Genomic DNA, 57,671 nt, shown 5'->3' with positions numbered 1-57,671 from the left:
GCATGAGCTGGCGGCCATACCCTTTGCCTTGTGACGAGGGATGGACGATTACCATACCGATGCTCGCAAGCTTGTCATCGTATGGGATGATAGCCGCACTTGAAAGTAGAGTGCCAGTCGCATCTTTGTGACCGAATACGGTGCCGATAGACAGAATTGTGCGAATTTCCGATTCGTCGTAATCCCAACCTACAGAATCAGATAAGGCAATGAGTCCGGGAGTATCCGATATCGTTAAGCAATGCAAGCAAGAGTCAACGCTGTTCACTTTGATCATTCTCCGTTTCTTTCTTTGTGTTCACGGCGGTAGAACCTAATAGATCAGTTAATGCTTTCGCCATTTTTATACGAGTAGCTGCAAGGCGCGTTTCAGCTCCATGCGCATACAAAGGATCACTCCACGCGAACCCGTCATGATGAAATCGTGGGATGACATGCATATGAAAATGAGTCAGCTCGTTGAAAGCACCGCCGTTTTGACAAATGGTAACACCAACTACCCCATACTATTTACCACTTTAGCACAGGAAAAGTTTGGATACGAGAAAAAGGAGGCAAATGCCCGATTCTCTTTGGTTGCTCTTTATATCATCGGTTTGTTATAATTACTGTTAGTGTATTTTTTGCGAGGCGCAATCTGAACGTTTGAACGGATTCGCGTGGGAGGGAACGAACAACACATGGATCGTCGTGAAAGACAAAAAAGGATACGAAATTTTTCCATCATCGCCCACATTGACCATGGAAAGTCAACGCTGGCAGACCGCATTTTGGAGCTGACCGGTGCTTTGACTGCACGTGAGATGGAAGCCCAGTTTCTTGACACGATGGAGCTGGAAAAAGAGCGCGGGATTACGATTAAGCTGAATGCCGTGCGTTTGAACTATAAAGCAGATGACGGTGAGGAATACATTCTCCACCTGATTGACACCCCTGGACACGTCGACTTTACGTATGAAGTATCCCGCAGTTTGGCTGCCTGTGAAGGAGCTATTCTCGTCGTGGATGCGGCACAAGGGATCGAGGCCCAGACTTTGGCTAACGTGTATTTAGCGTTGGACAGCAACCTGGAGATCATTCCAGTTGTGAACAAGATCGACCTGCCGAGTGCAGAGCCTGAGCGTGTGAAGCAAGAGGTTGAGGACGTGATCGGTCTGGATGCCAGCGATGCAGTTCTGACTTCTGCCAAAGCAGGTATCGGAATTAAAGAAGTACTGGAAGCCGTTGTACAAAAAGTACCTGCTCCAGAGGGAGACCCGGATGCACCTCTGCAAGCTTTGATTTTCGACTCCTATTTTGATGCGTATCGTGGCGTTATTGCCTCCATCCGTGTCATCAACGGAACCTTGAAAAAGGGTATGAAGATCAAGATGATGGCGACTGGCAAGTCGTTTGAGGTTACCGAAATTGGTACATCGACACCACGCCAAACGCAAGTAGAAGAATTGACGGTTGGAGATGTAGGCTACGTAGCTGCTTCCATTAAAACAGTGGGAGACACCAGTGTGGGGGATACCATTACAGATGCAAGTCGCCCTGCTTCTGAACCGCTACCTGGTTACCGGAAGATCAACCCGATGGTTTTCTGCGGTTTGTACCCAATCGAAACGAACGAGTACAACGATCTGCGCGATGCATTGGAAAAGCTCCAGCTAAACGATGCGTCCCTGCAGTTTGAACCGGAGACTTCCCAAGCACTTGGTTTTGGTTTCCGTTGCGGTTTCTTGGGACTTCTGCACATGGAGATCATCCAGGAGCGGATCGAACGGGAATTCAACATTAATTTGATTACCACCGCGCCGAGCGTTATTTACCGCATTACCAAAACGAACGGCGAAGTATTCGAAATCGACAACCCGTCCAAAATGCCGGAAGCGCAAAAGATCGAAATGGTCGAGGAGCCTTACGTTACGGCGACAGTCATGGTGCCGAAAGAATACGTCGGTGATGTTATGCAGTTGTGCCAAGGTAAACGCGGTGAGTTTCTTGACATGCAGTATATGGGTGAGACCCGTGTGCAGCTGAAGTACGACATGCCTTTGTCAGAGATCGTTTACGATTTCTTTGACATGCTGAAGTCGGGTACAAAAGGCTACGCATCCTTTGACTACGAGCTAGCTGGGTACAAAGCTTCCAAGCTGGTGAAAATGGATATTCTCCTCAACAGCGAAGTGGTGGATGCTCTGTCGTTTATCGTACACAAAGACACGGCTTATCCTCGTGGAAAAGTCATCTGCGAAAAACTGAAGGAACTGATTCCACGTCAGCAATTCGAGGTGCCGATTCAAGCGACCATCGGACAGAAGGTTGTCGCTCGTGAAACGATCAGTGCGTTGCGTAAAAACGTTCTTGCCAAATGTTACGGCGGGGACATCTCGCGTAAGCGCAAGTTGCTCGAAAAGCAAAAAGAAGGAAAGAAGCGCATGAAGTCTGTCGGTTCCGTAGAGGTTCCACAAGAGGCGTTTATGGCTGTATTGCGCATGGATGATAAGAAGTAGGCCTGACCTTGTGTCAGGTCTTTTCCATTAAAGAGGTTGTCAAAAAGTCGGCTTTTGATCACGAAGACATTTATGAAAGTTGATTTGGCATCGAAAATGGTGTTCACCTTTGAAGTCCGGTGCTCATGTAGGTCACCTACACTCCGCTCCTCCTTCTTCAGGTTCTCGTCACTTTCTCGGTGCTGAAAAGCCGACTTTTTGACTTTTCATTTTATTAATTTAGGAGGGAAAGGGACATGATGCCACAATCGGTTTACATTCACATTCCCTTTTGTACGAATAAATGTTACTACTGTGACTTCAACTCATTTGTGACGAACAATCCACAGCTCATTTGGGATTACTTAGACGCATTGAAAAGCGAAATGGAGATCACCTTCAGCCAACAGCCGATCGAGCAGGTAAAAACGATTTTTGTCGGCGGAGGGACGCCTACGTTTCTCGATCATGCCCAAATGCGCGCGTTTTTGGAAATCGTACAAAAGCAATTGGGCAGGTACTGGGCGGATGATATCGAGTTCTCGATGGAAGCCAATCCGGGAACGACAGACGTGGAAAAGCTGCGGATCATGCGTGAGCTGGGTGTCAATCGTCTGAGCTTTGGTGTACAGTCCTTTGACGACGCGCTCTTAAAACGACTAGGACGAATCCACGACCAGGAAGCTGTGTACCGCAGTATCGATAATGCGAAAAAAGTCGGCTTCGACAACTTCAGCATCGACCTGATGTTTGGATTGCCGGATCAGACACTGGACATTTTCCGCCAGACGTTGGACAAGGCGTTTGGGCTAGGTACCACCCATTTCTCCGCGTACAGTCTCAAGGTGGAGGAAAACACGTTGTTCCACACGCTCTACCAGAAGGATCAGCTACCACTGCCATCTGAAGAGACAGAGCTTGAGATGTACATGGTATTAATAGAAGAGATGGAGCGTCACGGGTACAAGCAGTATGAAATCAGCAATTTTGCAAAACCAGGCTTCGAGAGCAAACATAATAAAACCTATTGGCTCAATCGTGAATACTATGGGTTGGGTGCAGGTGCCCACGGCTATGTGTGTGGCCACCGACACGTAAATGCTGGCCCGCTAGCGATTTACATGCAGAAGTGCAAGGAAGGGTTGCCGCGTGTAGAACAATTCGAGGTACCGCGCGAGGATGCCATGGAGGAACAGATGATTTTGGGGCTGAGGTTGAGAGAAGGAGTTGACCTTTCGGCGTTTGCCTCCCGCTTTGGCGCAACGGTTCATGATGTTTTTGGGACAATAATAGAAGAAGAGGTAGCCAAAGGAATGCTGGAAGAAAAGGACGGGTTTTTGAAGCTGACGAAACAGGGGCTTCCGCTCGGAAATGAGGTATTTGCGCGCTTTCTCCGTTAAGTACAAAGCGAAACTCGCGAAAAATGAGATTTTTTGTCTCTGGAACTAGCTCAAGTTCGTTGACAAATCCTTCTACTATTGATACCTTAGTATATAGATTTAGCACTCGATAAGCATGAGTGCTAACAATCCAACAGGAGGCGAGCGACATCCATGTTATCAGACCGTCAACAAATGATTTTAAATGCGATTGTCGATAATTACATTCATTCTGCCGAACCTGTTGGCTCCCGAACCATTTCCAAACGGGAGGACATCGGATTCTCTTCAGCAACGATACGCAACGAGATGTCTGACTTGGAAGAGCTGGGGTACTTAGAACAGCCCCACACATCGGCGGGACGTGTTCCTTCTACAAAAGGATATCGCTTCTACGTTGATAACTTGATTCAGCCTCATCTTTTGGAGGATGCTGAGTTGGGTAAACTAAAACAGTTGTTTGCCGAACGTATTCTCCACGCAGAACAAGTGGTAGAGTACACTGCCCAAATTCTCTCTCAGCTGACAAACTACACGGCGATTGTCTTGGGTCCAGAGATTTTTGAGCATCGGTTAAAACATATTCAAATCGTTCCTCTCAATGCTGCACAGGCTGTCGCGATTGTGGTGACGCATACCGGACGAGTGGAGAACAAGCTGATCGATCTTCCAGAAGGGATTGGTGCTGGGGAAATCGAGAGACTCGTCAATCTGTTGAATGCAAAGCTGTCCGACGTGCCACTATGGCAACTTCGGCAACGTCTTTATCAAGAGATTTCCGGTGAAATGCAGCGTCATACGGAGCAGTATGAAGAGATTCTTCAGCTCCTCAACAACTCGCTGACACAAGAAGAAGAACGAGTATACTTACGCGGTGCGACCAAGATCATGAACCAGCCGGAATTCCGAGACGTAGATAAAGTCAAGGATATTCTCGAGCTATTAGAGCAGCACGATCAACTGATGAATGTGATCGGCATGCAGGGTGATGGTCTCACGGTACGCATCGGACAGGAAAACCAGCTAGACGCGATTAAGCAATGCAGTATTATTACCACTTCTTATTCGCTTGGAGGCAAGCCAGTAGGAATGGTGGGGATACTTGGGCCGACACGAATGGAATACGGCAAGGTCATTACTGTGCTCAACCATTTGGCGGAAGGCCTATCGCGCATGCTGACTTCGCAGTTTGAGAAATAAATGGAGTGAATGGCTAAACAGTCTTTTGACTGGGGAAAGCCGCCAGGAGGTAGTGACGTTGAGCGAGGAAAAAGTAACGCAAGACCCGACTCTCGAGGAAGAACAAGTAGCAAAGGATGCAGACCAAGCAGAAACATCCGAGATGAACTGGGAGCAAGAGGCTGCTCACTGGCAGGCTCAGGCTGAGGATCACCAAAACCGCATGCTGCGTGCTATGGCCGATATGGATAACCTCCGCCGCCGTGTTCGCAAAGAGCAGGAAGATCTGGCTAAATACGCTTCTCTTAAAATCGTGGAAGAGCTTCTGCCAGTTCTCGATAACTTCGAGCGAGCACTTGCCGCTGACAAGGAATCCATGACAGTAGACTCCCTCTTGGAGGGTGTAAGCATGGTATACCGTCAGATGGTCCAAGTTTTCGATAAAGAAGGCTTGGCTGCAATCGAGGCAAAAGGAAAAACATTTGACCCTCACATCCACCAGGCGGTTATGCAAACACAAGACCCTGAGTTTGACTCAGGCGTTGTGGTAGCCGAGCTGCAAAAAGGATATATGTTCAAAGACCGCGTCGTTCGTCCGGCGATGGTTCAAGTGAACGAGTAATCTCAAAAAAAGTAAATTCACTAGACGTATAGTGTTAGGAGGACATTTTGTATGAGTCGCGTAATCGGAATTGACTTGGGAACAACCAACTCTTGTGTAGCAGTAATGGAAGGCGGAGAGCCAGTCGTTATTGCCAATGCGGAAGGTAACCGCACTACACCATCTGTAGTAGCATTTAAAAACGGCGAGCGCATCGTTGGGGAAGCGGCAAAACGCCAAGCGATCACCAATCCAGACAATACCGTAATCTCCATCAAGCGCCACATGGGTACTGCTCATAAAGAAACGCTTGAAGGGAATGCATACTCGCCTGAGCAGATTTCTGCTATGATTCTGCAAAAGTTGAAAGCAGACGCGGAAAGCTACCTTGGTCAACCTGTGACGCAGGCAGTGATTACGGTTCCAGCATACTTCAATGACAGCCAACGCCAAGCGACAAAAGACGCTGGTAAAATCGCTGGTCTGGAAGTACTGCGTATCGTGAACGAACCAACGGCAGCTGCTCTTGCATACGGTATGGAGAAAACAGAAGATCAAACCGTTCTCGTATTCGACTTGGGCGGCGGTACCTTTGACGTATCTATTCTCGAATTGTCCGACGGCTTCTTCGAAGTAAAAGCGACTTCCGGTGATAACAAGCTGGGTGGAGACGACTTTGACGATGTTGTTATGAACTACCTGGTGAGTGAATTTAAAAAAGAACATGGCATCGATCTATCCAAGGATCGTATGGCACAACAACGTTTGAAAGACGCTGCGGAAAAAGCGAAGAAAGACCTGTCCGGTGTTCTGACTACGACCATTTCTCTGCCGTTCATTACAGCAGATGCAACAGGTCCAAAACACTTGGAGATGAACCTGACTCGCGCAAAATTCGAAGAGATCTCCGCTGATTTGGTTGAGCGTACGATGGGCCCAACTCGTCAAGCGCTGAAAGACGCTGGTCTGACTCCGAGCGAACTGGATCGCGTTATCCTGGTTGGTGGTTCTACTCGTATCCCAGCGGTACAAGAAGCAATCAAGAAGTTTACAGGGAAAGAACCACATAAAGGTGTAAACCCAGACGAAGTAGTAGCACTGGGAGCGGCTGTTCAAGCAGGCGTACTGACTGGTGACGTGAAAGACGTCGTTCTTCTCGACGTAACTCCACTGTCTCTCGGTATCGAAACATTGGGTGGCGTATTCACCAAGCTGATCGATCGTAACACGACGATCCCAACAAGCAAATCCCAAGTGTTCTCTACAGCTGCTGACAATCAAACATCTGTAGAAATCCACGTTCTCCAAGGTGAGCGTCAAATGGCGAACGACAATAAATCTCTCGGTCGCTTCAACCTGTCCGATATCCCGCCAGCGCCACGCGGCATCCCGCAAATCGAAGTTTCCTTCGATATTGACGCGAACGGTATCGTAAACGTACGTGCAAAAGATCTGGGTACAGGTAAAGAGCAACGTATCACGATCACTTCTAACTCGGGTCTGTCCGACGATGATATCGATCGCATGGTAAAAGATGCTGAGTTGAATGCAGAAGCGGACAAACAACGCAAAGAGCAAGTAGAAGTTCGCAACGAAGCTGACCAACTCGTATTCACGACTGAGAAAACACTGAAAGAAGTAGAAGGCAAGATCGACCAAGCTGAAATCGATCGCGCTAACACTGCGAAAGATAAAGTGAAAGCTGCTCTGGAAGGCGGCAACATCGAAGAGATCAAGACAGCGAAAGATGAACTGTCCGAGATCATCCAACAAATTTCGGTGAAGCTCTATGAGCAGGCTGCTCAAGCACAAGCAGCTCAAGGCGGCGCTGAAGGTCAAGAGCCGAAGAAAGACAATGTCGTTGATGCTGACTACGAAGTGGTAGACGATAAAAAGTAACACGCTGGAACTGTGAGGGGAGAGATTTCTTCCCTCACTTCCCACGATGTGACCCATGAAAGTCAAAGTCACGGAATGCTGACTTTGACTTTTTTTCAAGTCTGTCACATGCTATGATAACAGTTGACTGTCATGGGAGTGATGTAGGAGATGAAACGTGATTTATACGAGGTTCTTGGCGTAGCAAAGGAAGCGGACGCTGATGAAATCAAAAAAGCGTATCGCAAGCTGGCACGTCAGTACCATCCCGATGTAAATAAAGAGGCTGACGCGGAAGAAAAGTTCAAAGAAGTAAAGGATGCGTACGACATCCTGTCCGAGCCACAAAAGCGTGCGCAATATGACCGTTTCGGTCACCAAGACCCGAATCAGGGCTTCGGTGGCGGAGGTTTTGATGGGTCAGGCATGGGCGGCTTCGGAGATATTTTTGATATGTTCTTCGGTGGTGGCGGCAGACGTTCGAATCCAAATGCACCGCGCAAAGGATCTGACCTGCAATTTGGCCTCAGCATTGACTTTATCGACGCGATTTTTGGAAAAGAAACCGACGTGGAAATTCCAAAAGAAGCAGAATGCGATACATGCCTTGGTTCTGGCGCGAAGCCTGGTTCCGGTGTCGATACATGTAAGACTTGTAGTGGTACAGGACAACAAGAAGTGGTGGCGAACACACCATTCGGCCGAATCGTCAATCGCCGTGTTTGCTCGACTTGCGAAGGCAAAGGGAAAGTTGTCAAAGAAAAATGTTCAACTTGCCGAGGCAGTGGACGTGTCAAAATACGCCGCAAAATTCATCTCAACATCCCAGCGGGTGTGGACGATGGAGCACAATTGCGCGTAACAGGTGAGGGAGAACCGGGCGCAAACGGTGGACCTTCTGGAGATTTGTACGTCGTATTGCGTGTGAAGAGTCATGAGTTTTTTGAGCGTGAAGGAAATGATATTTACTGTGAGGTTCCGCTTACTTACGCACAGGCAGCACTTGGAGATGAGATCGAAGTGCCGACTGTCGATGGTCGCGTGAAGTTGAAGATCCCGGCGGGTACCCAAACAGAAACATTCTTCCGCTTGCGTGGAAAAGGTGTTCCGCATTTGCGTGGAAACGGCCGTGGTGATCAGCATGTGAAAGTGCGCGTCATTACGCCGACCAAGCTGAGCGATAAACAAAAGGAATTGTTGCGTGAGCTCGCCGAACTGTCTGGAGAAAAGCCAGGACAGCATGGGGGAGAAGACGAAAGCTTTTTCGAAAAAATGAAACGGGCATTCCGCGGCGAGTAATCCGTCGCGGTTTTTGTCCGCTTTTTGCCTAAAGTTTCATGTAGCGAAGTCGATTAAATGAAAAGCCCGATTGGGAGCTTATGTGGGGAGTGGTAGATTCGTGAAATGGTCAGAAATCAGTATCCATACTACAGCGGAGGCTACGGAGGCGGTGTCAAGCCTCTTGTATGAGTTGGGTGCCAATGGTGTCGTAATTGAAGACCCGGAGGTGCTTTATCGTGAGTGGGATACCCCCTTTGGCGAAATCTACCAGCTTTCTCCTGATGATTTTCCAGCCGAGGGCGTATTCGTTAAAGCATACCTGCCGGTTGACAGCAGCGAGTTGCTTGACGTTGTAGAAGAGCTGAAAGAGCAATTGGCGCAGTTGATCGAGTACGGTCTGGATATCGGTAAGGCATCCATTGCTGTAAACGATGTCCACGAAGATGAATGGGCCCACGCCTGGAAAAAATATTACAAACCGGTTCATGTGTCTGATCGCATGACCATTAAGCCAGTCTGGGAAGAGTACGAGCCGAAGCATCCAGATGAGATCATTATCGAGATGGACCCAGGCATGGCGTTTGGAACAGGTACACATCCGACGACCATCCTTTGTCTGCGTGCACTCGAGAAGTATATGGCAAAAGGCGACCAAGTGTATGATGTTGGGACAGGCACAGCTATTTTGAGTATTGCTGCTATCAAGCTCGGAGCAAAAGATGTGCTAGCGATGGACTTGGATGAAGTAGCCGTACGCTCTGCACAGGCCAATACCGAATTGAATGGTGTGCATGAGCATATCAACGTGAGACAAAACAACTTGCTAGACGGCATCGAAGAGCAGGTGGAAGTGGTCGTGGCTAACATTTTGGCAGAAGTCATCGTGCGTTTCACCGACGATGTATTCCGGGTGTTGAAGCCAGGTGGCACCTTTATCTCGTCAGGTATTATTGCTGCACGTGAAGCGGATGTGAAAGCGGCGTTGGCGGCTTCAAGTCTTGAGGTCGTGGAAACCATTTTCATCGATGACTGGGTAGCAATTGTAGCAAAAAAACGATAGAATAGTGGGGTTGGCGAGATGCAACGATATTTTGTCGAGCCACATTCCTTTACTGAGAATGAGCTAACGATTGTCGGAGACGATGTACATCATATCGTAAATGTAATGCGTGCTCGGGAAGGCGAAGAAATCATCGTTTCTGATGGAGCGGGCAAGTCGGCACGGGCCAAGCTTGTCTATCTTTCTGCCAAGGAAGTACGGGCAGAAGTAATGGAAATGCTTCAAGAAGAACGAGAACTGCCGATCCGAGTCACAATTGGTCAGGGGCTTCCAAAAGGTGAGAAGCTGGAGTGGATTTTGCAAAAGGGGACGGAACTTGGGGCGTACTCTTTTTTTCCGTTTTCTTCTGAGCGAACCATTGTAAAGCTGGACGCCAAAAAAGAAGCGAAAAAACTGGAGCGTTGGCGCAAAATTGTCAAGGAGGCTGCTGAACAGTCTCATCGTGCTGTTTTGCCAGAGCTTTTATCTCCTGTTTCATTTCGTGAGATACTTCAAGCTAGCCAGTCGTATACTCATTGCGCAATTGCCTATGAAAAAGAAGGCAGTACAACGATTCATCAAGTGCTAGAAGAGATGACTGCGGGCGATTCACTTCTCGTCCTCGTTGGACCGGAGGGAGGCTTCTCCCCTGAGGAAGTGGCCCAAGCAGAGAGCAAAGGGTTCCTGACGGTTTCCCTCGGCCCGCGCATTTTGCGCACGGAAACGGCAAGCCAGTACGTTTTGGCCTGCGCTTCCTATCAGTTTGAACGAGAGGCTTCATCACTTCGCAAAGGATGAGCAGGAACGAAACGGTCATGACCGTTTCGTTGACCGCAAGCGGTCACATCCACTTTTATGAAAAACGTCGAGACGTTTTTCACGGAAAAGGAGGAATGGCAATGTCTACCGTTGCTTTTCATACATTGGGCTGTAAAGTAAACAGCTATGAAACAGAGGCCATCTGGCAATTGTTCAAGGCAGACGGCTACGAGAGAGTTGACTTTGAACAAGATGAAGCAGATGTTTACGTCATTAATACTTGTACGGTTACGAACACGGGAGATAAGAAGAGCCGCCAAGTGATTCGTCGTGCGATTCGCCGTAATCCTGAGGCGATTGTTGCCGTAACTGGCTGCTATGCGCAAACCTCTCCAAGTGAGATTGCGCAAATTCCCGGTGTAGATATCGTAGTTGGTACACAAGGGCGCGAAAAGCTGATCGAGTACGTGGATCAAATTCGTACAGAACGCACGCCGATCAACGCAGTAGGCAACATTATGAAAGCTCGCGAATTCGAAGAGCTGGATGTTCCTAACTTTACGGATCGCACACGTGCTTCCCTCAAGATTCAAGAGGGCTGCAACAACTTTTGTACGTTTTGTATTATTCCTTGGGCGCGCGGTCTGATGCGTTCCCGCAAACCGGAAAGCGTCGTCGAACAGGCTCAAAAGCTGGTGGAAGCAGGCTATCTGGAAATCGTTTTGACTGGGATTCATACGGGTGGATACGGCGAGGATTTGGAAGACTACAATTTGGCCAAGCTGTTGATTGACCTTCATCAAGTGGAAGGCCTCAAGCGCATCCGCATCAGTTCGATCGAAGCGAGCCAAATCACCGATGAAGTGATCGAGGTCATCAATAACTCTGATCGTGTCGTGCGCCATCTGCATGTACCGCTGCAAGCGGGCGATGACGAAGTGTTGAAACGCATGCGCCGCAAGTATACGACTGCTGAGTTTTACGAAAGAATGGTCAAAGTACGCGAAGCATTGCCAGGAGCAGCGATTACAACAGACGTCATCGTAGGCTTCCCGGGTGAGACCGAAGAGCAATTCTGGAACGGATACGAGTTTATGAAGAAAATCGGTTTTGCCGAGATGCACGTATTCCCGTACTCCATGCGTACAGGTACACCAGCAGCGCGTATGACAGATCAAATTCCTGATGAGGAAAAGAACGAGCGCGTAGCGAAGCTTCTGGAGCTCAATCAGGAATTGACCTTGGCATACTCCACGAAATTCGTAGGGGATGTACTGGAAGTCATTCCGGAGCGTCCATATAAAGAAGCACCTGATAGCGGTCTTCTGATGGGCTATTCGGACAACTACCTGAACGTCGTCTTCCCTGGCGATGAGAGCATGATCGGCAAGATTTGCAAGGTCAGACTGGATGAACCAGGCTCGGAATACTGCAAAGGGACTTTTGTTCGCGTAGTAGAAACAGAGGCGCTGCCTTACCTGAAGGAGCGAGCTATATGAGGGAGATATCGGCAGGAGGCGTTGTATACCAGAAGCAAGACACAGAGTACATGCTCCTATTGATTGAAGACCGCTATGGCAAAGTAACTCTCGCAAAAGGGAAGCAGGAGATGGGCGAGACCATCGAAGAAACGGCTCTGCGCGAAGTTTTGGAAGAAACAGGCGTAGCAGGACGATTGGGGTCCAAGCTCGACATGATCACCTACGTGTATACGCATCCGGTGTCGGGCGAATCCATCGACAAAGAAGTTCATTATTATTTGGTGGAAGCTTACAACACAGAGATCACCGTACAGCTAGAAGAAATCAATGATGTTCATTGGCATCCAGCAAAGGAAGCTTGGGATTTGCAACTGCAACGAGGATACCGTAACAATGACAGCATTTTTCGTCTTGCATTCGAACAATTAGGGATAGAGGTGTAGTTCTATGAACATGAACAAATATATCGACCACACACTGTTGAAGCCTGATGCTACACAAGAGATGATTGACAAGCTGTGCCAAGAAGCAAGAGAGCACGACTTCATGTCTGTATGCGTAAACCCTTATTGGGTAAAACGCTCTGCTGAACTCCTGGCAGGCTCTGATGTGAAAGTGTGCACGGTTATCGGATTCCCTCTGGGAGCGAGCACTATCGAGTCAAAAGCAGCCGAAACCCGCGATGTGATTGCAAAGGGAGCGACTGAGGTAGATATGGTACTGAACGTAGGTGCCCTGAAATCCGGCGATCTGGAAACTGTCAAAAAAGACATCGCTGCTGTGAAGCAAGCTGCTGGCGATATTCTCTTGAAGGTGATTCTGGAAACTTGCCTTTTGACCGAAGAAGAAAAAGTAGTCGCGTGCAAGCTCTCCGTAGAGGCTGGTGCTGATTACGTAAAAACCTCCACAGGATTTTCAACAGGTGGAGCAACGGTTGAAGATATCGCCCTGATGCGTAAAATTGTAGGACCAAATGTAGGCGTAAAAGCGTCTGGTGGTGTTCGTGACGGCGAAGCAGCGGTTGCGATGATCGAAGCAGGCGCGAGCCGTGTCGGTACGAGTTCCGGTGTTTCCATTGTAACTGGAGCAAAAACAACAGGCAGCGGATACTAATACGAAAGAAAAGCCTGGCCGAGGAAAGGCCGGGCTTTTTCCGTCCTGCATGCTGATGTTCCTATAGAGAGAGGATAGGGAGCGGGGAGGAGATTAGCAAAATGAAATTTGTTAAGGGAATCGTCATCCTGTTGGCTTTTTATGGGGTAGGCGTAGCTGCGAGCAAATGGCTGCATATTCCCCTGCCCGGTAACCTGGTGGGAATGCTGCTGTTAACACTGGGACTGTGTATGGGATGGATACGAATGGATTGGGTGGAACAAGCCGGTACTTTTTTGATTCGACATATGTTGCTCTTTTTCGTACCGATCATTGTCGGAGTTGCTTCCTATTTAAACGTATTCACGCAAAATCCATTGCCAATCATACTATCGATGGTTCTCGGTCCATTGCTAGTCATGCTTGTGACTGGTGTGGTTGTACAATGGTATTTGAAGCATCATAAACAAAAATCAGAATCGTCCTTGCAGCAAGAGGGGAGGACTCTGGATGCTTAGTCAATTTTTCGCCATTTTGGTATCGGTAGCAGGGTACAAAGGTGCAACAATGATCAACGCTCGATTTCAACGATTGCAGCCTCTTCTGGTGGCTGTGGTCTTGGTCTGGACCATGTGGTGGGCGTTTAGCGGCGATTGGGAGGCATTTACTGCCGGTGGCCAGTGGATTTCCTTTTGGCTTGGCCCTGCAACGGTTGCACTCGCTATTCCGCTGGCTAAACAGATCAAGGAGTTTGCTCATATTTGGCGCGGTGTTTTGCTTGGTGTATGTGCAGGCTGTGCCGTTGCGATTTTCGTCGTTATCGGGGTTCATTGGTTTCTGGGTTCAGATGAGCTCGTATACAAAAGCATGCTTAGCAAATCCGTGACCACTCCGATTGCGTTGGAGCTGAGTCGTTCCATAGGTGGGGAACCTGCACTTGCAGCCTTTTTTACCGCGTTGACGGGGATGGTCGGTGTCATGATTGCCCGTCCTGTTCTCAAATGGGGTAAGATCACGGATGATTGGGCAATCGGGATCGCCATCGGTACGAGTGCACACGCCATTGGTACGGCTAGCTTGAACCGTGTTTCTCCTGTTCAAACGGCAGCGTCCAGTGTCGCAATGATCGTGGCAGGCGTCATTACTTCCATCTACTTGATACCATTTTCTTTCTAAAGGTGAGGTCAGTAGGACGACGCTTATCAGGGATCAGCCATTGAATAAACCGGGCTATCTGCGGGACGAATGGCAGCGCGACCAACGAGCAGATGAGATTGAAGATAGTCTGTGAATGGGCGATCTGCATAGAAGGACTATCCGTTAAAAATGCACTGACGAGGGCAAGCTGGGAAAGAAACGGTAAAAAAACAATCGCGCCTGCGACGTTGAAGAGCGTATGGCACCATGCGACCTGTTTGGATGCCGTATTCGTGCCAATCGCAGCGATGACAGCGGTAAAGCAAGTCCCGACATTCGCGCCCAATACGATGGCGAGTGCCGTTTCCATCGAAAGAATTTGATGACTGAGCAGGCCCATCGTGATTACGGTCGTAGCGGAACCGCTATGGATGAGAGCGGTGAAAATGATCCCGGTAATCAAACCGATCCAGATGGAATGGCTGCTCTCCAGAAAAAGCGAACGAAACGTCTCAGACTGCTCCAAAGGCTTCCCCATGATTTTCAATGTATCGATACCGAGGAAGATCAGTCCGAAGCCGGCGACAACAAGACCAATGCAACGAATGTTTCGGCGCGGCATCAGCCATAGAGCGACTCCGATGAGAAGCATGGGGATGGCAAAGGACTCGAGCTTGAGCGCAACCAGCTCCGTTGTCACTGTCGTGCCCAGATTGGTTCCCAATATGATGCCGACGGTTTGTGTGAACTGGATGATGCCTGCGTTCGTCAGCCCAATCGTCAGGACGGTTACCGCACTGGAGCTTTGCAAGACAAAAGTAGCGAAGAGACCAATCCAGAAGCTATGGAGCGGGGTACGTGTAAAGCGCCCCATCCATTCTTCCATTTTTTTGCCGGCGAGGTTTTGAAAGCCGGAGCGCATGGCGTACATACCGAAAAGAAAAAAAGTGAGCCCAAAGGTAAAAGGGGCGAGGATGGAGACTATCACAAGATACGTTCCTCCCTGTCCATTTTTAGCAAGTTACTATAACGCTATGCCTGTACAAGGGCAAGCATGACAAAGAGGAGGAATAGCTGCATGGCACGTGTGCTATTAAATCAACATCGGAAAAAGCGGCTAGAAGTAGGACATCCGTGGATTTTTCAATCAGAGGTATTAGAAATTCAAGGGGATATAGAACCAGGTGAAATCGTCGAGGTCACCAATCACAAAGGGCATTTTTTGGCAAAGGGCTACATCAACCCAGCTTCACAAATGATCGTGCGCATTTTGAGCTACGACCAAAAGGAAGAGATCAACTACGACTTTTTCTTGCGCAAAATCAAGCAGGCGGCAGAATTCCGGACGAGATTTGTGGATAACCCACGAGCTTGCCGCGTCATTTACGGGGAAGCAGACTTTTTGCCAGGACTGATCGTTGACCGCTACGAAGACACATTGGTTGTCCAAGTCCTCTCATTGGGGATGGAGAAGCGAATCGATTGGATTCGAGATGCACTGGTAGAGGTATTTGCACCGACTGGTATTTATTTGCGCAATGATGTACATGTCCGTGAACTGGAAGGGCTGACACAAGGCAAAGAAGTCCTGTACGGAGAGTGTCCGCGTGAGGTATTGATCGAAGAAAACGGATTGAAATACTATGTGGATATCGTAGAGGGGCAAAAGACGGGCTTTTTCTATGATCAGCGGGAAAATCGTGCGTCCATCGCGCCTTTGATGAAAGGCTGGGGCGAAAAGCACGGCATTACCCTGACGAGCATGGAAGTAGACGGCGAGACAAAGCAGGTGACTGTAGACAAGCGTGGTAAAGTGGTCAAAAATCCGTTTTGGGATGGCGCTGAGGTATTGGAATGCTTTACACACACTGGTTCCTTTACCCTAAATGCTTGCAAGCACGGTGCGAAAAAAGTGACAGCCCTCGATATTTCCGACCATGCCATCGAAACAGCGAAGCGAAACATTACACTCAATGGCTTCTTGCATCGCGTTGATTTTGTGGTGGCCAATGCGTTTGATTACTTGCGTGAAAATGTAGAGGCAGGCAAGAACTGGGATGTGGTCATTCTTGACCCACCAGCGTTCGCGAAATCGCGTGGAGCAGTGAAAGGCGCTTGCCGCGGTTACAAAGACATTAACTTAAACGGGATGAAGCTCGTTCGTCCAGGCGGATTTCTCGTTACCGCGTCTTGCTCGTACCATATGTCACCTGAGTTGTTCCTGCAAACGATTCAAGAGGCAGCAGTCGATGCCAAAAAGATATTGCGCCTGATTGAATGGCGAGGCGCGGGCAAGGATCATCCGCAAATCAGTGGAGCTGATGAGGCTCATTACTTGAAATTTGCCATCTTTGAAGTAAGAGATCGTCGATAGCGAAAAAGAAAAACAGCGTCCGCGTTAATACGGCGCTGTTTTTCTTTTCGGCTTCAGTTTGATTTAAGACTTTGGTTTTTCAAAAATCAATTCGAAGTATTTGGCCATACCGTCGCCCCCGATGCTTGGAGCAAAGATTTGCACCAAACGCCAGCCTTCCTTGGCGTGCTCGTGGACAACGGTCTGATAATCTTCTTTTGGTTGGCGTCGAAAAGAGGACAGCTCAACTCGGACGAATTTGTATTCAAACATGTTCTTTCCCCCCGCTTGTATCGTCTCTCTTTTTATACGCGCGACGAGCGGAAAGAGTTGCAAAAGAATGTGAATCATTTCGAATAAAGAAATAAGTGCTCATGACAATTGCTTGTCATTTTTTACACGCCTGACGAGATCGAGAGCCTGCTTGAACCCCAGTTCCTTGCCTAAAAAGACTTGTCCTTCGGCAGGGGTAGAAGCGCGGGCCTGGCTTAAGTTCTGAAGCTCGTGGGACAAGAGATGCTCGACCAGATATAGCTGTACCTGACCGATTTCCCGTTCGCTTTTCCGATCACGCTCCTTGAATTTTGCCCGTTGCTGACTTTCCTCCACGTACTTGTCAATATCATCCTCCAAAAAATGTGAGGCATTGCAGATGATTTGACGGTAGTCATCCGTCTTAGAGGGAATGGTACGGATGGTGTGACCGAGATGGGCGAGGAGAAATTTGTTCAAGATGATTGGGTCTCGGGTGTAGTTGTTATGCAGCAGGGAGTATTCCCCCAAGAAAGACCCGCTTTCCTTATCATAGCTGTGCAATAAAGTGTAAGAAGAGCAATATGTGCAGAACAACAAATAATCTCTCATGGAAATCCCTCCAAAAAATAGCTCCATGACAGGAATTTTATTTATAGGGTATGAGAAAAAACGTGAGCAGGTGATACTTGCTTCTCTTGTTTTTGGCGTTTGGTTTGTGTATGCTAAATGACGGGCTCGGCCCGGTAAATAGAGCAGATGTTGGGCTTTTGCATAGCATAGGAGAGAGTAGAAACTGGGTAGACTCTCCGGTTTCGTACGGAGAGGAAAGGAGCATGACACAGATGGGAAATCAAAAGATCCGACTGGGCATTATTTATGGAGGAAAATCCTCAGAGCATGAAGTTTCATTGCGTACGGCCATGTCCATTATGCAGGCCGCGGATGCAAATAAATATGAGGTAACACCTGTGTACGTTCAATTGGATGGCTCTTGGGTGACTGGAGAGACACTGGCAGGTCAACTGCCGGATACGATCGAAGCGTTGCGCTTATCGGCAAAAACGCCAGCCATTCCCGAGACAACAGAGACAGGGCAAGAGCTGGCAATCGCAAACAAGCAAGGATCGCTGTTTGCCATGAATGAGCAAATGGATGTTGTTTTCCCTGTGGTTCACGGACCATTTGGCGAAGATGGGACGATCCAGGGATTGTTGGAATTGGCGAATATCCCGTACGTGGGAACCGGAGTAATGGCTTCCGCTATCGGAATGGATAAATGGATGATGAAGACCGTCTTTGCACAAGCTGGACTTCCGCAAGTGAAATATGTAGGCTTTCTGCGCTCGCAATGGGAAAAAGGCCAGGACGATGTCATGGATCGGATCGAGCGTGAACTCGGCTATCCGTGTTTCGTCAAACCGGCGAATATGGGTTCTAGCGTAGGGATTAACAAAGCGAAAAATCGTGAGGAGCTCAAGCACGCATTAGAGGTAGCTGCCAAATTCGACCGTAGATTGATCGTGGAAGAGTTCGTTCAAGCACGTGAGTTGGAGATTGGCGTTTTGGGGAATGAAGAGCTGATGACATCTGTCGTTGGGGAAGTCATTGCCGCTAAAGAATTTTACGATTATGAAGCCAAGTACAAGGGGGCGGGAACAGAGCTCTCCATTCCTGCCATCGTTCCCGAGCATGTATCCGAACAAATCGCGGAAATTGCCAAGCAGGCATTCCAAGCACTCGATGGCTCTGGCCTTTCCCGTATAGACTTTTTCTGGGATGAGAAAAACGACAAGCTCTATATCAATGAAGTGAATACGATGCCAGGCTTTACGCCGTTTAGCATGTATCCAATGCTCTTCCAAGCAGCGGGTGTGAGCTACAGCGAGCTGATCGATCGTCTGGTGCAACTCGCTATCGAGCGACATGCGGATAAAGGTCGCAACGTCGTAGATGCGGAAGAGTTGGACTAATCATGAGAAAAAAGATGCTGATGAATCGGCATCTTTTTTCATTTTGTGTAGGAGGGAGGAACTAATTTCTGTCAGACTATCTCTCCTAACTGTACAAGGTGAATATTATCACTTGAAATGAGAATGATAATCGTTTACATTATTTATGGGACGTTTTACCAGTTATGTCAGTCACAATGCTTGAATAAAAAATTTGGATCAAGCAAGAGGAGAGGTAACATGTTCGTAGTCAAGCATATCGCAGAGCATGCAACGATGCAGAGCTTTCTCAATTGTTATCTCCGAGAAACAGGTAGGGGCGAGTGGATCAATCGAAAAGACGAGATTACTAAGCAGCTAACGAAGATCATACAGCCGAGTGCAACAGGTACATACCTTCATTGCGAACTCCCGCATCAGGGGATTTCCCTCTATGTCGGTGTCAAATATCATTCGGTGACTGGCAGGCATTTGTTTCATTATCCAGCTTGCTACCGAAGTGGTGACTGTACTCGTTTCGTTCAGGCGGACTATTTGACATTAGCGGTTCTTTTGATTAAAGAACTAACGCTTCAGCATGGGGAAAATGCAGTTCCAGATGAGTTAGTCTTGCGTATGATTCAAAGCTGCCAAAGCATTGAGAAATTTGTTAGGGCTCGCCAAAGTAATGCGGAGATTTTATATGGAGTGGAACAAAGCTTCATCGAAGCAGAGCAGGCACTTTTGTTCGGTCACTTGTTCCATCCAACACCGAAGAGTCAGCAAGGAATTCCTGAGGCCAAGCAAGCGTTGTATGCACCGGAGTGTTGCGGGAAGTTTCAACTCCACTTGTTTGCTGCCCATCCGTCGATTGTTCACGAAAAATCTGGGTTAAAAGAATCCGCTACGCAATTACTGAAGGGTGAGTTTCCTTCGATATCTGATGTCGATCCATCATTTTCAATCGTCCCGATTCATCCACTTCAAGCAGAATGGTTGCTTGAACAGGTAGCCATACAATCCTTGATAGAGAAAGGGTTGCTTCTTTACCTGGGACCAGCGGGTGAGGAGTATATGGCAACATCTTCTCTCCGAACGGTTTATCATCCTGAAAAGAAATATATGCTCAAGCTGTCCGTCCCAATCAAAGTTACGAATTCTTTACGGATCAATAAGTTAAGTGAGATGGAGATTGGTTTAGAGGCGAAGCAACTTTTTGAAACAGGGATCGGTGAGGTGAGTCGCAAGTATCCAGGCTTTGGCTTTATCTCTGATCCGGCGTACATCACGATTACGTTGGATCAGGGGGAAGAAACGGGATTTGAAGTGATCCTGCGTGATAATCCCTTTATGGGGAGTAATGCAGAGCAAGTCACGCAAATCGCTGCACTCGTGCAAGATCCACTTCCTGGTTACAAGAGTAGGTTGGCAACGATCATTCACCATCTGGCACAAAAGGAAGGTAAAGCACTGGAAGTAGTTAGTTTGGAATGGTTTAAGCGGTATGTAGATATTTCATTGAAGCCAATGGTATGGCTCTATCTAAAGTACGGAATTGGCTTGGAAGCCCATCAACAGAATAGTGTTGTCACTCTTAGAGACGGATACCCCGATCAGTTTTTTTATCGCGATAATCAAGGCTACTATTTCTCAGAATCGATGCAAGAAGTATTAGAGACAGAATTGCCTGGGGTTGGCAAGGCGAGTAGGAACATTTACAAAGACCATCTTGTAGATGAGCGTATCACCTATTATATGATTTTTAACCATATGTTTGGACTCATTAATGGATTTGGAACGGAAGGATTAATTGATGAACAAATCTTATTGGCAGAGATGCATGAGGTTTTGACGAAGTTTTTACCTATGAATCGAGAGGCGTCGAAGTTTCTAGAGAATCTATTGACTCGCGAACAGCTTCCGTGTAAGGCGAATCTGCTCACGCGCTTCTATGATCTGGATGAATTAACCCAACCGGAAGAGAGATCATCTGTTTTTGTTTACATAGATAATCCTTTAGCAAAAGTAAAGCAGACCGAAAAGGCTGGGCTTCATGCTTTTGGATAGCTTGCTAGCATCTAGCTTGAAGAGATTTGGAGGATATAAGGTATGGAGTTAACAATACAAGATTTCTCGGTTGAAGAGGCACTTCACTCGACACAGTACGTGCAGGTGAGAAGAAGGGTCTTTCGACAATGCATCGAGTCTTTGTTATATGAGGGAATTTTGATTCCTGAGACCATCCAAGAGGGTGAAGAGACGATTTACACCCTACATGGGCTTGATGAGGGGGATCTGCCTGTTCGCTATCGTTGCCAAGGGCGGAGAAGTGCGAGTTTTGGGCTTGTTCGTTTAGGGAAGGCCCCCGTTACTCGTGTTGTTTACGATCAAAGCGGAGTCGCACAGCAAGAATCTGAAGCGATATCCCTCACTCGTTTTTTAGTGGAAATCTTCCGAATGAATACGGTAGATGAACAAAGACTGAAGCTATTTGCCAATGATTTGGAACAAACGTTGTTAAAGGATACATTGGCCCAATACTATCGGGTACAAAATGATATTCGGATGCAGGGCAAATCGTACGATGAGCTGGAAGGTGATCTGATGGACGGACACCCTTACCATCCTAGTTATAAATCACGTGTTGGATTTACCTACGTAGATCATTTTGCTTATGGTCCTGAATTTAAGCAGGAAGTTCATTTTCTTTGGTTAGCGATACATAAACAATATTCTCAAGTGTCCATTGATCAAGGTAGAAATTTCGATGGCCTTCTTTTGGATGAAATAGGCCAGGAACAAAAAGAAGCTTTTCAACAAATCATCGTCAATCATGGATGCGATCCCGATCAGTATGCCTTCGTGCCTGTCCATCCTTGGCAGTGGCGTAATCATATCGTGTCTGGATTCCTGGACGATATCCATCGCAAAGAGATCATTGTGCTAGGAGTAGGCTCTGATGGTCATCGTCCACAACAATCCATCCGCACCTTTGCTAACAAAAGTAATCCGCATAAACCTTATCTTAAACTCTCGATGAACGTAGTGAATACTTCAGCGCCACGTCATCTCACGCCGCACTCACTGGCAAGTGCCCCCATTGTTTCGAGGTGGCTCAAGGGGATTACGGACGCAGATTCGTATTTACGAGACGTGCAAAGGGTGATCATGCTCCAAGAGTTTGCTGCAGTGGCATACGATCCTCCACCTGCTTCTGAACTGGTGGAAATGGTTACATTCGGGGTAATTGGGTGCATGTGGAGAGAAAGTCTCATCCCTCATCTCGAAGCGGAAGAAGATGCGGTTCCTTATAACGTATTAGCGGCAGTAGAGGTGGAGGGGGTGCCATTCATTGACCGTTGGATTCGTGAGCAAGGGCTAGAGAATTGGCTTGCGCGATTATTGGAAAGCAGTGTATTGCCAGTCGTTCATATTCTTGTGAAACACGGAATTGCAATGGAAACCCACGCGCAGAATATGATCCTGGTGCATCGGGATGGTGTCCCTTCTCGGGTAGCATTGAAGGATTTCCATGAAGATTTGATTTTTTGCCAACCGTTCTTGAGTGAGCCAGACAAATGCCCGAACTTCGCGGAAGTGCATGAATATTACGCAACGAAGCCCGATGATGTGATGTTTCACATGAATGAAACATCAACAGTCAGAGATCTGACATTGGAGACTTTATTTCTAATCAATCTGGGGCAACTCGCACGGCTGTTAGAGGAGCATTACGGATATGCCGAAGAGCAATTCTGGGAGATGGTCGTTAAGGTATTGGAGAGTCACCAGCAACGATTCCCGGAATTGGCGGAGCGATTTACGCGATTTGATCTGTTTGTTCCAAGCGTGCAGGTAGAAAAATTGACCAAGAAAAAGCTATATACAACGAACGAGAACTATCATTTACATGAAGTCCCCAATCCTTTGTTCGAGGCAAGGAAAAGGCTTCATTCCATGGCTGTGGGAGGTTACTAGCATGTTCATAGTGAATCAAAATGAGATTTCTGTGCATGAAATGGAGAGACATAAGCAAGCGTTCGAAAGCATGGATCATTTTCGACAGCCGGAAGGAAAGAGGTACGCAGTCTGCATAGCTGACCCACTTGACGTAATCAGTCTTGTTCAATATTTGCGTGAGCATAATGCCTCGGTGCTGTTAATTCATGGGGAAACTCCAATGGAAACAGCCTATCAAATGGCAGTGAAGGCAAGGTGTTATGGGCTTGTTTATCAGGAGACGAAGCACTTCTTGTCCATCACGGATAAGCAACAGAGCGAAAAACCATCGCTCTTCCAATATAGCTCAGGTACTACGGGGGACGCGAAGCTCATCGGGAGAAGTTGGGAGGATATTCAAACAGAAATTCATGCCTACAACCAGTTGTTCCAAGGTGAGGAAGCGTTAACCCCGATCGTGCTGGCATCGGTGACACATTCGTATGGATTGATATGTGGAGTTTTGGCAGCACTGGAACGGGGAAGTAAGCCTTCGATTGTGACGCACAAAAATCCCAAGTTTGCTTTGCAAGTGATTCAAGATACTCCCCAGCATATTGTTTATGGTCTGCCAGTATTTTATCACATCTTATCAAGCTTTACGCGAGAGCAGGTACGTTTTCACCGGTTAATGACATCTGGAGCTCCTATGCCAGAAGGCTTGTTTCTAAAGCTGCAAGGCATGAGCGACATCTTGATGCAACAATATGGATGCTCCGAGGCGGGGTGCGTCAGTATGAGTAAACAGATGCGGACGCATACAGATCTGGGGGTTCCCCTTTCCCATGTAACCATGACGACGGGTGAAAATGAAGAACAACCTGCGGAAATAGTCATTCGGATTGGACAGAACGAAATAGCGACGCAGGATTTAGGTTTCTGGACAGGAGAAGGACATATTCAATTTGTATCAAGGATGGATGATGTGATAAACGTCTCTGGTTTAAAGGTATTTCCTTTAGAGGTTGAGGACGTCATTTTGAAAATAAGTGGGACAAAAGAAGTGGTCGTGTATCGTGGACGTCATCCGGTCATGGGAGAGATTGTGAAGGCGCAGGTTATTACAGAGGGAGGGACTACTCCTGAACAAATCAGGGAATGGTGCCAAGATCGTTTGCCAGGCTATAAAGTCCCATTCGAAATCCAATGTGTGATGAGCATTCCTAAGACAGCCACAGGAAAAATCAGCCGTCGATTATTAGAAATGGAGACGATCAGCAAATGATACGAACAGAAAGAATCGAGCAAATCCATACGATCATGACCGAAAAATTAAAATTATCGCATATCCTCACGCTAGAGGAGTCCATGCGATTGAATGAGGATCTACATATTGATTCGATTATGCTATTGCAACTGATTGTTTATATCGAGGAAGATTTGCACTTGGTAGTTCCTGCTCATGAGTTAGATCCACGAATCTTCCAAACTGTTGGATCACTCCTTACTTTTGTTGAACAGTTGGAACCGCAGCATGTATCGAATTAGCGTCTATCCAAACATCGAGTGGGGGATACAGAATGGTTAAGGTTCATTGCATTATTTCATGCCTATGCGAAGTGATTAAGCGCCGCACAAAGATTGATTATCGTCCCTATTATTTTGGTATATGGGATGCCGAGTATTCCATTACGGATCAAGGTGTAGTCACGTATTACATTGATAACCATGAGGAGATTATCAAGGGTTATGAACGACTTTTCCGAGCGAAAGTAACAGAATGGTATGATCATTCCCAAGATAAAGCCTCCAATTTGGACACATTCTTAGAGCTAATTGATAAGCGTACCGAGGATCAGTTTGTCCTTGTTCAGATAGACATGTCGCTGGTTCCAGAGCGAGATAATAAATTTGCGTTGAAGCCATTCCCGCATTTTTTGATGATTTCAAAGACGGAGAACGAAGATGAGTGGTTTATGTTTGACCCGGATTTTCGTTGGGAGGGCAATGTGAAGAAGGAGACGGTGATCAAAGCCTTCTTAGAAAATCCGTTTGGTGGCGGCTTTATGGTGGATGCGAGTGAAATTAAGGAACCAACCTATGAAATGATTCACGACTATTTCTACGACGCACTCAAACGTGATCATAATCCGTTTACCCTTGAGTTGAAGCAATTGATTACAGACATGGCAGAAGGGCGCAATGGATACAACTTGGACATGCTACTCCCAGCAGTGACCCAGGTGAAAGTGATTGCGATCCGTAAATACAGCTACGAGTATGCATTCCTATATCTGCAAGATTACCTGGAATACCATCGTGATGAGTTTCTACGCATCGCATATAAAGTGGAGGACATCTACCAAGGGTATACGACAGCTCAGTACTTGTCTGTCAAAATGGCGATGACCAAGAATATGGCGTTGTTACCTCCGATTATCGAGGCGTTAGAAGAGATTGATCTGATTGAACTTGAAGTGAAAAAAGAACTGGAACGTCAGTTTGTTCTGTGGACCCAAATGGATAAAAGTCTCGTCACTGTAGACGAAAAAGGGTGGAGGTAAAGGTCAAATGAAACTCTCATTGTGCACAATCACTTTTCGCCACCAGCTAATTTCGTTTGCACAGATTGTTCGGTTTGCTCATCGTCATCATTTTGATGGGATCGAATTATGGGGAACCCACGCTCAACATCTGTACGATCATGATCGATTAGAGATGGAGGAGCAGGTAAGGTTGGTCAGGGATCAAGGCATGAGTATCTCCATGCTTAGCGATTATCTGGATATTGCTACTTCATCCGGATTTCAGCGTACACTGGAAAAAGCAAAAAGACTCATTTCACTGGCAAAATGGCTACATGTAAAGCAAATCAGGACGTTCGCTGGACAGAAGGCGAGTAATGAAGTAGGGCCAGAAGAGCGTGCACGCTATGTGCATCATCTGCAAATCTTATGTAAGATGTGTCATGAGCACGGGATTCAGCTCTTGGTCGAAACACATCCGAACACGCTCACAGATTCTATGAGTTCTACACTTGCTTTGTTGCAGGAAGTCAATCATCCTGCACTAAAAGTGAATCTTGATTTTCTTCATGTCTGGGAATCAGGTGCTGATCCAATCGACGCGTACGAGCAATTGAGACCGTGGGTAGCTCATTATCATTTGAAAAATATTTCCTCGCCGAATCATCTGCCGGTATTCGCTCCGCATAATGTATATGCCCCGAACGGCGATCGTGAGGGAATGGTACTGCTCGGTGAAGGTGTTGTAGATTATGGGCCTATTTTAGAAAAAATTGCAGATACAGATTATTTTGCATCTATTGAATGGTTTGGTCAGAGTCCGCAGCGTGTTTTAGCTGAAGAAGTAGAGTGGTTGCGGAAGGCAATGATGGTTCGTGCGTAAGTGAAAAAGGTCGGAGGCGCAGGGGTGCTTCCGATCTTTTTTTCGTGCAACAAGAAACCAAGTGCTTCCAGCGAGCGTCTATGTATTGATTACCTATTCGGGAGGTCCCTTGATGAAAAAATGCTTGTTGCTCTCATGCTTGCTGATTACCTTGCTAGGTACCCTTATCCCTGGACAAATCAATGCCTCTGCTCCAGCAAAGGCAGACCCACGCAAGCCAGAACCAGTCATCATCTACAAAGTAGCCCTAGATGGAAAAACCACCAAAACTGTTACAAACATGCCCTTGATGCACCGGGCGAGTATGTCGCCATCGAGCAGATTTGTATACGGGGAGCGAATCGGTTACGGGAAGGCGGACCGAACCATACCGTACCTGTACGACATGCAGACAAAAAAACTGACGCAACTATCCGGCGATGGAAAATGGTCGCCGAAGCAGGACGCGCTCTACGTTCTTGAAAATGGCAGTATCGTGAAGCTCAGTCTGCCAGACGGCAAAAAAACGGTACTCGTCCCGACAGCAGCTCAATATCCCGTCGTTGATTTTTCCGTTTCACCGGATGAACAGTACATGGCGTTCACCCGGATAGACATGCTCTCTTCCAATACCAAAGTAAGCGGTCACCTTTACTTGCAACATCTGCCTACGCTTAAAATGAAAAAGAATGACCAGTATGAATGGCGGAGTGGAACAGACGAAGAAATGTATTACTGGGTGCCGAATTCGAAAAAGCTGTTTTACAGAACACAAACGGCATACAAGGAGTTAGACTTACCGACTGGCCTGAAATACGATCACAATATGACCACATTTCCTTCTTACTCCAACGATATGAAGTACCGTTATATCCGAACAATGACAGAAGAATACATGCTGGATTTGCAGACGGGGGAAAAGGTCAATTTGAAAGATCCCGTGTTCACTGAGAGACACTTGGACAAGATTGTTTGGTCGCCATCAGGACATCAGATGGCAGTAGAACAGCACTCTCGTACTTCCAATTCTCAAGATTCGTATATGTACATTCAATCGTGCAAACAAGTCACAAAATGCGGCTATCCATTTGGTTCTCCTGACAAGGGAATGCCTGGCTACTACAATTTAAGTGACAATCATCGCATCATCGGCTGGGCAAAGGACGGGAAGTCGTACTACGTAGCTGATCTCGCATCGATCCACTATAGCGATTTTTCGCCTGAAAAGTTGGGTCCTTCCAACAATGTCGTTGAAATCCGCTAACATAAAAGAAGCCGTCTCCCGTTAACGAGAGACGGCTGTTCTTTTCTATTATTCGTGACCTTCCAATTCAGTGATAAGCGTCCATAATGACATACCTTTGGAGGCTTTAAACAGGAAAGCGTGCTTGTCATCGCGTAGCGGCAGTAATGCACGCAGTGCCTCTGCTTTTGTGGCGAAGTGCAGCTTGTTCCCCGTGTAAGCATCATGGAGATGGCGTGTATTCTCACCGACTGTCACGAGCAGCTCAAAGCGCTCAGCGATGTCCTGAATCGAGGCTCCGACGCCAGCGTGCATAGCGGCACTTTCTGGACCGAGCTCATACATGTCACCTAACACGACGACTCTTGCGCGCTCAGGGTACAGCTCAGCAAACGTCCGTACGGCAGCCTCCATGGAGACAGGGCTGGCATTGTAGGCATCACTGATATACACAGTACCGTGCTTGGAGTGAATTTGCTCAAACCGCATGGCGGAGAGCTGGACGGTGGACAAGGCGTAAGCGATTTGTTCTGTATCCATTCCGAGCCTCTTGGCAATTGCGACAGCAGGCAGTGCATTCAGGACACTGTGGCGGCCATGCAACGGCAGGAATGCCTCGAAATGCTCCCCGGAAGCAAAGCACACGTTGAAGCGGGTCCCACCCTCAACCGTTTCGATTTGTTCCGCCCAAATATCAGCCTTCTCATTAACAGAGTAGAACATGATCTCACCCGGATACAGATGGGCTATCAATCGCAGATATTCGGAATCTTTGTTGAGCAGCACAAGCCCGTCAAGAGCAGTATGAGGAAGCAGCTCCGCCTTTGCGAGAGCAATTTTTTCACGCGTGCCAAAATGCTCAATATGAGACTCTCCGATAAATGTAATCACGCTAATATCTGGCTGCACGAGCGAAGCAAGCAGATCGATTTCCCCGGCGTGGTTCATCCCGAGCTCTAGTACAGCAGCTTGATGTTTTTCTTCCATTTGCAACAACGACAAAGGTACACCGAGGTGGTTGTTGAAGTTTTTATACGTCTTGTATACGGGCGAACGGCTCCCAAGTACATGGGCCACGATGTCCTTCACGGTTGTTTTTCCGATACTTCCGGTAATGGCGATGCGAGGGAACGAAAAGCTTTTCCGATAAGCGGCAGCCAGCTTTTGAAAGCCACGTAGTGTATCATTGACGAGAATTAACCCAAAATCGTTTGGCAAGTTCGCAGGAATCTTCTCCTGATTCGAAACGAGTGCAGCTACAGCTCCTTGTTCAGCTGCTTGTAACAAAAAATCATGCCCATCCCGTGCGCCGCCTGTCAGCGCTACAAACAAAGATCCCGCAGTTAGCTCGCGGGTATCAAAGTGAACGGATGACAAGGCAAGCTCTGGGGAACCAGCGAGCAAAATCCCTTCTGCGTTGATTGCTGCCTGATCCAGTGCAATTGGTTTCATCTGCACGAACTCCTTTTGTAATCCAGTTTCAACCTCGAAGTCATGCTACCATGCGTTAGGTAGCGCCGCAAGACAAAAGTGAGGGAATGTGATACGATCAATTCTTACATACATAACTATCCACATACTGAGGAAGAAAGGAGTCTCCCATGGAAAAAAGTATTTTTACCAAAATCATGGACGGTGAAATTCCTGCTCGTATCGAGTATGAGGACGAGCACGTCATTGTCATCCACGATATTGCACCAAAAGCACGCGTTCACTTGTTGATTATCCCGCGTAAGCCAATTCCTACACTAATGGATGTAAGCGCCGAGGACCTGCCGCTGATTGGGCATATCCACCATGTAGCACAACTCTTGGCGAAAAAGCTGGAACTGCCAGGTTTTCGCCTGATTAACAACTGTGGTAAAGAGGGTGGACAAGAGGTTTTCCATATCCATTATCACCTTTTGTCCGGTTTTTACGAATAAAATTGAACTAAAGGTTGACCTTCTTTAGTCATCTATCCTATAATGAAGTGTGACAGTCTGTTCGTACGTTCGACTCAGGCGTCCCACGGTTTTAGCGGAGGGAGGGAAGACAAATGGCAGAAATTCGAGTCAAGAAAAACGAGTCTTTGGATAGCGCACTTCGCCGCTTCAAGCGTGAAAGCGCAAAATCCGGGGTGATGGCGGAACTGCGTAAACGTCGCCACTTTGAGAAGCCTAGCATTAAGCGCAAGAAGAAATCCGAAGCAGCTCGCAAACGCAAGTTTTAATTGACGGAGGGCTCATCATGAGTGTAATGGAGCGACTCGATCAAGATATGAAGCAAGCAATGAAGGACAGAGCTGCTCTAAAACTCTCTGTTATTCGCATGGTGAAAGCCGCATTAAAGAACGAAGAGATTAACAAGGGCAGACTTTTGTCTGAAGACGAAGTGCTGACCATCTTGACTCGTGAGTTAAAACAACGCCGTGAATCCCTCCACGAATTTGAGAAGGCAGGCCGCGTGGAACTTGCCTCGAAAACGCGCGAAGAGATCGACGTGCTCTCCGCTTACTTACCCGCTCAGCTTAGCGAAGACGAAATTCGTGATATCGTTCGGGAAGGTATCGCAGCTACCAATGCCTCCTCCAAAAAGGAGATGGGCAAAGTGATGGGTGCGATCATGCCGAAAGTGAAAGGCAGAGCAGACGGAAACCTCGTGCAAAAGATTGTATCTGAGGAACTACCATCGTAGACGAGAGTAACACCTCATATAGATACGAACAGAAAAACTCAACCTGTAAAGGTTGGGTTTTTCTTTTTTTCCAAGATGTGAAATAAATATGAAACAATTGGCCCCCTCTTTCGTATACCTTATTGCACATACGTTGAAGCTGATAGAAGGAAAGGAGGTACATGCAATGAGTGCAGCAAGGCTAGTAAAAAGCCGCGTGCGATTGCTTTTTTCACTTCTTTGCCTGATCATGGGAATGACGATGCTTCTTGCTCCCGCACCCACTACAGCCCAGACCTATCAAAAAGCTGTATGGATTCCAGTAGATAGCACGATCGAGCGAGGGTTGGAGAGCTTTTTGCACAGAGCATTTGCTGACGCACAGGAGCAGCAGGCAGACCTTGTTATCTTGCATATCAATACGCCAGGTGGCGAAGTGAACGCTGCCGACCAGATTGGACAGTTAATCCGTCAGGCTCCCATGCATGTGATAGCCTATATTGATAACCAGGCTTTTTCAGCGGGAACTTACATCGCCTTGAATGCAAATGAAATTATTATGACTCCAGGCAGTAGCATGGGAGCAGCCGCACCGATTGACCTGGCAGGGAATGCAGCAGATATCAAGTTCATTTCCGGTTGGAGCAATAAAATGAGAGCGGCAGCTGAATTGAACAATCGCAATCCTGACGTTGCTCGCGCGATGGTGGAAATCGATACAGAATTCCCAGGATTAAAGCCAAAAGGCACGGTGCTTTCTCTCGATGCCCAACAAGCGAAGCGGTTAGGTTATGCGGATGATGTGGTGTCCAATAAGGAAGAGCTGCTCAAAAAGCTCGGTATTCAGCCAGATTCCCTTCAGGCGATTGAGCCAACAGGTGGGGAGCTAGTCGCTAGATTGGTGACGAGTCCCATTGTGATGAGTCTTCTGCTCATCATTGGATTGGGCGGAATTGTAGTAGAACTGTTTGCCCCTGGCTTTGGTGTCGCAGGGACGATTTCGCTCGTCGCGTTCAGTCTATACTTCTTTGGACATTATGTAGCGGGATTTGCCAACTGGTTGCACATCGGACTGTTTGTCATCGGAATCTTACTGATGCTTCTGGAAATTTTTCTTCCGGGCGGCATTGTCGGTGCGATTGGCTTCGTGAGTATTGTGACAGGTCTCGTAATGGCAGCCTATGACACGCAGCAAGGGCTTGCGTCACTGGGTGTAGCTGCTCTGATCACGGCAATTGTAGCGTTCATGCTAGTGAAGAAGTACGGGGTCAAAGGTCTATTCAACAAGTTTGTCTTGGGTGACACGCAGCGCAATGAAGAAGGATACGTAGCTCCGCGCGATCAGCGTGAGCTGGAAGGAAAATCAGGCATCGCCCTAACTCCATTGCGCCCAGCAGGGGTCGTCAAGGTGGAAGGAAAACGAGTGGATGCAGTATCGGTTGGTGGTTTCATTGAATCGGGTACCACCATCACCGTGGTGCAAGTAGAAGGCACGCGTATCGTCGTTGCCGAACTAGAACAAAAGGAGTGAGCTCTTCATGTTTGAAGGCGGTTTGATTCCCCTTATTTTTATGGTGGCAGTAGCCATCGTCGTACTTTCAGTTTTCTTCTCGTTCGTACCAGTTATGCTCTGGATTTCTGCACTGGCTTCCGGTGTGAATATTGGGATTATTACCCTCGTCGCAATGCGCTTGCGTCGCGTCGTACCATCTCGTATCGTAAATCCGTTGATTAAAGCGCGTAAAGCTGGCTTGCAGCTGGATACAAATCAATTGGAGAGCCATTATCTCGCAGGCGGTAACGTAGACCGTGTAGTAGATGCGCTCGTAGCAGCACAACGCGCAGATATTCCACTTGGCTTCGAACGAGCAGCAGCAATTGATCTGGCTGGTCGTGATGTATTGGAAGCGGTACAAATGAGCGTTAACCCGAAAGTGATTGAAACACCTGTGGTAGCAGCAATGGCAAAGGACGGTATCGAGCTGCGCACTCGTGCAAAAGTAACAGTTCGTGCCAACATCGATCGATTGGTCGGTGGTGCTGGTGAAGAAACGATTATCGCTCGCGTAGGTGAGGGGATCGTATCGACCATTGGTTCGTCAAAAGGACATAAGGACGTATTGGAAAATCCGGATCTGATCTCTAAAACGGTATTGAATAAAGGTCTGGATGCCGGAACTGCTTTTGAAATTCTCTCGATTGATATTGCGGACGTGGATGTAGGAAAGAACATCGGGGCACAATTGCAAACCGACCAAGCCGAAGCAGATAAACGTATTGCTCAAGCGAAAGCGGAAGAGCGTCGTGCCATGGCGGTAGCCCAAGAGCAGGAAATGATTGCGCGCGTACAAGAAATGAAGGCAAAAGTAGTAGAAGCAGAAGCACAAGTACCACTTGCTTTGTCCGAAGCATTGAAAAGTGGCAAAATGGGCGTAATGGATTATTACAACATGCAAAACATTGCTGCTGATACACAAATGCGTCAATCCTTCGGGCATGCAGGTGACAAACAAGATCCTGCTTTGCCAGACGAGAAAGAATAAGGGCGATTGCCATGGAAGATCTCATGGATCTCGTCGTAGATTTACTGGATTTAGTCGAGTGGGTCATCCCGCTCATCGGCAAGTTCTGGTTTGTCATCCTTGGTTACTTGGGATATAAAGCTCTTGGCAAAGCCGGAAAGAAGAAGATGTCTCAAGGTAAAAAAATGCCTCCGCTTACCCCGGCTACAACGTCGGATATGCCTATGGAAACAGAGGATTACGGCAGAGAGACGGTGCGGGCATCCTCCAAATACGAGCCACTTCAGCGAGAATCGATGGAAGGGATTGGAGTCGAGCAGGAATGGGCATTCTCCAGTACAGCTCGTGCTTCAACGGGTCCAACCATCACCGTGAAGCAAGCGGAAACGATGAAGGTCGCTGATTCGGAACGAGTGGGAACACTCACATCGAAACACGGTAATCCACGTGATGGGATGAAATGGGCGCTCATTTTTGGAGAGCCGCGCTCAAAAGCACCGTACGCCCAGCAGGTTCGACAAAGAAAAATTTTATAATAGTAGCTAGTCAAACAGGTGAACATCGGTTCGCCTGTTTTTTTTATTGATAAGCAACGTCTTATGTCGAAATATATCGAATAACTTGTCTTGTTTCTCGTATCCTTGTTGACTATCCTGAATGTAAAGAAAATTCTCCCAATAGAAGAAGGGGTAGAGGTCAAGCGATGAATCAACAAATTTTTGAACAAATGGGGCGGTTTCGTCAAAAAGTGATTCGGCTTGCCATCTTCGAAAACAAATCGATATATGAAACGGCGATCGCGTGCGGTTGTTCAGCTGAGAAAGTAAAACGAGTCATGAAAAAATGGAAGGCGCTTACAAAAGAAAAAGAGCTTGTTTCTACTACAAAAGAAAGCAAATAATCGATGGGTTTTGTTGGAAGTATTTCAAAGACGGAGTTCTCAACTGCTTGCGAAATTGCGAGCGACGAGGGCTCTTTTTTTGTGGCTGTTTTTGATGAATGCCTCTTTATGCTCGTGCATACGCATAGATAAGAATGGTTTTGCACCTGCAAACAGATGAGATCGTCATATTCGCCAATATATAGAACGAGAAGGGGGGCTAATCCATGAAGCGTTGGAGCCGCCGTCTGCGCCAGTTGGCCGGAGGGGTGTTGGATCTGCCGCAAGATGTAGTTCTGGAAGTCCCGCGCATCACGATGATCGGTCATTTGCAAATGTATATAGAGAATCATCGAGGAGTCTTGCATTTTAGCGAAAAAGAGCTTCGCTTGCTGTTGACGAACGGTCAAATGATTGTTTCAGGTGAACAGCTTGTCATCCGAGCGATTTTGCCTGAGGAGGTTTTGTTAGAAGGCAGAATCGGTGGCGTGAAATTTTTGGAGACGGGACCACAGAGCTCGTAATCTTTGGTAGAGGGAGGGGGCGGCACGTATGCGGAATGGAATCAAGGAGTGGGTGGATGGACATGTAACCATTACCGTTCGGGGAAAACGGTTTGAGCGGATGCTGAATATGGCCGTACGGGATGGAATTCGAATCTGGAATATTCGCAGGGTAGGAGAAGAGGTGACTCGCTGCGATATTTTGATTCGTGATTATTTTCGTTTACGGCCGCTTTTAAAAGAGACAGGCTGTCGTAGTCACGTCGAGGCAAGAGACGGGCTGCCTTTCTGGCTGCTGCGGTTACGCAGACGATCTGGATTGGCAATTGGGGCTGCTCTTTTTTTCATCGGATTGTACATGCTCTCCTCTTTTGTTTGGAGTGTTGAAGTGAGTGGGACAAAAATGGTTGATCCACGACGAGTGATTCAAGCCGCCGAACAAGTGGGGATTAAAGAAGGGGCATGGAAGGTCAAACTAAAAGAACCGTTGGTTTTGCAAAAAGAGCTGTTGAGTCTGCTGCCTGAAGCGTCCTGGGTTGGAATCGAGATTCAAGGAACCAAGGTCATGCTTCAAGTGGTTGAAAAAGAGGCTCCCGTAAAGCCACTTGCAACAGGTCCCCGCCATCTTGTAGCAAAAAAGAGGGCTGTCGTCCATAAAATTCTCCCAGAGGTTGGTCGCAGTCAGGTTGTGAGCAATCAATTGGTGGAAAAAGGCCAAGTACTCATTTCCGGGATCATTGGCAATGACGCCCGTCAACAAGCCGTATCGGCACGAGGCAAGGTGCAAGGGGAAGTGTGGTATATGAGCAACACATCGGTCCCGCTAAAACAAACGATGCAACGTTTGACAGGAGAAAAGCTGGAGCATCAATACCTGCTTGTAGGCCCTTATGCGATATACGTATGGCCATTTGAAAAACAGTCCTTTGCACAAGCCGAAATGGCAGAACAACGGTTTTTGCCCTCGTATGCGGGATATACCTCACCACTTGGCTGGAAGACAGTAACGTACGCGCAAACAGCACCCGTTCAAACAGAAATGAGCGTGGAGGAAGCGACGGAACTGGCTAAAAAATTCGCCAGGGAGGATATCTTGAAAAAAGCTGGAAAAGATGCGTTCATTCAGGACGAAAAAGTTTTGCACGTCACAACAGAGAATGGTAAAGTTTACGTAAGCATTCATTTTTCCGTCATTGAAGATATTGCCATTGAACAGCCTTTCGTTGGGCAGTGAGGGATGGCAAGCAAATGACGCATTGCTGATTACCGTTGCAAGGAGATGGAAGCCTGTTGCACGTACAAGATGAGGTAAGAATCCCGTTTTCAGACGCATCTGAGGCCTTGCTGTTGTTCGGACCACATGACGCGTACCTAACACTGATCGAGCAAAGAAGTTCCGCCAAAATCATGACCCGAGAAGGTGAACTGGTTATTAGCGGGGATAAGCCGGAAGTGGACAAACTGACAGAGTTGATTGAAATTCTGCTACAGTTGATTCGCAGAGGGATTGCCCTGTCCGAACGAGACATCTCTTATGCGATGTCGTTGATTGAACGGGGAGAAGGTGCCCAACTGCTCGATGTGTATGATGAAGAAGTCGCTCGTACCCAACGTGGCAAAGTAATCAGGGCAAAGACTTTGGGACAGCGTCATTACTTGTCTGCGATCAAGAAGCATGACATTGTGTTTGGAATTGGACCAGCTGGTACCGGAAAAACGTATTTGGCTGTTGTCACAGCAGTAAATGCGTTGAAAAATGGGCGTGTCAAACGGATCGTTCTTACCAGACCGGCCGTAGAAGCGGGGGAGAGCCTTGGATTTTTGCCAGGAGATTTGCAGGAAAAAGTAGACCCTTACCTGCGTCCGCTCTATGATGCCTTGTACGACATGCTGGGCAATGAACAAGTCGCCAAAATGATGGAACGTGGACTCATTGAGGTTGCACCTTTGGCGTACATGCGTGGTCGTACGCTCGAAGATTCCTTTGTCATTTTGGATGAAGCCCAGAACACAACTCCCGAGCAAATGAAAATGTTTTTGACCAGGCTTGGCTTTGGTTCCAAAATGGTCATTACGGGTGATGTAACCCAGGTGGATTTGCCAAAAGGCAAGAAATCCGGACTGCGCGAAGCACAGCGCATCTTAAATCCGATTTCCGATGTAGCCTTTATTCATTTCCAAGAGGGAGACGTTGTTCGTCACAGTCTGGTACAAAAAATCATCGCTGCCTATGCCAAGGAAGAAGTAGATCACGGCTATTAATAAATGGCGTCACAAAAAGGAGATCGTTTACCTGTGTTATCTGTAGAAATCCTTCATGAAGAAATCGAACCGATCGATGAGAATTTGCAAAACCTGCTTGTCCGTTGCCTGGAAGCAGCGGCAAAGCTGGAAGACGTACAAGGAGAAGTAGTTGTCACGCTGGTGAACAACGAGCGCATCCACGAGCTGAATCGCGACTATCGTGGCGTTGATCGGCCTACGGATGTTCTGTCCTTTGCGATGAACGAGCCGGGTGAAGGGGAAATGGAAATCTTCATTGATGAGGATGAAGCAAACGAGTTTCCGAATATGCTTGGAGATATTATCATCTCGGTGCCAAAAGCACATGAGCAGGCTGAAGACTATGGCCATTCATTCGAACGCGAACTCGGATTTCTCACGGTTCATGGTTTTCTTCACCTTCTGGGCTATGATCATGGGACGCCAGAAGAAGAGAAGGAAATGTTTTCACGTCAAGAAAAGGTGCTGGAAGAAATCGGCTTGACGAGGTAGGAGATTACGTTGAAGGAATGGCGACGATTGACTCGCAGCTTCACCTACGCTCTGCAAGGGATTTCCTATACCGTACGGACACAGCGAAACATGCAAATCCACGTAGCCGCTGCCATTGTGGTGTTAGCGGCAGCGTGGTGGCTGCAGATACCCCGCAGCGATGTTTTGCTGGTCCTTTTTTCTATCGGTCTGGTCTTCTCTCTTGAGCTGGTAAATACCGCGATTGAAGCAGTCGTTGATTTAGCTTCCCCGGAATGGCACGCCAAGGCGAAGATTGCCAAAGATGTGGGAGCAGGAGCTGTGCTTGTGGTCGCGATCCTGTCCCTTATCATCGGAGTTCTCGTATTTGGACAGCCACTGTTGCAAAAAGTATGGGGATAGTTTTTACTAGTAGAGAAGAAGAAATTTTTTCATAAGCCAAAATGAGGTACCGGACGGGTCATTGTAGTTGACCTTTCAGTCTGGTTTCTTCGTGTCTCATTGGACACATTCTGTTGTGGAATGATGTTAAAGATCAATCATATGAGGAATGATGAGAATGGATAAACAATCATTATTAGCACAAGCAATCGAAGCCAGAGAGCTCGCTTATGTACCGTACTCCAAGTTTCAGGTAGGAGCAGCTCTTTTAGCTGAGAGTGGCAAGGTTTATTTGGGAGGCAATATTGAAAATGCAGCGTACTCGCTGTGCAACTGTGCTGAGCGTACGGCTCTTTTTAAAGCGTACTCAGAAGGCGATCGGACTTACAAAGCGTTAGCCGTCGCTGCCGATACACCGCAAGCTGTATCACCATGTGGGGCTTGCCGACAAGTCATAGCGGAGCTGTGCCCGCCGGACATGCCTGTATTTTTGACGAATCTCAAAGGCGACATTTGGGAAACGACAGTATCTGCCCTGCTTCCAGGCGCATTCACCAAGGAGGATTTACGTGGATAATCGCAAGACCAAGCAATCGTTTAAATCTGGCTTTGTCTCCATTGTGGGACGGCCAAATGTTGGGAAATCAACACTGTTGAATCATATTGTGGGACATAAAATCGCCATCATGTCGAATAAGCCGCAAACGACACGCAACAAAATTACGGCGGTGCATACGACAGAAGAGGGTCAAATTATTTTCTTGGATACACCAGGGATTCACAAGCCTCAATCCAAGCTCGGAAACTACATGGTTTCGGTTGCCGAAAATACATTAAACGAAGTTGACCTCGTTTTGTTTGTTGTCGATGCAACAGAAAAACGCGGAGCCGGGGACGACTACATCATCGAACGGTTGAAGCAGGTCAAAACGCCAGTATTTTTGGTCATCAACAAAATTGACAAGGTGCACCCAGAAGCATTGTTGCCAATTATCGACGATTACCGCAAATTGTATGATTTCAAGCAAATTGTTCCAATCTCTGCATTGGAAGGTAACAATACAGGTTCATTGCAGCAGGCTATTTTGGGTGAAATGGAAGAAGGCCCGATGTATTACCCTGCAGATCAGGTGACAGACCATCCGGAACGCTTTGTAGCAGCCGAATTGATTCGAGAAAAAGTTCTGCATTTGACGAGAGAAGAGGTACCTCACTCCATCGCTGTCGTGATTGAAGAAATGAAGCGAGGCGAAAATGGTAAAACGCTTTACATTTACGCAGCCATTTACGTAGAGCGGGATTCCCAGCGCGGTATTTTGATCGGGCAAAAAGGTCAGATGCTCAAAGAAATCGGTCAACGTGCGCGCAAGGATATCGAGCGCTTGATGGGGGACCAAGTATTTTTGGAGCTCTGGATCAAAGTGAAAAAGGATTGGCGCAACCAAGAGCGGATGCTGCGTAACTTCGGTTTCTACGACGAGCAATAATATTCCCAGCGCGATGTGTTAATTTTTCCAAGGCATAGAATAACGGGCAAAGGTGATTCTAAGAAGGAAGTGGATAGACCCGATATAGGAAAGGATGATGCTCCATGCTTCGTGACTTTTCTTGGAGAGTTTTCGCTTCAACCGGTGACATCCATGCTTACCTTCTCTACCGTGATCACCATCAAACGGATGTTTCCAGCGAGGAAGCCTCGTTTGATCTCGCCCAGGAAGAATTGGGTGACACGCAGGCATGCTTGTAAAGTGGGAAGGGATTGTCATTCGCAGTGTGGACTATGGTGAGTCCAGTAAAGTGGTGACATTGTTTACCCGGGAGAACGGCAAATTAGGCGTGATGGCCCGTGGTGCCAAAAAGACCAAAAGCCGTCTTGCCGCCGTCTCCCAGTTGTTTTCGCATAGTTATTATCTATGCAAGGCAGGACCCGGTACAGGAATGCCCGATCTTTCTCAGGGAGATATGCTGGATTCGTTCCGGGATATGCGGCAAAGCCTGACTGCTACGGCTTATGCCGCATACATAGCAGAACTGTTGGATAGACTGACGCAGGAAAAGGAGCCGAATCCCTACTTGTTTCAGCTACTCCTTCATACGTTCCGCTATTTGGATGAAGGACGAGATGCTGAGATCCTGTGTCGTATTTTTGAGACCAAAATGCTAATTGTAGCGGGGATCTCCCCGCAGCTCACGGCGTGTGTAAACTGTGGCGAACAGCGCGAGCCCTATGCAATCAGTGTGGGACAGGGTGGCCTGTTGTGCCCAGTTTGCCAGCCTTCCGATCCGTATGCCATGGCGGTTACACCCTCTACCTGGAAGCTGTTACGGCTGTTCCAGGTATTTGATTTGGAGCGGCTTGGTGACATTGAAGTAAAACCAGCTACTCGTAACCAGCTCAAGCATGTGCTACGGAGTTTCATGGACGAGTATCTGGATATCAGGCTGAAAAGTCGAGCATTTCTGGAACAACTGGAGCGTATGGAAAGAATGACGCAATCAGATCAGGACTAATTGACATACGAATTTGTTTTCGTTATGATAAGAACCAAACTTGTATACCGAATGTTGCCATGAAGGAAAAGAGTAGTCGGCCACTGGCTGTGAATAGCGAATCGGGGATAGTGGGAGCCCGGTCACCATGCTGATGAAGGGCGTTCTGGAGCAATTTAATTGTAAGGTGGGCGAAGAAGTCATTCGCCAAGTAGGGTGGAACCGCGAGAATCCTCTCGTCCCTACACTGTCGCTTCAGGCAGTGTAGAGGCGGGAGGTTTTTTTAGTTTCGACTTAAAGTCAAGTTCTAATAAGTTTAGAGGAGGATAAAGCATGAAAATGACATTTCAAGACATCATTTTGACGCTGCAAAACTTTTGGGCAAAGCAAAACTGTCTCATTGTCCAGCCATATGACGTTGAAAAAGGGGCAGGTACGCTAAACCCAATGACCTTCCTTCGTTCCATTGGGCCTGAGCCGTGGAATGTGGCATATGTAGAGCCTTCCCGTCGCCCGGCTGACGGACGCTATGGGGAAAACCCGAACCGTTTGTACCAGCATCACCAGTTCCAAGTAATCATGAAGCCATCGCCGGACAATATTCAGGAGCTGTACCTGGAGAGCTTGCGCGAACTCGGAATCGATCCACTAGAGCATGATATCCGATTTGTAGAGGACAACTGGGAGCACCCTGGCCTCGGAGCATGGGGCTTAGGCTGGGAAGTTTGGCTAGACGGAATGGAGATCACTCAGTTCACGTACTTCCAGCAAGTGGGCGGTCTGGAATGTAAACCAGTGGCAGTCGAGCTGACTTACGGACTGGAGCGTTTGGCTTCCTATATTCAGGAGAAAGAAAATGTGTTCGATCTGGAATGGTGCAACGGGTATACGTACGGAGATGTATTCTTGCAACCAGAATACGAGCATTCCAAATACACATTCGAGCTGTCTGATGTCGACATGCTGTTCTCTCTCTACAATACGTATGAGGCAGAAGCAAAAAGACTGATGGCGGAGCGACTGGTTTACCCGGCTTATGACTACGTATTGAAATGCTCTCACACCTTCAACTTGCTTGATGCGCGTGGAGCGATCAGTGTGACGGAGCGTACGGGCTATATCGCTCGTGTACGCAATCTGTCTCGTGAAGTAGCACAAACCTACTATAAAGAGCGTGAGCGCCTCGGTTTCCCGCTTTTGCAAAAAGGCAATGCAGACGCTGCGGATCTAGTGAATCAGGTGAAGGGAGAGGATACAAATGAGTAAGCGCGATCTACTCGTAGAGGTTGGTTTGGAAGAAATGCCTGCTCGTTTTGTTGCACAAGCAGCGGCACAATTCAAGGAAAAAGTAGAAAAGTGGCTGACTGCTGAGCGTGTGCCGTTTGATCAAATTACGGCATTGGAGACACCTCGTCGTTTTGCCCTGTTGATCAATGGATTGGCAGAAAAGCAACCTGACCGCAATGATGAAGCGAAAGGCCCTGCACGCAAAATCGCACAAGATGAAGCGGGCAACTGGTCCAAGGCAGCACTCGGCTTTGCAAGAAGCAACAATGTTGAGCCTGACCAACTGTATTATAAAGAAGTAAACGGAATCGAGTATGTTCACGCACGCAAATCCGAAGCGGGAAAACCGACTACCGAGCTTTTGCCGCAACTGGCTGAAGTAATCACCGGTATGAGCTTCCCGAAAAACATGCGCTGGGGCGCACGCGATTTGAAATACCTTCGTCCGATTCGTTGGCTGGTTGCTTTGTTCGGCGATGAATTGATCGATCTGGAGATTGCAGGCGTAAAAAGCGGGCGCGTTACTCGTGGACACCGCTTCTTGGGAACAGAGGTTACGTTGAATCACCCAAGCGAATACGTGAGCAAGCTGGCTGAGCAGTATGTCATGGTGAATCCCGACGAGCGCAGAGCAGCGATTGTAGAACAGATTCATCGCTTGGAGAAGGAAAATGGCTGGACGATTCCAATGGACGAAGGACTTCTGGATGAGGTAGTCCATCTTGTAGAATATCCTACCGCTCTTTATGGTACGTTTGAGCAAGAATTCCTTTCCATTCCACGTGAGGTTTTGGTTACCTCCATGCGTGAGCACCAGCGTTATTTCCCTGTTGAAAACGCTCAGGGCCAATTGCTGAATCATTTTGTGACAGTGCGTAACGGAGACAGCCGCGCTCTGGAAAACGTAGCGAAAGGGAATGAAAAAGTCCTTCGCGCACGCCTGTCCGATGCTCGTTTCTTCTACGTGGAAGACCAAAAGTTGTCCATTGAGAGCTGCCTGAAACGTTTGGAGACAATCGTTTACCATGAAGAGCTGGGAACAATCGGTGATAAAGTTCGCCGTGTACGCAAAACAGCTGCGCAAATTGCAAGCAAGCTGGGTGTGAGCGCAGAAGAAACCAAACAGGTAGACCGTATTGCAGAAATCGCAAAATTTGACCTCGTTACCAACATGGTAGGTGAATTCCCTGAACTGCAAGGGATTATGGGTGAAGATTACGCACGCAAAGCGGGTGAGTCCGACGTTGTCGCAAGTGGCGTATTCGAGCATTACCTCCCGCGTTTTGCAGGGGACAAAATGCCTGCTTCCGCCCAAGGCGCTATCGTCAGTCTAGCTGACAAGATGGACACGATCGTAGGCTGCTTCTCAATCGGTATTGTGCCTACTGGCTCACAGGACCCGTATGGCCTGCGCCGAATGGCAGCGGGGATCGTTACGATTTTGGTGGAGCTTGACTGGCAAATTTCCCTTGCCGATCTGTGGAATGCTGCGATGGAAGGCTATGTAACGCAAGGCGTAAACAAGAGAGCGGCAGAAGACGTGAAAAAAGACCTCGTAGACTTCTTCGCACTCCGTTTGAAAAACGTCTTGCAGGATCATGGCGTTCGCTACGATGTCATCGATGCCGTTCTTGCTGCCGACCTGACAGTGGTTCCAGAGGTGCTGGCAAAAGCTAAAGCATTGATGGGAGCGGTACAAACAGAGGAATTCAAGCTGATTGTGGAGCAGTTTAACCGGGTGAACAATCTGGCACAAAAAGCGGAAGCAGACCAAGTCAGCGAAGCTCTGTTCGCAGAAGATGTAGAACGTGCCTTGTATCAGGCATTCCAAGCTGTTCAAAAGGATGTAGAGGGTCTGAAGGATCAAGAGAAGGTGCTCGCTACCTTGTCAACCTTGCGCCAGCCGATCAACGCATTCTTTGATAAGGTAATGGTTATGGCCGAAGATCAGGCTGTTCGTGCGAATCGTCTGGGACTTCTCTTGCAGCTTTCTCGTGTGCTTTATCGCTACGCAGATTTTTCCAAAGTTGTATTCGCGTAAACAAAATAAAACCGGTGCCCTTCGTCTGAAAATCAGGCGGGGGCACCTTTTTTCCGCGTGAAAGAAGGAATATCCCGTCGAATAGAGTAATACTAGGAAGAGGTAAAGACAGAACCGGGGTGATTGGTCATCGAGCTTACCAAACGACAAGAGCACATCTTACAGATAGTGAAGGATGACGGACCGATAACAGGAGAGCATATCGCGGAGCGACTGAATTTGACTCGCGCGACGCTACGCCCTGATTTATCCATCCTCACAATGTCAGGATATCTAGAAGCCAGACCTCGGGTCGGGTATTTTTATGCCGGCAGACCCGCAAGCTCAGTCATAAGTGAACGGCTTCACAAGCTTCTCGTCAATGACTACAAGGCGGTACCGATCGTGGTTTCCGAATCCGCCTCGGCTTACGACGCCATCGTTACCCTCTTTTTGGAGGATGTTGGCACGTTATTCGTCGTCAATCAAAAAGGATATTTGGCTGGCGTGATCTCACGAAAAGACCTCCTGCGGGCTTCTTTAGGCAATAAGACGCTGGAGGATGTACCGGTCAGCATTATCATGTCTAGGATGCCGAATATCATTACATGCGCACCTGATGAGACCTTGTACGCAGCCGCCAAAAAGCTGATTGATTTTCAGATCGATTCTCTGCCTGTTGTCAGGCCGAGCGAGGAAGATCCGAAGCAAATGGAGCTGTTGGGGCGCGTCACCAAGACGACGATCGCGAAAGCATTTGTAGAATTGGGTAGCGAACCGAAAGTGTAGGAGGAGAAGCGATGCAAGGTAAACAGCAAGGACAGCTCATCTATGTAGTCTCAGACTCCATCGGCGAAACGGCCGAACTTGTCGTTCGCGCAGGAGCTAGTCAGTTTGATCGTTTTTTGTTTGATGTACAAAAGTATCCGTATATAGAAGACAAGGAATCGATTGACGAAATTATTGCTTCGGCAAAAGAATCGCGGGCAATGATCGTGTTCACTCTGGTCATTCCGGAGCTGAATGCGTATATTACACAACAAGCTGCTATTCACGGAATTCCAGCACTTGATGTAATGGGACCTCTGATGAATACATTGCAGGGCATGTTGGAAGAGCCACCAACAGGAAAACCGGGCTTGGTACGCCGACTGGATGAAGAGTATTTCCGCAAAGTAGACGCCATCGAGTTTGCTGTCAAATACGACGATGGTCGGGACCCACGCGGCCTGTTGCGCGCAGATGTTGTTTTGATCGGCGTTTCGCGTACTTCCAAGACGCCTCTTTCCATGTATTTGGCTAACAAGCGACTTAAGGTTGCCAATGTTCCGCTTGTCCCGGAAGTAGAGCCGCCAGAAGAATTGTTCCAACTGCCAATAGAACGGTGTATTGGACTTACCATCAACCCGGAGCAGCTGAACGGCATTCGGACAGAGCGTCTGAAGGCACTGGGATTGACTGCACAAGCAAATTACGCCAACCTCGAACGGATTGCCGAAGAACTGGCTTATTCCAAGCGCATTATTGAGCGCCTCGGATGTACCGTGATCGATGTATCCAACAAGGCAGTGGAAGAAACGGCAAACATCATTTTGGAGATGATTAGAAAAAACAATCTCCGTAATGAAAGGAAATAGGCCGAAAGAAGGATTTTGACGTTTTTTGTAGAAAATCAATTAGCCGAGGTACTTATCATACGTGAGTTTCTCAGCGTTTATTGCACTTAGAAATGTGGAAAAGTAGAAAAGAAGAAAAGAAGTTTGATGCAAAGAAGGAAATTGACGAATTTTGACGAACTAAATATTCTCACGTGCGATTCTCCTTATAAAGGTGGAAAGACATGACTGGTCCCACTTCAGATGAATTTGTAAATCAAGTGCGTGCCGCTGTCGACATCGTAGACGTTGTAGGAGAGTACGTTCAACTGAGAAAAAGCGGTCGTGCCTTTCTCGGTCTATGTCCGTTTCACTCTGAAAAGAGCCCTTCCTTCAACGTAAATGCAGAGCGACAGTTTTTTCATTGCTTTGGCTGTGGAGCAGGTGGGGATATCTTTTCCTTTTTAATGAAACTGGAGCAATTGACTTTTCCAGAGGCACTGCACAAATTGGCGGAGCGTGCCGGGATAGCTGTGCCCCAGCCGCAGCAAGTAGAGGAATCACCTGAAAAACGGATGAAACATGCGATGCAGGAAGCGCATACGTTCGTTTCACGCCTCTACCACTACGTGCTTACGAAAACCCCTTATGGCGCAGAAGCGATGAAGTATCTCGCGAAGCGCGGAATGTCTGAGGCGACAATCGCCGAATACCAAATCGGATTCGCCCCGGATTCCTGGGATTTCGTGACGCAGCAGTTGACAAAGCGGGGATTTTCGCAGGAATTGATGGTGGAAGCAGGGCTTTTGGCCAGGAGCGAAGCAGGAAAAATCTTTGATCGCTTTCGAGGTCGTATCATGTTTCCGATCCAGGATTCTCAAGGTAACGTCATCGGATTTGGTGGGCGCTTACTGCAAGGATCGAACCCCAATTCCAACCAAAAGTCTCAACCCAAGTATCTGAATAGCCCGGAAAGCCTTTTGTTCAACAAAAGCGCTACGCTGTTTAATCTTCATCGTGCGCGCCCCATTATTAGAAAGAGAAAAGAGGCGCTGTTGTTTGAAGGATATGTCGATGTCATATCGGCATGGCAGGCGGGTTTTATGCAAGGCATTGCCACTTTGGGAACAGCCTTGACGGAGCAGCAGGCCAGAATTCTTCGTCGCAATACAGAATCAGTCGTACTTTGTTATGACGGAGATGCTGCAGGACAAGAAGCAACGAGCAAAGCGATTCACGTTTTGCAGCAAGCCGGTTTGATCGTTCGAGTTGCTCCACTTCCACAAGGAGTAGACCCGGATGATTACATCCGCCAGCATGGGGCTGAAGCATTTTCCCAGCAGGTATTGTTACAGGCGATGCCAATTACGGCTTTCCGTCTGAAACATTTACGCAGTCAGTTCGTAATAAAAGATGAGACGGACAAAGCTCGCTTAATCGCGAAGGCGGTCGAGATCATCAACGAGCTCAACAGCCCGGTGGAACGGGACATGTATCAACGGCAATTGGCAGAAGAATACTCCCTTACTCTCGGTGATCTCAAATGGGAGTCCAAACGCGCTTATAATCAGCAAAAAAGTGAGCGCCAAAGGGATAAAGTGACGCCAGCATGGAATAATAGTATAAATAATGGCAAAGTTACGCTCGCGAAAACACTGCCACCCGCTTATCACACGGCTGAGCGCATGCTGCTTTACTACATGATGCGGAACGAAGAAATAGCCGCCCGCGTCCAACAAGAATGCAGCGCCCACTTTCAAGTGGATGAACACGATGCGCTGGCTGCCTACCTGTACGCCTACTATGCAGAGGGAAACCCGGAAGACCCTGGAAAGTTTATACATTATGTGCAAGACGATTTGTTAAAGCAATTAGCCTCGGGATTGGCCATGATGGAGTGCAACAACGACGTATCTGAATTAGAGATCGGTGACTACATCAAACAAGTGAATAACTACCCGAAGCGTGCCGAGTTGGAACGATTGCGCGATGAGCAGCGGAGCTTACACCTCCAAGCGGCCGCAGCGGACAGCGAGGATGCGCGCAAACAACTTGAACTTCAAGCAGCCGTTACAGGGATGAAGATTCTTGAATTGGAAAATGCTTTAAAAGAAGGGTAGCTTCAGATCATTCCCGGGGAAGGAGGGAAAGTAGATGAACAAGCAAAATATTACTTCCGACATGGAAGCAACGTCCATCGAACAAGTGAAGGAACAGTTGGTCGAATTAGGCAAGAAACGCGGCGCACTGTCGTATAAGGAGATTACTGCTCGCCTGGCAGGTTTCGAGCAGGATTCTGATCAAATGGATGAGTTTTTTGAATATCTTGGTGATCAAGGCATTGAGATTAACAACAATGAGAATGAAGATGACGACGATGAAGTCGATCAAATGATCATCAAGGACGAGGACAACGAAGAATTCGACTATGACGATCTCTCCGTTCCACCTGGAATTAAGATCAATGACCCTGTACGGATGTATCTGAAGGAAATTGGTCGAGTTCCTCTGCTCTCCGCAGAAGAGGAGATTAAACTGGCACAGCGAATTGAACAAGGTGATGAGGAAGCCAAAAGACGTCTGGCTGAGGCGAACTTGCGATTGGTTGTATCGATTGCGAAGCGTTATGTAGGACGCGGCATGCTATTCCTCGACTTGATTCAAGAAGGAAACATGGGTCTGATTAAAGCGGTGGAAAAGTTTGACTATCGCAAAGGCTACAAGTTCAGTACGTATGCGACCTGGTGGATTCGCCAAGCGATTACCCGTGCCATTGCAGACCAGGCCAGAACGATCCGGATTCCGGTTCATATGGTGGAAACGATCAATAAGTTAATCCGCGTTTCCCGTCAGCTTCTGCAAGAGCTAGGTCGTGAACCTATGCCAGAAGAAATCGCTGAAAAAATGGATCTCACTCCGGAAAAAGTTCGGGAAATCATGAAGATTGCTCAAGAGCCAGTATCCCTGGAGACTCCAATTGGGGAAGAAGACGATTCCCACTTAGGTGATTTCATTGAGGATCAGGATGCATTGGAACCATCTGATGCAGCTGCCTATGAACTTTTGAAGGAACAGTTGGAAGATGTATTGGATACATTAACAGACCGGGAAGAAAACGTACTGCGTCTGCGTTTTGGATTAGATGACGGTCGTACACGGACGTTAGAAGAGGTAGGGAAAGTGTTTGGCGTAACCCGTGAACGGATTCGTCAGATCGAAGCAAAAGCTCTTCGCAAATTGCGTCATCCGAGTAGAAGTAAACGCTTAAAAGATTTCTTGGAATAACCGATATAAGAAGTATGTGGCCTACGTTAGCCGACGTAGGCTTTTCTTATTCATGAAGGTAAACACTTTTTGTCGTAGTTAGGAGGGGCCGCGTTGGACGACCAGCGCAAGCGCACGATTATCGCCGAAATTGAAAACTGGCGGCGCAACCATTTACTGCCTGAACATTACTGCATCTTCTTGTTAAATCTGTATACAGAAGGGGATCGGCCAAATACACCGGCGTCCGCAGGCGGGAATGAGCGAATGGGAACGGCACCGGGTGTGCTGTCAGGAAAAGTCAATTCAACATCATCTGTCACAAATACATATTCACCTAGAACTGTCTCTCCAGTGACGGGGAAAATGGTAGTGGCATGGCTCCTTGGTGCCTTTGTCATTGCTGGTTTGATCTTACTTGCTTTTCATTTTAACCGTTTTCAAACCCCAATGCAAATTACCATCTTTGCCTGTTTCGCTCTTGTTTTCTATATTCTGGGACTCGTTTATCGAAGGTCAGCCCCGCCATTGACGCATTTATTCCTGGCTTTGTCTTTTCTGATCTTGATCGCAGGGGGCGTTTATTGTATCCAAAAACTGGATGGTAGTATGCCGTTTGTCCTGTTCTATTTAGGCTTCGTTTGCATGTTACTGTGCATCAGCGCAATTGTTTTCGGCTATGCTTATTTGCTCTATGCAGGGTTACTGGGTTTGGCCATCTTATATGGCATTACAACCGTTCAGCGGGTAGGGATGGACTATACATGGTGGAAATCGGAGTTGTACTGGGTACCGCTTGCGTGCTTGCTCACAGGTATGGGCTTCTTGATGAATAAGGCCAATGCGAAATGGGCGGGAGTATTTGCTGTATGTGGACTTGCCTTTTTCTTTGGTGCTGAGATACAGGCTCTGTATATTCAAGAAGCGAAGCGGGATATGATTCAATTGCTGCTGTTCATTAAGGTGTTCATCGCGTCAACATTGTTCTTCTTCACGCGTGGATATTGGTATGCGTGGTTGCGACTGTAGGACTCTGCGTGACTTCTCGTTTTCCTCTCCCTGCTTATCTGTTACAATTTCAGAAGAGAGCAAACGGGGTGAATAGATGAACAACAAGTGGAAAGTATTAATCGGTATTTTGCTGGCGGCTATTTTTTTGGGTGGAGAAACAGTAGCCAAGTTTATGGGTGTAAATACATACAGTCTCGGATTCATAGCAGCCTCTGTATCTTTTTTGGGAGCAATTTTATTAGGAGCACGCCGATCATAGGCGTGTTTTTTTTCGTGAAATTACCACATGAATTTCAAATCGTGGTGTATAATGGTAAGAGTATTCTGAACAAACGCTCAGTCAAAATTGTGTGTTTCTTGATGGATCTTTACTAAAGCGTTTTCAAGGGGGCAGCGATCATGAACTTCGATTTGACTTCAGAACAACAAATGTTGAAAAAAATGATGCGCGAATTTGCTGATGAGGTAGTGGCACCAGGAGCAGATGAACGCGATCAATCCAAACAATTTCCTGTCGAAATATTCAAGCAGATGAGCGAACTGAACTTGATGGGTCTTCCTTTCTCTGAGAAATATGGGGGTGCGGGAGCCGATTCCACGAGTTTTGCGATCGTTGTAGAAGAGCTTAGTCGTGCATGCGGCTCTACAGGAATCACGTATTCGGCTCATATTTCGTTAGGTGGCGCACCGTTGGCTTTGTTTGGAACGGAAGAGCAGAAGCTGAACTATTTAAGCAAAATCTGTTCTGGCGAAAGCTTTGGTGCGTTTGGCTTGACGGAACCGAATGCAGGGTCTGACGCAGGTGGTACGAGGACGAATGCGGTCTTGGCTGACGGAGAGTGGACGATTAATGGCTCCAAATGCTTCATTACCAATGCCTCCTATGCTTCGTTTCTCGCCCTGACAGCTGTAACTGACAAAGACCAGGGCTCACGCGGTATTACTGCTTTTATCGTTCCGACTGATGCACCTGGTTTTCAAGTGCTGGCGAACTATGAAAAGCTCGGCTTGCACAGCTCCAATACGACCGAGCTCGTTCTTGAAAATGTCCGGGTGCCAGAGGAAAACATCCTTGGGAAGAGGGGCGAAGGCTTCAAGCAGTTCCTCATTACCCTTGATGGTGGACGAATCGGGATCGGCGCTATGGCTGTAGGAATTGCACAGGCTGCCTACGACAAGGCACTGCAATACTCCAAACAAAGAACGGCTTTTGGAAATTCCTTGAGTCATTTTCAAGCGATTCAGCACAAGCTGGCGGATATGGCGATGCAAATTGAGCTGGCGAGAACAATGGTCTATAAAGCAGCTTGGTTGAAGGATCATGGTCGCAAATTTACGAAAGAAGCAGCAATGGCAAAATTGTATGCTTCGGAGATTGCCATGTCTGCTACTCATCAGGCCATTCAGATTCACGGTGGCTATGGTTATATGCGGGAGTATCAGGTGGAACGATTTTTCCGCGATGCCCGGCTGTTAGAGATCGGTGAGGGGACTTCAGAGATTTTACGTAATGTCATCGCAAGAGAAATCGGGTGCTAGCCTTTCCGTGTTTGACAACGAAAGAGCATGACTGCCAGCGTAAACTGACAGCCATGGCTCTTTTTTTGTTTTTTACTTTTTATTGATCGCCAGATTGAACAGTTGGGAATCCAAATCCACTAGCGATATCGTCCCCTACAGCAGCGTTTGAGCCACCTTTGATGTCATTTCCTGTCGCACGTTTTTGCAATTCTACGCGAACATCTTGATAGCTCCAAGATGGATTGGAAGCCCAGACTTTTGCAGCCAAACCAGAAATGTGTGGTGTTGCCATGGAGGTTCCGCTGATGGAATTATAGCCTCCGTTATTCCATGTAGACTGAATAGCGCGTCCTGGTGCTGATACTTCCACATCACGTTCTTGAATCACGTAGTCTCCCGCTTGCCCGCTCTTGCCACGAGAAGAGAAGTCAGCCACACGGTAGGTTCCGTTTTGTTGAACATTCTCTAACGCTGCTACGGCTACTGTATTCACTAATGCTCCAGGGTAGCCAATGCTATTCACTGTCGGTCCAGAGTTACCAGCCGCAGCGACGACTAATACACCTTGTTGGTTTGCATAAGTGATGGCATTTGCCATAAGGGTGCTCTTACTGCTAGAGCCAAGGGACATAGAGATGATCGTTTTTACGCCTAATTGAGCAGACTGGTCAGCGGCGTAACGAATTGCATAGGCAATGTCATCCTCATAGCCGGAGCCTGAGTCATCCAATACTTTATATGCCCATAGCTTTGCATCTGGTGCTACACCATAAATACCTGCGCCACCGCCGCCATCAGCGAGAACAGTTCCAGCGACGTGTGTTCCATGACCATGCGCATCATTGCAAGCACCGGTAACGACAGGAGAAGAAGCTTGCGTGAAATCGTTGCACTGCTCTGAGTTAGCGGTTAGGTCCGGGTGCTGCGTATACACGCCAGTATCCAGGACTGCAACACGAACATCTGAACCGCCAGTCGTAGCGGAGAGGGACTGGTTCTTATAGATTGCTTTAATTCCCCACGGAACGACTGCCAATGGAGAGAACTCTGGCTCACTTGCCTGATCTTCTTCTATATACTCAGCGATCTTTAATTTTTTCAACACTGTAATTTTTACGTTGGGATCGCTTTTCAGTTGGTTAAGTTGATCGCTATTTACATCGAGGGAAAAGCCATCTTCTCCAAAATCATGGCGCACTTCCAAAGGTCCAGCAAAATAACCGGTTCTCACATCCGAATCTGACTGAATTAATACCCTTGCTGTACCTAATCCACTGAATTCATTGGTTGACTCATTACTGGCTGCCCCCACACCTGTGAAGACACTCATCACTAGCGCCGAAGAGAGTAATCCCATTGCCCACCACTTGCTGGTTCTTTTTTTCAAACTATTCTCCTCCTTAAAGATATTTAGTTTGTGTAGTTCATGATGTTCATGGCGTTAATATACATATCTGTAAAAAATTTGTAAATATTTATTTATTAAAATAAAGTTCACAATTTGGTAAAAATTAAGTTAAATTACATAATATACTAAAAAATAGCGTTATATTTAAAAACTTTGCTTCTTTTTCCGAACATTACATCCAACGTAATGGCCACCTGTAAGCTTCCCGACTACTACCCAAGGGTCCCCTTAGTTGCCTTGTCCCTACTGGGTACAACAGCGAGGATTTTGTCGTTCTTTGCTGATCATCTGTTAGGGAATTTGCATTTCGCAATTGCTGCCAAATAGGGTAGAATAGAGGCAACGGAAGGTGAATATACAGATGACATCAGTATCAATATCCAAGCGGCTACAAACGATTGCCCGCTATTGTCCAGAAGGAGCCCGCGTCGCCGACATCGGGTCGGATCATGCGTTGTTGGCTTCTTATTTGCTTGTAAAAGGAATTGCTTCTTTCGTGATCGCAGGCGAATTGAATGAAGGGCCTTTTCAAGCGGCACAAAAACAAATACATACATTGCAGGTAAAAGATCGCGCTTCGGTGCGTAAAGGAAACGGGCTCGCGGTATTACAGCCTGGCGAAGCAGATGTGATCTGCATTGCTGGGATGGGCGGACAACTGATCGTTTCCATTTTGGAAGCAGGAAAAGACAAACTGGAAGGTGTGCAACGCCTGATTCTGCAACCAAACGTAGGGGAAGAAGCGGTTCGCCTGTGGATGATAGAGAATGGTTGGCAGTTAATCGCCGAGTCCATTTTGCAGGAGGACGGCGTGATTTATGAGATTCTCGTCGCAGAACGAGGCAATCCTACTTTGCCTTATGAGGGCAAAGATCGTACACAACAAGAGCTCCTGCGCATTGGTCCATTTCTTTGGGAGGTAAAATCAGAGGTTTTACAAGAGAAGTGGCTACATGAGCAAGAAAAATGGCAAAAGGTCATTGTTCAATTAAAGCGTTCGGACAAGCCGGAAGCAGCAGAACGAATTAAAGAAATCGAAGTAGAAGTAAAATGGATCGATGAGGTGATCGCATGCTTGCGCACGGACAAACAGTAATCCAGTATGTAGAACGTCTGGCGCCAAAATCGCTGGCGATGGAAGGCGACAAGATTGGCCTTCATGTAGGCACCTTGCAAAAAAAGGTAAAAAAAGTAATGATCGCACTAGACGTGCTGGAATCTGTGGTGGATGAAGCAATTGCAGAGGGAGTAGACCTGATTGTGGCTCACCATGCCGTCATTTATCGACCACTCAAGAACCTCCGGACGGATCTCGCCGCAGGACGTGTGTTCGAAAAGCTGATCAAGCACGACATTGCGGTATACACTGCCCATACCAATTTGGATGTTGCGTATGGGGGAATGAACGATTGGCTCGCTGAAGCGGTTGGACTCACTGACGTAGATGTACTGGATGTTCTTTCACGAGAGGCATGGAAAAAGCTCGTCGTATTCGTACCCGCTACCCATAAGGAAGCAGTATTTTCCGCACTTGCTGGAGCGGGTGCAGGGCATGTAGGCAACTATAGCCACTGTTCTTTTCAGACAGAAGGCACTGGAACCTTTTTACCAGGGGAAGGAACGAATCCCCATATCGGTTCGACAGGCCAACTGGAAAAAGCAGAGGAAGTTCGCATCGAGATGATTGTTCCCGGCTCTAGGCAATCGGCTGTGGTCAAAGCAATGCTTGCTGCCCATCCCTACGAAGAAGTCGCCTATGACATCATTCCTTTGGAGCAGTCCGGAACTACATACGGAATTGGACGAATCGGTACTTTGCCTGCACCACTGACGCTGCGTGAGTTTGCTTTGCTCGTCAAAGAACGGTTTTCCCTCCATGGCCTTCGTGTAGTTGGTGACTTGGATTCGACAGTCAAAAAAGTAGCCGTAGTAGGTGGAGACGGTAGCTCTTTTGTTTCCAAAGCCATTTTTAAAGGCGCGGATGTTTATTTAACCGGAGACATTGGTTATCACACCGCACACGATGCACAAGCAGAAGGCTTGTCGATCGTAGATGCTGGTCACAATATCGAAAAAATCATGAAGGAAAAGCTGGCGACCATTTTGCTTGAACAATTGCAGGCAAATGGTTACGAAACAGAGGTTATTCCTTCGCGCATGCACACAGATCCGTTCCAGTTTGTATAAGACGTAGCAGGATCAACCTTATGTTACCTGCCAGATGAAGTGTAGGAGGATTTTATGTGCAAAAACTAATCCGGACGATTTCTTGTGGATTATTAACGTTAAGCTTACTCACCCCCGGCGTCGCATCAGCGGCTGGGGGCTTATTGCCATACAATGACATCAACAAGCACTGGGCGAAAAACGCAATCATTCAAGGTGTGCAGCTCGGTTTGTTTGAAGCTGGTCCAAATGTTCCGAAGTTTTACCCAAATCGTGACATGACACGTGCGGAATTTCTCGTCATGATCGATCGTCTTTATTACGGTGGGCAGTATCAGATCTATCCGCTTACTTTCTTATCCGAGCATTCGGAGTGGGCGAGAGCTGAAGGTTTTCAGGAACCGTATTTGCCGTATAAAGATGTCGATCGCCTAACGTGGATGTACAAACCAACGCTGCGCATTTCCACGATCTTGGATAGACTGTACGGTCCAAATGCGATTCAGTACATTTTTCCTGGTGAGATGATGAAGCCGAATCAGCCGATTAGCAACGAAGAAGCTGCGAAGATATTGCAAATGTTCACGATGTCTCCAGATAGTAAAAATGCTTGGGAAGAAGTGCGTTCCTGGGGATGGCTAGAGGGAGAAAAAACGGATCGGGTGAAGCGGGGAGATGCTGCAGTCGCAGCAGATCGCATGGTGAATTATTTCCTTCAGGATGGAATCATGCCTATGTTGGATTACGATGGGAAAAAGTTCCCAATGGTCCCAGACGTCGAAGAGGTATTGCCGTTATTCGCAACCTATACAGATCCCAAAACAACAGAAGAACAGATTTATGTAGATGCAGCTGCCGCTATTCGCAGTAGAAATGATAGTGAGGAGACTTTTGAACAGTTACGCAAGTTGGCGGATTCCTCTTTCCCGAATCAAGTCGGTGTTCACTATTTATTGAGCTGGAATCCTGAGACGCCGATTGAAACCAATTTGGAGGAAGCTTTTCTTGCTATCGACGCTTACTTCGAAGACAAAATCATTCTCCCGGACACACTTGGGCTATTGAGTGCGAATGTGTATGATATTGCTTTACAGCTAGGGAACAAGGATCAAAGCCAATACAAAAAAGTGCTCGACCGCCTTAGTGCTTATGAACAAAAAGTGAAGCAAGATTCCAAAGAATGGGAATCGCTCGCCATGTATGTGGGGGCACTGGAAATCAGGAGTGGTCAGGTAGACCTAGCGTTGGCACGTTACCAGCGATTTGCCGACAGGAGCCCGGAGGCATTGTTGAATACTTCCTATTATTATTTGCAGGAAGGACGTATGCAGGAAGCAGAAGAAATTCTTGCTGCGATGAAACCGAAAGCGTCAGACAGCAGAATGAATCAGCTGCACAAAATGTTGCGTCAAGAGTTTGCGTCATTAAAAGATCAGCCAGCTATTATTTCTGATTTGGGATACTCTTTGCGCCAGCTGGACAATGCCGACACCTACCAAGTGAAGGGTGAAGCGGTGTTGAGTGGATTGACGTTCTCATACACACAGGATATTAACAAGGAAAAACAAATAAGCAGAATATCCGGCTTTTATCAATCTCCGCAAAAACTAATATCAGACAAGCTGCTCTCCTATACAGACGGGAAAACAAACACGCAATACTCGTATGATACGGATCGGCAGACATGGGACAAGAATAGAACGGACAAAGTTGACTTTTTGCACGAGTGGGTTGGTGCTGTCAAGGTAGTCGATCGTGCCAAGGAGCTTCATGCTCGTTACTACAAGCAATCGTACGGGAAGTACGATGTCATTACGGAGTGGATTCCTGGCTCTATGCTGGTAGAGAAATCCAAGAAGGTTACGCTCGGACAAGGAAAAGTAAAAGACGTTCCCTTGTTCATGAACAAGTATTATATTGATCGGGCCAGCGACCAAATTGTTAAACATACGTGGCGTTATGAAGAAATTTATGAGGGCGACGAATATGTAGCCTATTCGGGTACTGACAATTACGACTTTACAAGCAATGTTGCATTCTCGATACCTGATGATGTTCGAAAAGGGGTGGCACCATGAAGCGAATTAGTCAATGGGCAGTAGCGACTGTCCTGCTACTCACAACTGTTCTTCCTGTGCAAGCGGCAGAGTATCCTTACGAAGAAACAGAAGAAGTGTTCTTGCACGTCATGGAGAGCCACTTGAGCAAGCCGGCAGCCAAACAATTGGTAAAAGGGGCTCTAGAGGAGGTCAGTGAGCAGGCTGAACAGAAAAAACAGCTTCAGTTCAACGTTTCTGAAGAAGATGATACTTGGGACGAGTTGGAATTGAGGCTTGCAGAATGGCAGAAGAAAGGCGGGTTTGATACGCTGACGATGAACACGTGGGCGATTGATGGAATGCTCTCCACACTCAATGACCCGCACAGCGTATTTTTCACCCAAGACGAATTGCGACTGTTCCAATCTGACGTTGAAAATCAATTCGTCGGATTTGGCTTTCGTCTGCGGCTTCAAAAAGATCATATTATCATCCGTGAAATCGTTCCGAATTCTCCAGCAGCAGCATCTTCTTTGCAACGAGGCGATCAATTGATCAAAGTCAATGAGACCTCGTTGGTCGGAAAGACTTTTGAAGAAGCGTATGCTTATTTGAAGGGCAACGAAGGGACCGAAGCCGTTCTTACTGTTTATCGTCCATCCGACAAACGGGAGCATCAGGTAAAGCTGAAGCGTGCTTTCATGACCTTGCCGGAAGCGGAAGGACAGATGTTTACGAAAGGCGCGGTTGGCTATATCAGTCTTGAAACATTCGGATCAGAAGGAGCTATCCAGGTAAGGGATAAGCTCGCAGAACTTTCTCGTGTGCAAAAACCGTTGTCCGGATTGGTGTTAGACCTGCGGGATAATGGCGGGGGATACTTGTCCACAGCGCGGGACATTGCGAGCCTCTTCATGGAAGAAGGCTTGCTCATGTACACCACGAATCGCAATGGGGTAGAGGTAGAGACGTGGGTACGAAATGGACAGGATATCGGCATTCCTGTGCGAATTTTGGTAAACGGCGGAACAGCTTCTGCATCTGAGCTGTTGTCAGGTGCGCTGCGTGATCATGGCATCGCCAAACTTGTGGGTACCAAAACATTTGGAAAAGGGAGTGCCCAACAAGTTATTCCGTTGTCGGAAGGTGACGCACTCAAGCTTACACTGAATGAATATTTTACTCCTAAGCATACAGTGGTGAATCACGTAGGACTTCAACCAGATATGGTTGTGGAGGATTATGGAGCACAAGTAGTAGAAGCTCTCCATTCATTGAACGTCAATACATGGGAACTGAGTGACGCAGAAGGCGATACAGTCATCAATGGAATTCCTTTCCCAACAGTGGATCCTCTCTTTAAACAAACGCCTCAAGGGCTGCAAATCCGAGCTGCTGTACTTTCGCATCTACTGGGTGATCCGTCCATTGGCGAAAAAGATTATGTGGTACTTGCTCCGTATTTGAAGAAGTACCCTGCACTAAAACTGCAAACGAAAAATGGTGTCAATACCCTCGCATTTACTTCGTAAGCAAGTTCCCCTGTCGCTTTTGGCGAGCAGGGGATTTTTCTTTTTCAGGCGTATACTCGGTAATGGAAAATCGAACACTATCAAGTGCGACTATGACTATTACGACTACTACGACATGAAGGGTGGCAGCCGGATGAAAAAGGTCATACTTTTCCTGATCGACTCCATGATGCCTGATGTTCTGGAGCGATGCATTGCTGCCAATAAAGCACCGGCACTTCGATTTTTCATGGAG

59 protein-coding genes (2 of these 59 cut by a window edge) are annotated in these 57,671 nt (G+C 47.4%); 53 read left to right on the top strand and 6 right to left on the bottom strand.

The annotated features are described in order from the left end of the window. Positions 1–277, bottom strand: the 5' portion of a protein-coding gene (locus HP399_RS20700; RefSeq protein WP_173620674.1) for a GNAT family N-acetyltransferase. 602 nt of this gene lie to the left of the window's left edge; only the first 277 of its 879 coding nucleotides appear in the window; its start codon is at positions 275–277; the stop codon falls past the left edge of the window. 163 nt (positions 278–440) lie between these two features. Here HP399_RS20700 and HP399_RS20695 point away from each other — a divergent pair, with 163 nt between their 5' ends. The 14 genes from HP399_RS20695 (at position 441) to HP399_RS20630 (ending at position 14,342) form a co-directional block, all read left to right on the top strand. Then, the gene (locus tag HP399_RS20695; RefSeq protein WP_173620675.1) at positions 441–605 is read left to right on the top strand and encodes a hypothetical protein; all 165 of its coding nucleotides are present in this window, start codon (positions 441–443) and stop codon (positions 603–605) included. A 75-nt stretch (positions 606–680) separates the two neighbouring features. Beyond that, a complete protein-coding gene (lepA, locus tag HP399_RS20690; protein ID WP_007727695.1) occupies positions 681–2,498 on the top strand; it encodes a translation elongation factor 4 in 1,818 nt (605 codons plus the stop codon). Positions 2,499–2,734: 236 nt separating this feature from the next. Next, positions 2,735–3,877 (top strand): radical SAM family heme chaperone HemW, encoded by a 1,143-nt coding sequence (gene hemW, locus HP399_RS20685; RefSeq protein WP_173620676.1) that lies wholly within the window; start codon positions 2,735–2,737, stop codon positions 3,875–3,877. 153 nt (positions 3,878–4,030) lie between these two features. Continuing rightward, complete coding sequence (gene hrcA / locus HP399_RS20680) at positions 4,031–5,056, top strand: heat-inducible transcriptional repressor HrcA (RefSeq protein WP_173620677.1); 1,026 nt, start codon at positions 4,031–4,033, stop codon at positions 5,054–5,056. A gap of 58 nt (positions 5,057–5,114) precedes the next feature. Further along, positions 5,115–5,657: a nucleotide exchange factor GrpE gene (gene grpE / locus HP399_RS20675; RefSeq protein ID WP_173620678.1), complete on the top strand. Its 543-nt coding sequence runs from the start codon at positions 5,115–5,117 to the stop codon at positions 5,655–5,657. A gap of 51 nt (positions 5,658–5,708) precedes the next feature. Next, the gene (gene dnaK, locus HP399_RS20670) at positions 5,709–7,535 is read left to right on the top strand and encodes a molecular chaperone DnaK (protein ID WP_173620679.1); all 1,827 of its coding nucleotides are present in this window, start codon (positions 5,709–5,711) and stop codon (positions 7,533–7,535) included. 150 nt (positions 7,536–7,685) lie between these two features. Further along, positions 7,686–8,813: a molecular chaperone DnaJ gene (gene dnaJ / locus HP399_RS20665; protein ID WP_007727671.1), complete on the top strand. Its 1,128-nt coding sequence runs from the start codon at positions 7,686–7,688 to the stop codon at positions 8,811–8,813. Between the two features lie 100 nt (positions 8,814–8,913). Continuing rightward, on the top strand, positions 8,914–9,855 hold the full coding sequence (prmA, locus tag HP399_RS20660) for a 50S ribosomal protein L11 methyltransferase (RefSeq protein WP_173620680.1): 942 nt from the start codon (positions 8,914–8,916) through the stop codon (positions 9,853–9,855). A gap of 18 nt (positions 9,856–9,873) precedes the next feature. Then, the gene (locus HP399_RS20655; RefSeq protein WP_173620681.1) at positions 9,874–10,632 is read left to right on the top strand and encodes a 16S rRNA (uracil(1498)-N(3))-methyltransferase; all 759 of its coding nucleotides are present in this window, start codon (positions 9,874–9,876) and stop codon (positions 10,630–10,632) included. A gap of 101 nt (positions 10,633–10,733) precedes the next feature. After that, positions 10,734–12,092 carry a tRNA (N(6)-L-threonylcarbamoyladenosine(37)-C(2))-methylthiotransferase MtaB gene (gene mtaB, locus HP399_RS20650; protein ID WP_173620682.1) on the top strand — a complete coding sequence of 453 codons (1,359 nt, stop codon included), beginning with the start codon at positions 10,734–10,736 and terminating at the stop codon, positions 12,090–12,092. After that, entirely contained in the window at positions 12,089–12,517 is a 429-nt protein-coding gene (locus tag HP399_RS20645; protein WP_007727666.1) for an NUDIX hydrolase, read from the top strand. The genes mtaB and HP399_RS20645 overlap by 4 nt, the downstream gene beginning before the upstream one ends. A 4-nt stretch (positions 12,518–12,521) precedes the next feature. Then, positions 12,522–13,187 carry a deoxyribose-phosphate aldolase gene (gene deoC / locus HP399_RS20640; RefSeq protein ID WP_173620683.1) on the top strand — a complete coding sequence of 222 codons (666 nt, stop codon included), beginning with the start codon at positions 12,522–12,524 and terminating at the stop codon, positions 13,185–13,187. Between the two features lie 101 nt (positions 13,188–13,288). Beyond that, positions 13,289–13,684: a CidA/LrgA family protein gene (locus HP399_RS20635; RefSeq protein ID WP_007727662.1), complete on the top strand. Its 396-nt coding sequence runs from the start codon at positions 13,289–13,291 to the stop codon at positions 13,682–13,684. Then, positions 13,677–14,342 (top strand): LrgB family protein, encoded by a 666-nt coding sequence (locus HP399_RS20630; protein ID WP_173620684.1) that lies wholly within the window; start codon positions 13,677–13,679, stop codon positions 14,340–14,342. Before HP399_RS20635 ends, HP399_RS20630 begins: the two co-directional genes overlap by 8 nt. Here the strand turns inward: HP399_RS20630 and HP399_RS20625 are convergent. Further along, a complete protein-coding gene (locus HP399_RS20625) occupies positions 14,308–15,291 on the bottom strand; it encodes a Na/Pi cotransporter family protein (protein ID WP_173620685.1) in 984 nt (327 codons plus the stop codon). The two genes, HP399_RS20630 and HP399_RS20625, sit on opposite strands and share 35 nt — an antisense overlap. A gap of 90 nt (positions 15,292–15,381) precedes the next feature. Here HP399_RS20625 and HP399_RS20620 point away from each other — a divergent pair, with 90 nt between their 5' ends. Beyond that, the gene (locus HP399_RS20620) at positions 15,382–16,677 is read left to right on the top strand and encodes a class I SAM-dependent rRNA methyltransferase (protein ID WP_173620686.1); all 1,296 of its coding nucleotides are present in this window, start codon (positions 15,382–15,384) and stop codon (positions 16,675–16,677) included. A 63-nt stretch (positions 16,678–16,740) separates the two neighbouring features. Here the strand turns inward: HP399_RS20620 and HP399_RS20615 are convergent, their stop codons facing one another. Further along, the gene (locus HP399_RS20615; RefSeq protein WP_007727654.1) at positions 16,741–16,929 is read right to left on the bottom strand and encodes a DUF4177 domain-containing protein; all 189 of its coding nucleotides are present in this window, start codon (positions 16,927–16,929) and stop codon (positions 16,741–16,743) included. Between the two features lie 99 nt (positions 16,930–17,028). Continuing rightward, positions 17,029–17,520 carry a hypothetical protein gene (locus tag HP399_RS20610; RefSeq protein ID WP_173620687.1) on the bottom strand — a complete coding sequence of 164 codons (492 nt, stop codon included), beginning with the start codon at positions 17,518–17,520 and terminating at the stop codon, positions 17,029–17,031. 233 nt (positions 17,521–17,753) lie between these two features. Here HP399_RS20610 and HP399_RS20605 point away from each other — a divergent pair, with 233 nt between their 5' ends. From HP399_RS20605 to HP399_RS20570, 8 genes are all read left to right on the top strand, one after another. Beyond that, positions 17,754–18,881, top strand: coding sequence for a D-alanine--D-alanine ligase (locus tag HP399_RS20605; protein ID WP_173620688.1), 1,128 nt, complete (start codon positions 17,754–17,756; stop codon positions 18,879–18,881). A gap of 219 nt (positions 18,882–19,100) precedes the next feature. Next, positions 19,101–20,906 (top strand): IucA/IucC family protein, encoded by a 1,806-nt coding sequence (locus HP399_RS20600; protein WP_173620689.1) that lies wholly within the window; start codon positions 19,101–19,103, stop codon positions 20,904–20,906. 42 nt (positions 20,907–20,948) lie between these two features. Further along, positions 20,949–22,817, top strand: a complete 1,869-nt coding sequence (locus HP399_RS20595; protein WP_173620690.1) for an IucA/IucC family protein — start codon at positions 20,949–20,951, stop codon at positions 22,815–22,817. A gap of 1 nt (position 22,818) precedes the next feature. Further along, on the top strand, positions 22,819–24,063 hold the full coding sequence (locus tag HP399_RS20590) for an AMP-binding protein (RefSeq protein WP_173620691.1): 1,245 nt from the start codon (positions 22,819–22,821) through the stop codon (positions 24,061–24,063). Then, positions 24,060–24,326 (top strand): petrobactin biosynthesis protein AsbD, encoded by a 267-nt coding sequence (gene asbD, locus HP399_RS20585; protein ID WP_173620692.1) that lies wholly within the window; start codon positions 24,060–24,062, stop codon positions 24,324–24,326. Before HP399_RS20590 ends, asbD begins: the two co-directional genes overlap by 4 nt. A 32-nt stretch (positions 24,327–24,358) precedes the next feature. Then, on the top strand, positions 24,359–25,342 hold the full coding sequence (locus tag HP399_RS20580; protein ID WP_173620693.1) for a DUF6005 family protein: 984 nt from the start codon (positions 24,359–24,361) through the stop codon (positions 25,340–25,342). Between the two features lie 7 nt (positions 25,343–25,349). After that, complete coding sequence (locus HP399_RS20575) at positions 25,350–26,186, top strand: sugar phosphate isomerase/epimerase family protein (RefSeq protein WP_173620694.1); 837 nt, start codon at positions 25,350–25,352, stop codon at positions 26,184–26,186. A gap of 112 nt (positions 26,187–26,298) precedes the next feature. After that, positions 26,299–27,429 (top strand): TolB-like translocation protein, encoded by a 1,131-nt coding sequence (locus HP399_RS20570; protein WP_173620695.1) that lies wholly within the window; start codon positions 26,299–26,301, stop codon positions 27,427–27,429. A 48-nt stretch (positions 27,430–27,477) separates the two neighbouring features. On the opposite strand, the gene murF is transcribed toward HP399_RS20570, so the two are convergent. Then, positions 27,478–28,860 carry a UDP-N-acetylmuramoyl-tripeptide--D-alanyl-D-alanine ligase gene (gene murF / locus HP399_RS20565; RefSeq protein WP_173620696.1) on the bottom strand — a complete coding sequence of 461 codons (1,383 nt, stop codon included), beginning with the start codon at positions 28,858–28,860 and terminating at the stop codon, positions 27,478–27,480. A gap of 149 nt (positions 28,861–29,009) precedes the next feature. Between murF and HP399_RS20560 the strand changes: the two genes are divergently transcribed. The 25 genes from HP399_RS20560 (at position 29,010) to HP399_RS20440 (ending at position 50,309) form a co-directional block, all read left to right on the top strand. Then, positions 29,010–29,333: a histidine triad nucleotide-binding protein gene (locus HP399_RS20560; protein WP_012685763.1), complete on the top strand. Its 324-nt coding sequence runs from the start codon at positions 29,010–29,012 to the stop codon at positions 29,331–29,333. A 113-nt stretch (positions 29,334–29,446) separates the two neighbouring features. Further along, positions 29,447–29,620, top strand: coding sequence for a 30S ribosomal protein S21 (gene rpsU / locus HP399_RS20555; protein WP_007727630.1), 174 nt, complete (start codon positions 29,447–29,449; stop codon positions 29,618–29,620). Between the two features lie 17 nt (positions 29,621–29,637). Next, positions 29,638–30,084 carry a GatB/YqeY domain-containing protein gene (locus HP399_RS20550; RefSeq protein WP_007727628.1) on the top strand — a complete coding sequence of 149 codons (447 nt, stop codon included), beginning with the start codon at positions 29,638–29,640 and terminating at the stop codon, positions 30,082–30,084. A 166-nt stretch (positions 30,085–30,250) separates the two neighbouring features. Then, positions 30,251–31,594, top strand: coding sequence for an NfeD family protein (locus HP399_RS20545; protein ID WP_173620697.1), 1,344 nt, complete (start codon positions 30,251–30,253; stop codon positions 31,592–31,594). A gap of 7 nt (positions 31,595–31,601) precedes the next feature. Then, on the top strand, positions 31,602–32,606 hold the full coding sequence (gene floA, locus HP399_RS20540; RefSeq protein ID WP_012685765.1) for a flotillin-like protein FloA: 1,005 nt from the start codon (positions 31,602–31,604) through the stop codon (positions 32,604–32,606). Between the two features lie 11 nt (positions 32,607–32,617). After that, the gene (locus tag HP399_RS20535) at positions 32,618–33,121 is read left to right on the top strand and encodes a hypothetical protein (RefSeq protein WP_173620698.1); all 504 of its coding nucleotides are present in this window, start codon (positions 32,618–32,620) and stop codon (positions 33,119–33,121) included. Between the two features lie 167 nt (positions 33,122–33,288). Beyond that, a complete protein-coding gene (locus HP399_RS20530) occupies positions 33,289–33,486 on the top strand; it encodes a sigma-70 family RNA polymerase sigma factor (RefSeq protein WP_173620699.1) in 198 nt (65 codons plus the stop codon). Positions 33,487–33,692: 206 nt separating this feature from the next. Then, complete coding sequence (gene yqfC, locus HP399_RS20525) at positions 33,693–33,989, top strand: sporulation protein YqfC (protein WP_007727617.1); 297 nt, start codon at positions 33,693–33,695, stop codon at positions 33,987–33,989. Between the two features lie 28 nt (positions 33,990–34,017). Continuing rightward, positions 34,018–35,202, top strand: a complete 1,185-nt coding sequence (yqfD, locus tag HP399_RS20520; RefSeq protein WP_173620700.1) for a sporulation protein YqfD — start codon at positions 34,018–34,020, stop codon at positions 35,200–35,202. Between the two features lie 56 nt (positions 35,203–35,258). Next, on the top strand, positions 35,259–36,230 hold the full coding sequence (locus tag HP399_RS20515) for a PhoH family protein (protein ID WP_173620701.1): 972 nt from the start codon (positions 35,259–35,261) through the stop codon (positions 36,228–36,230). Between the two features lie 33 nt (positions 36,231–36,263). Then, on the top strand, positions 36,264–36,743 hold the full coding sequence (gene ybeY, locus HP399_RS20510; RefSeq protein WP_173620702.1) for an rRNA maturation RNase YbeY: 480 nt from the start codon (positions 36,264–36,266) through the stop codon (positions 36,741–36,743). 9 nt (positions 36,744–36,752) lie between these two features. Continuing rightward, complete coding sequence (locus tag HP399_RS20505) at positions 36,753–37,124, top strand: diacylglycerol kinase family protein (RefSeq protein WP_173620703.1); 372 nt, start codon at positions 36,753–36,755, stop codon at positions 37,122–37,124. A 157-nt stretch (positions 37,125–37,281) separates the two neighbouring features. Next, positions 37,282–37,680, top strand: coding sequence for a cytidine deaminase (locus tag HP399_RS20500; RefSeq protein WP_007727606.1), 399 nt, complete (start codon positions 37,282–37,284; stop codon positions 37,678–37,680). Next, the gene (gene era / locus HP399_RS20495) at positions 37,673–38,590 is read left to right on the top strand and encodes a GTPase Era (RefSeq protein WP_047072508.1); all 918 of its coding nucleotides are present in this window, start codon (positions 37,673–37,675) and stop codon (positions 38,588–38,590) included. Before HP399_RS20500 ends, era begins: the two co-directional genes overlap by 8 nt. Before the next feature lie 104 nt (positions 38,591–38,694). Next, the gene (locus HP399_RS20490) at positions 38,695–38,850 is read left to right on the top strand and encodes a YqzL family protein (protein ID WP_007727602.1); all 156 of its coding nucleotides are present in this window, start codon (positions 38,695–38,697) and stop codon (positions 38,848–38,850) included. After that, positions 38,841–39,614, top strand: coding sequence for a DNA repair protein RecO (gene recO, locus HP399_RS20485; RefSeq protein ID WP_173620704.1), 774 nt, complete (start codon positions 38,841–38,843; stop codon positions 39,612–39,614). The genes HP399_RS20490 and recO overlap by 10 nt, the downstream gene beginning before the upstream one ends. A 318-nt stretch (positions 39,615–39,932) precedes the next feature. Then, the gene (gene glyQ, locus HP399_RS20480; protein ID WP_370642748.1) at positions 39,933–40,859 is read left to right on the top strand and encodes a glycine--tRNA ligase subunit alpha; all 927 of its coding nucleotides are present in this window, start codon (positions 39,933–39,935) and stop codon (positions 40,857–40,859) included. Next, on the top strand, positions 40,852–42,921 hold the full coding sequence (gene glyS / locus HP399_RS20475; protein WP_173620706.1) for a glycine--tRNA ligase subunit beta: 2,070 nt from the start codon (positions 40,852–40,854) through the stop codon (positions 42,919–42,921). Before glyQ ends, glyS begins: the two co-directional genes overlap by 8 nt. A 123-nt stretch (positions 42,922–43,044) precedes the next feature. After that, positions 43,045–43,689, top strand: a complete 645-nt coding sequence (locus tag HP399_RS20470; RefSeq protein WP_012685777.1) for a transcriptional regulator CcpN — start codon at positions 43,045–43,047, stop codon at positions 43,687–43,689. An 11-nt stretch (positions 43,690–43,700) separates the two neighbouring features. Then, positions 43,701–44,537, top strand: a complete 837-nt coding sequence (locus HP399_RS20465; RefSeq protein ID WP_173620707.1) for a pyruvate, water dikinase regulatory protein — start codon at positions 43,701–43,703, stop codon at positions 44,535–44,537. Positions 44,538–44,740: 203 nt separating this feature from the next. Then, positions 44,741–46,615, top strand: a complete 1,875-nt coding sequence (dnaG, locus tag HP399_RS20460; RefSeq protein WP_173620708.1) for a DNA primase — start codon at positions 44,741–44,743, stop codon at positions 46,613–46,615. Between the two features lie 34 nt (positions 46,616–46,649). Then, entirely contained in the window at positions 46,650–47,780 is a 1,131-nt protein-coding gene (gene rpoD, locus HP399_RS20455) for an RNA polymerase sigma factor RpoD (protein WP_007727582.1), read from the top strand. A 93-nt stretch (positions 47,781–47,873) separates the two neighbouring features. After that, positions 47,874–48,788 (top strand): hypothetical protein, encoded by a 915-nt coding sequence (locus tag HP399_RS20450; RefSeq protein ID WP_173620709.1) that lies wholly within the window; start codon positions 47,874–47,876, stop codon positions 48,786–48,788. Between the two features lie 76 nt (positions 48,789–48,864). Beyond that, the gene (locus HP399_RS20445; protein ID WP_017247756.1) at positions 48,865–49,029 is read left to right on the top strand and encodes a hypothetical protein; all 165 of its coding nucleotides are present in this window, start codon (positions 48,865–48,867) and stop codon (positions 49,027–49,029) included. 140 nt (positions 49,030–49,169) lie between these two features. Next, positions 49,170–50,309, top strand: a complete 1,140-nt coding sequence (locus tag HP399_RS20440; protein WP_173620710.1) for an acyl-CoA dehydrogenase — start codon at positions 49,170–49,172, stop codon at positions 50,307–50,309. A gap of 79 nt (positions 50,310–50,388) precedes the next feature. Here the strand turns inward: HP399_RS20440 and HP399_RS20435 are convergent, their stop codons facing one another. Next, complete coding sequence (locus tag HP399_RS20435; protein WP_173620711.1) at positions 50,389–51,678, bottom strand: S8 family peptidase; 1,290 nt, start codon at positions 51,676–51,678, stop codon at positions 50,389–50,391. A 382-nt stretch (positions 51,679–52,060) separates the two neighbouring features. Here HP399_RS20435 and HP399_RS20430 point away from each other — a divergent pair, with 382 nt between their 5' ends. From HP399_RS20430 to HP399_RS20410, 5 genes are all read left to right on the top strand, one after another. After that, positions 52,061–52,795 (top strand): tRNA (adenine(22)-N(1))-methyltransferase, encoded by a 735-nt coding sequence (locus HP399_RS20430; protein WP_173620712.1) that lies wholly within the window; start codon positions 52,061–52,063, stop codon positions 52,793–52,795. Further along, complete coding sequence (locus tag HP399_RS20425) at positions 52,771–53,886, top strand: Nif3-like dinuclear metal center hexameric protein (protein ID WP_173620713.1); 1,116 nt, start codon at positions 52,771–52,773, stop codon at positions 53,884–53,886. Before HP399_RS20430 ends, HP399_RS20425 begins: the two co-directional genes overlap by 25 nt. Before the next feature lie 56 nt (positions 53,887–53,942). After that, complete coding sequence (locus HP399_RS20420) at positions 53,943–55,943, top strand: S-layer homology domain-containing protein (protein ID WP_173620714.1); 2,001 nt, start codon at positions 53,943–53,945, stop codon at positions 55,941–55,943. Further along, the gene (locus tag HP399_RS20415; protein ID WP_173620715.1) at positions 55,940–57,436 is read left to right on the top strand and encodes a S41 family peptidase; all 1,497 of its coding nucleotides are present in this window, start codon (positions 55,940–55,942) and stop codon (positions 57,434–57,436) included. Before HP399_RS20420 ends, HP399_RS20415 begins: the two co-directional genes overlap by 4 nt. 133 nt (positions 57,437–57,569) lie before the next feature. Beyond that, on the top strand, positions 57,570–57,671 hold the 5' portion of the coding sequence (locus tag HP399_RS20410) for an alkaline phosphatase family protein (protein ID WP_173620716.1). It continues 1,383 nt past the right edge of the window; the window shows 102 of its 1,485 coding nt (coding positions 1–102); the start codon lies at positions 57,570–57,572; its stop codon lies beyond the right edge, outside the window.

Source organism: Brevibacillus sp. DP1.3A, from assembly GCF_013284245.2.
In the GTDB taxonomy this organism is placed as follows: domain Bacteria; phylum Bacillota; class Bacilli; order Brevibacillales; family Brevibacillaceae; genus Brevibacillus.
Note: the sequence above shows the minus strand (reverse complement) of the source record. Positions and strands in the feature narration are given on the sequence as shown.

Coding starts and splice junctions, on each gene's coding strand:
- HP399_RS20615 (WP_007727654.1), bottom strand. CDS start 16,929: ATGTTTGAATACAAATTCGTCCGAGTTGAGCTGTCCTCTTTTCGACGC.
- glyQ (WP_370642748.1), top strand. CDS start 39,933: ATGACATTTCAAGACATCATTTTGACGCTGCAAAACTTTTGGGCAAAG.
- HP399_RS20575 (WP_173620694.1), top strand. CDS start 25,350: ATGAAACTCTCATTGTGCACAATCACTTTTCGCCACCAGCTAATTTCG.
- HP399_RS20570 (WP_173620695.1), top strand. CDS start 26,299: ATGAAAAAATGCTTGTTGCTCTCATGCTTGCTGATTACCTTGCTAGGT.
- hrcA (WP_173620677.1), top strand. CDS start 4,031: ATGTTATCAGACCGTCAACAAATGATTTTAAATGCGATTGTCGATAAT.
- dnaK (WP_173620679.1), top strand. CDS start 5,709: ATGAGTCGCGTAATCGGAATTGACTTGGGAACAACCAACTCTTGTGTA.
- HP399_RS20425 (WP_173620713.1), top strand. CDS start 52,771: ATGCTTGCGCACGGACAAACAGTAATCCAGTATGTAGAACGTCTGGCG.
- deoC (WP_173620683.1), top strand. CDS start 12,522: ATGAACATGAACAAATATATCGACCACACACTGTTGAAGCCTGATGCT.
- HP399_RS20535 (WP_173620698.1), top strand. CDS start 32,618: ATGGAAGATCTCATGGATCTCGTCGTAGATTTACTGGATTTAGTCGAG.
- murF (WP_173620696.1), bottom strand. CDS start 28,860: ATGAAACCAATTGCACTGGATCAGGCAGCAATCAACGCAGAAGGGATT.
- HP399_RS20530 (WP_173620699.1), top strand. CDS start 33,289: ATGAATCAACAAATTTTTGAACAAATGGGGCGGTTTCGTCAAAAAGTG.
- HP399_RS20440 (WP_173620710.1), top strand. CDS start 49,170: ATGAACTTCGATTTGACTTCAGAACAACAAATGTTGAAAAAAATGATG.
- HP399_RS20605 (WP_173620688.1), top strand. CDS start 17,754: ATGGGAAATCAAAAGATCCGACTGGGCATTATTTATGGAGGAAAATCC.
- HP399_RS20580 (WP_173620693.1), top strand. CDS start 24,359: ATGGTTAAGGTTCATTGCATTATTTCATGCCTATGCGAAGTGATTAAG.
- HP399_RS20430 (WP_173620712.1), top strand. CDS start 52,061: ATGACATCAGTATCAATATCCAAGCGGCTACAAACGATTGCCCGCTAT.
- HP399_RS20620 (WP_173620686.1), top strand. CDS start 15,382: ATGGCACGTGTGCTATTAAATCAACATCGGAAAAAGCGGCTAGAAGTA.
- recO (WP_173620704.1), top strand. CDS start 38,841: ATGCTTGTAAAGTGGGAAGGGATTGTCATTCGCAGTGTGGACTATGGT.
- rpoD (WP_007727582.1), top strand. CDS start 46,650: ATGAACAAGCAAAATATTACTTCCGACATGGAAGCAACGTCCATCGAA.
- glyS (WP_173620706.1), top strand. CDS start 40,852: ATGAGTAAGCGCGATCTACTCGTAGAGGTTGGTTTGGAAGAAATGCCT.
- mtaB (WP_173620682.1), top strand. CDS start 10,734: ATGTCTACCGTTGCTTTTCATACATTGGGCTGTAAAGTAAACAGCTAT.
- HP399_RS20645 (WP_007727666.1), top strand. CDS start 12,089: ATGAGGGAGATATCGGCAGGAGGCGTTGTATACCAGAAGCAAGACACA.
- rpsU (WP_007727630.1), top strand. CDS start 29,447: ATGGCAGAAATTCGAGTCAAGAAAAACGAGTCTTTGGATAGCGCACTT.
- HP399_RS20595 (WP_173620690.1), top strand. CDS start 20,949: ATGGAGTTAACAATACAAGATTTCTCGGTTGAAGAGGCACTTCACTCG.
- HP399_RS20465 (WP_173620707.1), top strand. CDS start 43,701: ATGCAAGGTAAACAGCAAGGACAGCTCATCTATGTAGTCTCAGACTCC.
- HP399_RS20415 (WP_173620715.1), top strand. CDS start 55,940: ATGAAGCGAATTAGTCAATGGGCAGTAGCGACTGTCCTGCTACTCACA.
- asbD (WP_173620692.1), top strand. CDS start 24,060: ATGATACGAACAGAAAGAATCGAGCAAATCCATACGATCATGACCGAA.
- HP399_RS20560 (WP_012685763.1), top strand. CDS start 29,010: ATGGAAAAAAGTATTTTTACCAAAATCATGGACGGTGAAATTCCTGCT.
- HP399_RS20545 (WP_173620697.1), top strand. CDS start 30,251: ATGAGTGCAGCAAGGCTAGTAAAAAGCCGCGTGCGATTGCTTTTTTCA.
- HP399_RS20600 (WP_173620689.1), top strand. CDS start 19,101: ATGTTCGTAGTCAAGCATATCGCAGAGCATGCAACGATGCAGAGCTTT.
- HP399_RS20610 (WP_173620687.1), bottom strand. CDS start 17,520: ATGAGAGATTATTTGTTGTTCTGCACATATTGCTCTTCTTACACTTTA.
- dnaG (WP_173620708.1), top strand. CDS start 44,741: ATGACTGGTCCCACTTCAGATGAATTTGTAAATCAAGTGCGTGCCGCT.
- floA (WP_012685765.1), top strand. CDS start 31,602: ATGTTTGAAGGCGGTTTGATTCCCCTTATTTTTATGGTGGCAGTAGCC.
- hemW (WP_173620676.1), top strand. CDS start 2,735: ATGATGCCACAATCGGTTTACATTCACATTCCCTTTTGTACGAATAAA.
- HP399_RS20490 (WP_007727602.1), top strand. CDS start 38,695: ATGCTTCGTGACTTTTCTTGGAGAGTTTTCGCTTCAACCGGTGACATC.
- HP399_RS20500 (WP_007727606.1), top strand. CDS start 37,282: ATGGATAAACAATCATTATTAGCACAAGCAATCGAAGCCAGAGAGCTC.
- HP399_RS20655 (WP_173620681.1), top strand. CDS start 9,874: ATGCAACGATATTTTGTCGAGCCACATTCCTTTACTGAGAATGAGCTA.
- lepA (WP_007727695.1), top strand. CDS start 681: ATGGATCGTCGTGAAAGACAAAAAAGGATACGAAATTTTTCCATCATC.
- HP399_RS20445 (WP_017247756.1), top strand. CDS start 48,865: ATGAACAACAAGTGGAAAGTATTAATCGGTATTTTGCTGGCGGCTATT.
- yqfD (WP_173620700.1), top strand. CDS start 34,018: ATGCGGAATGGAATCAAGGAGTGGGTGGATGGACATGTAACCATTACC.
- dnaJ (WP_007727671.1), top strand. CDS start 7,686: ATGAAACGTGATTTATACGAGGTTCTTGGCGTAGCAAAGGAAGCGGAC.
- HP399_RS20550 (WP_007727628.1), top strand. CDS start 29,638: ATGAGTGTAATGGAGCGACTCGATCAAGATATGAAGCAAGCAATGAAG.
- HP399_RS20695 (WP_173620675.1), top strand. CDS start 441: ATGAAAATGAGTCAGCTCGTTGAAAGCACCGCCGTTTTGACAAATGGT.
- HP399_RS20630 (WP_173620684.1), top strand. CDS start 13,677: ATGCTTAGTCAATTTTTCGCCATTTTGGTATCGGTAGCAGGGTACAAA.
- HP399_RS20635 (WP_007727662.1), top strand. CDS start 13,289: ATGAAATTTGTTAAGGGAATCGTCATCCTGTTGGCTTTTTATGGGGTA.
- HP399_RS20590 (WP_173620691.1), top strand. CDS start 22,819: ATGTTCATAGTGAATCAAAATGAGATTTCTGTGCATGAAATGGAGAGA.
- yqfC (WP_007727617.1), top strand. CDS start 33,693: ATGAAGCGTTGGAGCCGCCGTCTGCGCCAGTTGGCCGGAGGGGTGTTG.